Origin of the sequence: uncultured Dokdonia sp. (genome assembly GCF_947492815.1) — a bacterium.
Taxonomy (GTDB): domain Bacteria; phylum Bacteroidota; class Bacteroidia; order Flavobacteriales; family Flavobacteriaceae; genus Dokdonia.
Genome location: NZ_CANLOB010000027.1, coordinates 1 through 57671, shown reverse-complemented (window position 1 = coordinate 57671; position 57671 = coordinate 1). Strand labels below are relative to the sequence as shown.

Here is a 57671-nt window from a genome sequence, read left to right as displayed (position 1 = left end):
TTGTACCTCTACCTGAAGGTTATTATTAGAAGAAACCGTGCGGGCTAGTTTCTGAATGGCAGGTAAGAGTCCGTTTTTTGCCAAAACACCACTATTACGCTCATGGGATATGGTACGTACTTTTTGATAGGCCTCATTCACCAGCGCATTGGTTTTTTGTAGTAATGCTTTTGGATCATCAACTTTATCTAGGTTACGTTCTAGATTCTCAACTTGCATACGAACCGTGGCTAATGTACTGCCTAGATTATCATGTAACTCGCCTGCAAGTCGCAGGCGTTCTTTTTCTTGTCCAGAGACCATGGCATTGATGGTTTCGAGTTCTTTCTCTTTTAAAATGGTTTCTGTTTTCTGTATTTGGAGTTCGCGATCTTGCTCAGCAATACGTTGTTTTCGTTTGGTGTTTCGGTATACGAGGAAGGCGATGATAGAGCCGAGGAGGAGGGTGGAGCCGAGGCTAATGGCTATGGTTTGTGAGCGTTTATTTTTTACTTCTAACTTTAGATTTTCTTTTTCTTTTTCGAGGGTTTTATATTTTTTATCAGCTTCAATAATTGTATTATTCTGTGCTAATTCATTAATACTATCTTTTAATTTCAGGAGTAGTTTAGCATAAAATATTGCTTCTTTATAATCTTCTTTTTCTGAATATATTGACAGGAAATTTTTGAGATATATTAATTTAGTTTTAGAGATATTTACTTTAACGTCTGTTTTTTCTGCTAATTTCAAATATTTTAAGGCTGCATCATATTGTTTTTTCTTTTGGTAAAGTTTTGAAAGATTATTATAAAGGTATGAAGTATAAGTATCTTGATTGTTTTTTTTGAATATCGGTAAAGCCTTTTCATAATAGTATATTACCGAATCTTCTGCATCCTTGTAATTAGTATATTCAAATGAAAGTCCGATATTTGTATGTAAAGAAGCAACTCTAACAGAATCTTGTATTATTAATGCTTTGGATATTGATTTTTTATACCATTTTATTGCTTCAACTCCATTCCTTTTATTCAAGAAATAAGTTCCTTTTATTAAATATGCATCGCTAAGATATGATGGAGAGTTAATTTTTTCTGCGTCATTAATAAAATTGTTAATATATATATATCTATCTATTTTTTTTAGACTGTTTTGATGACTAAGTAATTTTATAATTGCACGGTTAGTGTTAGCTCTCCATTTTATACTATCGAGTTGATTAAATATATTTAAAGCTTTTAAGCAATAATTATAACCTTCACCTTGTCTGTCATCTTGGGTTAAAGATTTACAATAATTAAGATACCAATGAGCTTTTTTAAATTCATTTAGAGTAACTGTATCTATTGTACTTAAATATTCTTGCGCTTTTTTATATTCTAAATTAATAAGTAAAGAATCAATCTTTTTAAATTGATAGTTTTGACCGATAAAACTCTTACTATTAAATAATAGTAAGAGTGTGATGATTAATATTTGAAATTTTGGTTTCTTCAATAAAAAATTATCTGGTGCCAATAATAATTTTCCCATCTATTGTTTCTGGTTGGAATTCATTACCAAATATATTAAGGCAAGGAACAATTTCATCTATCCTGCCATAAATATTTATTCTTGTGAATAGAATAGAACCTATATCAATTTTTAATCTACAATCTGGATTTTTTGGGTTATTATAAGTCGGATTTGTAGGAATGTACAAAGAATCTGAAACGGGTTTTTTTACTAAGATAAAATTTAAATCTAAAAAATGAAATTTATTTCCTTCTATTACATCACAACAGATATGTCCATTAATAGGTTCATATTTAAATCTTTCATCTGTGTTTTTTATATCAATTTTCAATGATTCCACGATATATCCATTAGTTTTAAAATTTGCAATAATATCAAAGTCTCCTTCATTAAAGATTTCTAAACTTTGTTCAGTTTCATTTATTTTAAATGGTAAAAATGTCATAATTTATTTTGTTTAATTTATAAAAGAATTGAATTTTAAAGTATCAGGTAGTCCATCTTTTTTGCATGGTACTATTTGTCTATTACTTTTTAGTAATAGATATAAATTATTAGCTACAGTTTTCTTATTACAATCACCTCCCATCACCAAACCAATGACATCTCTTTTTCTATTAATTTCGTCTCTTAGCGATAAAATTGACCCAGAATCCCCTTTGCAGGAAGTAATATCATTACATAATAATTGATTTTTATACCACTTGTTACTCACTTTAACTGTGGCATTAAAAGAAAAAATTTTTCCTTCTTCATACCTAGATTTTTGCCCAATAAAGCAAACATCAGGGGTATTATTAGATATATCGACTATATCCCCCAAAACATAACCATATGGATTAGTTCCAGTAGTAGTAGTATCATCTAACTTTGCAATTGCAACATCAAACTGGTCATTAGAAATACCCCAACAAACTTCTCCTATTTTTTTAATTTTATTCCTAGATACTTTATATACAGATCTTCCAATATTATTGCAATTTTTTAATATTACATGATAATTAGAAATTAAAAAAGCATCACTTATTCCTTCAAAGTTTATTATAGCCCCTAGTGTTCCTTTACTCCCTCCATCTCCTTCTAATCTTATAGCAGTTTGCCCAATAGGTATTTTAGATTTTTGTTCATAAAACTCAAAATGAGATTTTTCTTTAGATGATTTAACTTTACTAATAGTTTTCTTCATCCTTTTACTTTTTTTATAATCTTCTACACTTAAATTAATACCATAAATTTCCATAATGATATTTTGTAAATAACCTTTGATCTCTTTTATTTTATTTTTCTCTATTTCATTTCTTACAAACCCAATCTTAAAATCATATTTTGAAGGGTTATTATTTGGAACAATTGCTAAGTATTTAATAGCTTCTATATCTCCATATTTGGAAATCAACTTATCACTTAATGTTGCTTGTATATCATTGATATTGCTCATTTTTATTTTTTTATAATTGGTGTTGTTTTAGAAAAATTTCAAGAATTATACTTCACTTAATTAGATACTTAAAGAATGATAATAAAATAAATCATCTTTAAATCAAATTACTTAGAATTAAGATTGTATTTATCCAATAGGATTAAATAAATACACCAATACAAATACAGCAAGTGCTCCCCCAGCTTTTATTTTGGGCCAAAGGGTATCACTTTTATTATTTTCTCGGATTGTTTCTAGATTGATAAACCCTGGTAATGCTATACTTACTGCAGAACTAGCTAGGGCAATAATTACTCTAATGAATCCTTCTAAAGGTTCAAAAATTTTATCACATTCTTTATCCTTTAAATAAAGGAAGCATAAAATCAAAGTAAGTAGCCCTAAAAATGCTACTATCATGTCGGGGATAATGTCTTTAGCTGGTTTCATTTTATTAGGAATTAAAGATTCTATGTTCCAAAGATGAGCACACACTTTCCTTCAAAACATACCCACTACTAGGTATATTCTGTTAATATATGCTTAAAATCAGTATATTATATTACGGGTTTCCGTAAAATACATGGAAGAAGAATATAATTGTAAGTAAATAAGAGTCCTTTTGTGAGAAATAAAAAGAAGGGAATTAGTAATGAAGGTGTATTCTTAAGTTTATGTTTTTGATAAAACAACACGCTCTTCAGCAAACTCAATGTGACATACTTCGTTCCAGTTAGAGGTGTTCAATGTGTCATGGTTTAAAATGTCAAATAGGTAATTTCGATACACTTCGACAAGCTCAGTACAACGCAATTTGCTTTTAGCAAATCACTCAATTACCTTACATTAACTTATAATCTAGCTTTTAGTTTAAGTAAGTTACAAAGGAATATCAATACTCACACTCGTGCCACGTCCTATGGCGCTATCTACTTCCATAGTACCTTCTAGGTGCTCGATGCGGCGTTCAATACTACCCAGTCCCATACCGTCTTTTTCTTGAAGTGTCCTTGCTTTAAAGCCTTTTCCATTGTCTTCTACCATGATATTGAGTTCGTTGTCATGTTGCGTTAAGGAGATATTAGCTTCGCTGGCATTGGCATGTTTTATGATATTCGTAACGAGTTCTTGGATAATTCTAAAGATGGTAATCTCTAACTCATTAGCAATTCTGTTTTCTAAACCAAAATCTTGTACGTCTACTTGAAGGTTATTATTAGAAGAAACTGTTCTCGCTAATTTTTTGATAGCGGGTAAGAGTCCGTCTTTGGCTAAGACGCCACTATTACGTTCATGAGAGATGGAGCGAACTTTTGTATAGGCTTCATTGACAAGGGCATTGGTTTTTTGAAGTAAAGCCTTTGGATCATCTACTTTATCTAAGTTACGTTCTAAGTTTTCTACTTGCATACGAACAGTAGCTAAGGTGCTTCCTAGATTATCGTGTAATTCACTCGCAAGGCGTAAACGTTCTTTCTCCTGACCAGAGACCATGGCATTAATGGTTTCTAATTCTTTTTCTTTAAGGACTTTTTCGGTTTTTTGAATTTGGAGTTCGCGGTCTTGTTCTGCAATGCGTTGTTTGCGTTTGGTGTTGCGGTAGACAAGGAAGGCAATTATGGAGACTGCAGCAAGACTTCCTCCTAAACTCAAAGCAATATTTTGATTACGTTTCTTTTCTGCTGTTAGGATAAGGTTTTCTTTTTCTTTTTCTGCGGTATCTAATGCTACTTTAATTTTAGAAACCTCTGTATTGTGTTTTTGAAAGTTAAATTGATATCCTAGATAACGAGCGTTTCTCGCATGGTAATATGCAGAATCATATTTGTTTAATAAGCTGTAATAATCGGCGGCATATGAGTGATAAGCGACTTCATTTTTGAGAGAATCATTTCTATTTTTAAAAGGTTGTGATTTTTCTAAATTTAATAAGGCTTCTCTATAATTACCCATTCTCTCTTGAGATCTTCCTGAATTTATATAGGCTAGGTATTTCCATGGACGATAGAATTTTGTAGTATCAGATGTAATTAATAATTGTTCAAATAGTTTTAATGATTCTTTGGGTTCTTTTCTAATTAAAAAATTCCCTTTATCTAAATAATAATATACTTTAATTGGAGCTTTTATAGGAATCTGATTAACCAGAATATCTTGTTCTTTAAAAATACCATCAAAAAGGTTTTGATGTTCATATCGTTCAGGATTATATATTTCTGTTTGAGCAACTAAATTAAACCAATAGGAGTTTCTTAAAATATGATCAATGTTATCTGTAGATACTTCTTTGAATTTTTCAAGATAAATAGTAAACTCGTTATCATTTTGTAACGTACCTTTTAGATAAAAATTCAATATAGAAATAAGACAATATTTCTGAAACTCAATGCTATTTTGATTTAGTGATTCTTCATATGCTTTACGAAAGTATTCAAAAGCAGCTACTCTGTTTTTTTGATAGTGTAAGATATAAAGCCCTTCAGTGAGATTACGAAGGGCTTTTTCTAATGATGATATGTTTTGTTGTTCTATAAATTCTAATTGAAATTCATTTTTATGTGTTTGTCCATTATCTTTAATAATTTCTAAAATGAGTTGTAATTCATCTTGTATAAGAACTGGTGTTTTCTTTAAACTTTTTGATGCTTCTTTAAATTCAATACGTTTTACATTGTAGAAAAAAGAATCAATAGGAGTGTCTATATGCTGAGAATAGCCAGTTGCTGTACATAGAAATAAGAATAAATAGACTATTTTTTTTAACACTGTTTATCTTGATATTGCAATTAAATACGATGTGTTACAATTACCTCCAAACGTTTTTGGTCCTTCATGTTTATTTTTATCAGGATAATCATATCTGCCAGGTATTGGTTTTCTAGGAATAGGTGATTCATCTATACCATTTCTATAAAAGAATTCACTGTCAAAAATATTATTTTCCATGTGCCTACTATGAGAGAATAATGGATGTAACAATCTAAAAACATTAATATTATTGATATTACTTATGTTTATATTTTTTGAAGATACATCAATTTGTGTATGTGTATGTCCAGTCATACCTTTAATTGGCATATCTAACACTAATACATCTTCACTTAGATTAACAGCAATATCTCCTCCATTTGGGTTTAAAAACCCCATATTAATAATTCCTTTGTAATTAATAAGTTCTAAATCTATGGTTTGTAAGATATCATTTTCAAAAGTAAAATTTGCATAAATAGTATAATACGTTTGATAGTTTTGACTTCCATAAATAGCCTGATATCTACCATTATCATTAAGAATGAATGTTCCTGATAATTGACTAAAATCTACACTTGGGATTTGAATTTTTGACATAATTAATTTTTTATGATTTGTAATGCTTCAAAGATGAAGAGTTCATCTCTATCTTATCATACCCACCACAGGGTATATTCTCCCAACAAGCTATGAGAAATTTACAAGTACAAAAAATAAAATCGATAAAAAGCTATAAAAAACGGTAAAGGGTTATCCTTTTAGGGCAAACTTTATCACAAAGAGCAAGGCTACAAAACCAATAAAGCCAACTAACACCCAGCGAGATCCTTTGTATTCTTTTTTATGAAGCTTGGCATCTTTACGATACGAATAGGTTATAAAAGCTATAAATGCAACTACAAAGAAAATAACAAAAATCCACTGACCAGTACTAAACATGAGAATTGTATTTTAGAGATTTCAAAAATACAACATACCTCGTATATTTACGAACGAATTATTAATTAAGATACCCGCCTTCTCGGGTATTAAAAGAACCCTTTCACGGGCATACATATGAAAAATAAAATAGCTGCTGTGACTTTGTTTCACGATACATACGGTTTAGATCGAGAAGAAACACCTACAGCAAATCTTCCAAAAGAAAAAAATGCACTTCGTTTTAACTTAATGAAAGAAGAAAATGAGGAATACCTAGAAGCAGCAAACAATGGAGATCTTGTAGAAGTAGCCGATGCGCTTGGGGATATGCTCTATATCTTATGTGGTACCATTATAGAACACGGAATGCAGGATAAGATAGAAGAAGTCTTTAACGAGATACAGCGTAGTAATATGAGTAAACTTGGTGCAGACGGCAAACCTATCTATCGTGAGGATGGAAAAGTATTAAAAGGCCCTAATTACTTTAAACCGAATATTAAGGAGATCTTGGAAAAATAAGAGTTTAGACCGCTCGCTGATAGAACATAGATGATAGACTTTTTTGTTATTGTATAATGTTGTTGATTTAGTCAGTAGTCAGTAGTCAGTTGAGGTGACTGAGTGATTTGCTGTAAGCAGATTGTCTCGAAGTCATTGGATATGTATTCAAAATCTAAAATAGAGTAACACTCTAATTTAGAGTAGTACTCTATTTGTAGTATGTATGTGTTGATGCAGTCTTTTACTTTTATAGTAATAAAAAGGAAGCGTTCATAGTTAACATACCTCCATAAAAAATGCCATTCAATACGAATGGCATTTTTTATAAGATGTATGCTAAGTGATTACTCTTGTTTTACAGTAATACCCATTTTAGCAAGTACTTGTATCGTAATATCAAATGCAGGATCTGCAAAGGCTAAGTTATTATTGTTTCCAATGTTTAAGACTTGTGTATATCCTAATTCTTTAGCAACGACAGTAACATTTTCACCAATCTTTTTATAAAGCGGTTGTAATAACTCGTCTTGCTTTAATTGTACCAATTGTGTTCCATTATTACGGAATTTAGTGATATCACTTTCTAATCCAGCAAGTTCTTCTTGTTTTGCTTGTTTTTCAGCATCTGTCATCGCAGCAAAACCAGTTTCGGCAGCTTTATATACCTTATCATAATTAGCTAATTTTTCAGCTAGTTGTTTTTCAAGGTCTTGATTGTACACTTTAAGTGCGTCTTGTGCTGTTACAAGCTCAGGCATTTGAGACAATGTATAGTCCACATTTACAGTACCTACTTTTGTGTTTTGTGCAAATGTTGTCGCAGAAAATAGGGCAACAAATGCGATAAGTATCATTTTCTTCATTGTATATAATTTATTAGTTTTTTTAGCTTCGCGCGTGCAAATATATGAGATAGAAACCAATATCTGTGCCGAACTTTTATTTTTCAGTGTATACTTGGCCTCTATGGGGTTTTAGCGCGTCTCTTACGGGACGCATTTCATCTTCCTTCACTACGAGATAAGCGATGCTATGAAGTTCGCTAAGATTCTCTACACCTGTGATTTGAGTTGATAACGCTTTCGCGAAAGCGTACTCCTTCAAATGTATTTCATGATGGACCGCAGTTTGTGCACCTGCAGGGCCTCTAAAATCCCAAATGAGTTTTAAAAGTCTCATTAAATTCCGGTATAATTATCTGGTGTAATCGCTTTTAGTTCTCCTTTGATGGTTTCACTTACATCTAATGTATCTATAAATGTAGCGATCGATTCTTGAGTGATACGTTCATTAACGCGTGTTAATTCTTTTAAAGCTTCATATGGATTTGGATAGGCCTCACGACGTAATATTGTCTGAATAGCTTCTGCCACAACGGCCCAATTGTTTTCTAGGTCTTGTGCGATTTTTTGTTCGTTAAGGAGTAATTTATTTAATCCTTTAAGAGTAGATTGTAATCCTATAATTGTATGACCAATAGGCACGCCTACATTACGTAACACGGTGCTATCTGTAAGATCGCGTTGTAATCTTGAAACAGGAAGCTTTGCCGCTAAGTGTTCAAAGATTGCATTTGCAATACCTAAGTTTCCTTCACTATTTTCAAAATCGATTGGATTTACTTTATGTGGCATGGCACTAGATCCTACTTCTCCTGCTTTTATTTTTTGTTTAAAATAATCCATAGAGATATAGGTCCAGAAATCACGATCAAGATCTATTATGATGGTATTGATACGTTTTAATCCGTCAAATAATGCAGCCATATGGTCATAGTGCTCTATTTGTGTTGTGGGGAAGGAGTGGTGTAATTTTAATACATCATGTACAAAGTCATGTCCAAATTGTTTCCAATCTACCATCGGGTAGGCTACTTTATGGGCATTATAATTTCCAGTAGCTCCGCCAAATTTTGCAGCGCTAGGAATATCATTTAATAAATTAAGTTGCTCTTCAATACGTACCACAAATACTTCGATTTCTTTTCCTAAACGGGTAGGAGAGGCCGGTTGCCCGTGTGTACGTGCTAGTAATGTAATTGAGCTCCACTCATCTACTAACTGTTTTAAATGGTCTACAACTTCAAGTAGTTGCGGAACATATACTTGATTTACAGCATCCTTTAAACTCATTGGGATGGCTGTATTGTTTATATCTTGTGAGGTAAGTCCGAAATGAATAAATTCTTTGTATTCGGCGAGTTCTAATGCATCAAATTTTTCTTTGATAAAATACTCAACGGCTTTTACATCGTGATTGGTAATCTTTTCGATGTCTTTGATAGCTTGCGCATCTTGGGTTGTGAAGTCTGAGTATATTTCGCGTAAAGCGATATAAGAATGTTTATCAATACCTTCTAATTGCGGTACTGGTAATTCACAAAGTGCAATAAAGTATTCTATTTCTACTTTAACACGATATTTTATGAGAGCTTCTTCAGAGAAGAAGGGTACAAGCGATTCTGTTTTTGATGCATAGCGACCATCAACAGGGGAGATGGCTTGTAAAGGTGACAACGACATATGATGTAGTTTTTAATAAGGGGCAAAGATAAAAAAACACTATCGTAGCACAACTATTATGAGAGAATAAAAAAGGATGTAACATCACTTACATCCTTTTTTATCAAATTATGGCTAATCTAATGAGAACATCCTACTAGGGAATGGATATTTTTTGTTTTATTAAAAATTGGTATAGCTTGTCTTGTAACAACATCATTTACTAAGAATGTTTCAAAGTCATATGGAATCTCTCGTATTTCATAGATTCTTTTTACAATAGCTTCTCTGCTTGGTGCATTAAATTGTAAATTAGTACTGGATTGTCTCATAATACTATTAATTTCTGGACGCCATACACCAAAAGATACAAGACCACCTCCTTCATAAGCACCTACATTTTCATAGCCAGGAAGGCCTATAAAACGTTTCCATTTTATGTTGTCAAGATTATCTGTGATATCTAGATTTTCCCTAATACTCGTATTTGTAGGATTTGTATTATTATTGATTTCATATTCATCTCCTAATCCTGCAAATGAATGTCCAACTTCATGTACCATAGTACCTTCTGAATTACTTCCAGAATATCCTACATCACATCTAAAACATGCGTTACCTCCGCTTCTGTCATTAATAACAATTAACGTATTCGTGTTATTGCGATAATTGACAGGGATTTTATTCTTATAAAAATTAATTCTCAACGGGTCTGAACTAAATCTACTAAAATTATTAGAAGTTGTGATAGTATATGTTTTTAAAGCAGTACTATCTGCATTTTCTTCACCTTCTGGAATAGTACGGGATTGTGATTCTGCATATATAATCATGGCATTAAAATGTTCTTGATAACCAGCAAAAGGCTCTGTGTTAAAAAGTGTTTCAAAATAACGTTCTGCATCTTTTCTATAACTACCAAATGATTTTCCTAGATCTTCTTTTACATATCCGTCCCCTATAAAAACCATGGTAATACCATCTGGCCCTGCATTGTCAAAAAGCATTTCTACTTCGCCATCTTCAAAAAAAGCTACATCTTCGGCAATAATAGGTTTAAACTCATCATTATCATCACCAGAGCAGGCATAGATACTTATTGCTATAAGAATTCCAAAAAGGATTTTTATTGTTTTCATAATGATATTAATTTAAAGTAGCTTCATAGACATTATTGATATATCCATTAGGTGCTTCTAAGGCTTCAGAAGTTACAAAATATGCCTTATTACCAGTAACTTGTAGTTGTTCTATATTTTTATTGGATAAAATAGGGTTCAAGCTATCTATATTAATTTCTTGAAAACTGCCATCTAACGTATTATACACTCCAAAAACTTTATGTTGATTTTGACTGTTATTAAAAGGTTGTACTCCTAAGACATATATAAGATTTTCTACTGTAGATGTATATGCTTGTTGTATGACCACAGGAAGTTGTATTTGGTTTTGCGCTCCTGTATCTATATGATATGTATATAAAATATCCGAACCAATAAAATCTGTATCCCAACCTCCAAATATGTATAATACTTGATCTATAATTTCACCATCCATAAATGCGATATCAGATGGTGCAGGTATTGTTGCAAGTACTTGAGTACCTGCATCTCCTATACGCCATGTTGAAATTAGATCACTACTATTTGAATTTCCAAACGTATAAACGGTATCGTCTAATGCGGCTGTACCATTAAATATAAGTGTCGTAAATGGATCTATTTCAATAAACGATTGTACTCCTGTTAATTCATAGTCTAATGTTTGAAATCTAGCACCTCCTAGACTTAACACTTCTCCTTCTATAAATTCAATATTTTTAGTAGCAAAATCTTGTAGTGAAAAGTCAATAGAAGTTAAAATGTTGTTACTTAAATCATATTTAAAAGCTTGTTGAGCTCCAAATCCCTCTAAATCATTTCTATTGGTAAGGTAGAGACTATTTTGTGATTGAGATACTTTAAAACCTACTCTAGGAACTCCTGTACTAAAACTAAATAGTTCTTGAGGGTTTGATAAGGTCGTAGGTATTTGAATATAATCTGCGGCACTTTTAGGAACTAAGTTTACACTTAGATCTGTTTGACCACCGGGTTGTATGAGATTGATAATGCCTACATCTACATTTTCTGCCAGTTGTAATGTGATACCGCTTTGGCCAAGACTTAAGACTCCCGTATCTGGATTTATGGTTACTTGATAGGTTATAGAGGCTTCATTTGTATCGGAAAAGAATTCTTCAAATGTATTAACACCGATATTCATTCTAAATCCTTTTTTCCAGACTAAAGAGACATTCCCGTTTTCTAATGTAAATCTGAACTCGTCATCTTGTACATTGTATTCATCCATAAAATCTACAGAAGTTTCATTGTTTACAATGACAAATCCTTCTCGTATTTTCCAGGTTTTAGAGTTTCCATTTGTAAGTCGTTCTATAATTGCTTCTACATCTACAGTTTCACTTACTGTAGGAGGTGGCGTAATAATGTTGTCATCATCATTTCCGCAGCTGTATAAACTACTTATAATGATCAATAGACTTGCGATATAAATACATGATTTTTTCATAATGTATGGTGTTTTATTTTATAGTTGTTGGGTACATTTTAACATTTCACTCTTCTTACAGTCGTGTACTTGCCTGCCTGTCCGCAGATCTCACGAGTTCGCTTTCGCGAAAGCGTATAAAACGTTATTTAAATCAAATTGGGAAAGCTGTTTTAGATAAGAGCTGTATTATAAGGAAGCTCTGTATACGTCCATTCTCCAGAATCCGGTATCTGTATTTACTTCATCAAAAGCGAAGTACATCGCATCTTCGGCAATTGCAAATCCTCGTATTCTACGATCAGTTGGTAGTTGACTGTCTATATCTAGTTCTTGCAAAGTTTCAGTAGTGGTATTATATACTCCAAAATAGCGTCTTGTTTCCCCAATGCTTCCATTACTTGAAGTGGTTACTAATACTCGACCAGCAATGTAGATGAGTTCTCCTTTTCTGGAAACATAACTATCTATTAAGTCTACCCCTAATGGAATCGTTTCAAGAAGGTTTCCAGTGGTTAAGTCATGTTATAAAATAGAATCATAGAATGAGAAATTACCCGTTGGATCTATATAAAACCCGCCAAATATGTATACGTCGCTATCTACAATAGTAACATCTGCGAGTGCTCTTTCTGAAGACATATTTCCTAATTCTAGAAAACTAGTTCCTGAAGGAGAAAGTGTCGTAATCTGATCAGAAAGATAACCACCATATCCTCCCACAGCAATCATCGTGTTATTTTCAGCAGTAGTACTATGTTGACTGTCTGGCGTAAAATCGATACCGTCACCTAATGTTATTTGTGTAAGGTTATAATCTATTTCTGCGCTGCTAAAGTTAGACACCCATTTTAGGCTACCGTTTATAAACTCAAACTGATCACTTCCAATGGCATTATCAGTAGTACTAATGCTTGAAGTAGCCTGACTACTTTCTTCATATTTATAAATAGATAATTCTTGTGAATTATGTGCCATAGCAAATAAACTATTGGTCGCATATGAGTAGTTTAATCCAATTACGGGTTGTGATGTATTTGCACTAAAAATCAAATCAAAATTTGAAGGTGTTTCAATGTCTTGAAAGTCAGAGGCAGTCACAGAAGTTAATGTAATTGCCATTGTTTCTGATCCACTTTGATACTGTATTTCACCACTAAGTGTAGACGTGTCTGAATTATATGTAATAGTGATATCTCCTGCACTATTTGTAAAAACGTATGGATTTTCAGTACTAGAAGAAGTCATCATAAACTGAGAGGATTTTCTATACGTATCTGATTTTACAGTTGAGATATCAATAGCATTGGTGTTAATTTGATATGCTTCCAGCCACTTGATTGTAATACTACTAGCACTTGCCTGTGAAAGCTCAAATCGATCGTCTTGTACATTATATAGGTTTGCAATATCAAGATCAGATACGGTGGTGTTAGATAAACGTGCAGTCACTATTTTCCATCCATCGGTATTAGTGGTTACGATTTCTTGGATGATAGTTTCTAGATTACTGTTTTCTTCTATTCCTTCAGTTTCTGGAGTAGGAGGAGGGGTTGTATCATCATCAGATTGGCAGCTATAAAAACTACTAATAATTAGTAAAAGACTTGTGAAGTATATTAAGGATTTTTTCATAATTCAATGTATAAGTTGTTATACCTACTTATCTGAATTATGGTAAAAAGGTTGCGTATTTTTTTTGAAAAGATTTTTAAAAACGAATGGTAAAAATAGCTTAAATAAGCCCCCTTGCTTTGATTTCTAGATACTTATTGATAGTGTTAATGGTAAGATCTTCAGGTTTGGTTAAGATGGTTTGGATACCATATTTAGCAAGTGTTTTTACCATTATTTTCTTATCATAATCTGTTTTTTGAGCAATGGTTTTATGATAAACGGTTTCAAGACTATCGGCCTTATTGGTTAGTAACTCGTCCAGTTCTGTGTTCTGAAAAAAGATAACCACCAGGACATGCTTTCGCGAAAGCGCTTTTAAATAAATAAGCTGTCGTTCTAAGGAAGAAATATGCTCAAAATTAGTGTACAGTAGCAATAAACTGCGCTGTGTAACTTTTCGTTTAATTTGAGTGTATAAGGTGCCAAAATCACTATCTAAAAATTTTGTATCAATATTATATAATACTTCTAAGATGGTGTTGAGATGTGTTTTCTTACTACTGGCAGGAACATGGTTTTTTATATTTTCGGCAAAAGCAAGAAGGCCTACTTTATCTTTTTTCTTTAGCGCAATATTTGAAAAAGCCAATGTACTATTAATCGCATAATCCAATAGTGTAAGTCCATTAAAAGGCATTTTCATGGTTCTGCTTGCATCAATAATGGTATAGATAGGTTGCGATTTTTCATCCTGAAACTGATTGACCATTAGGTTTGCTCGCTTTGCAGTGGCCTTCCAGTTAATAGTACGTACATCATCACCGATCACATAATCTTTAATTTGCTCAAACTCCATGGTATGACCGATACGGCGTATTTTTTTCATGCCATATAATGTCAATCTATTGTCTAATGCAAGGAAAGAATATTTCTTCATCTGTATAAAAGAAGGATATACTTTTACCATTTGGTCTTTTTCAAAACGATAGCGACGTTTTATAATTCCAATAGGAGTACTTACATAGATATGGAGATGTCCAAATATATACTCACCACGTTCTACGGGTCGTAAATTATATATATATTCTTTTATTGATTTTCTAGGAATCTGAAATGTTTTTTCGAAATCTCTTTTCTGAAATTGTATAGGAATCTCATCAATAACAGATACAGTAACATCAAACGGATAGTTATTTTGGATGGATACTGTAAGTTCATTCAAGTCACTATTTGAGAACTTTTCTGGTAGTAAACGTTTTGCTATTATTTGTTTGCTTGCGCGAAAAAGTACCAAGCAGTCTATAAAAAATAAAACAGCGAGTGCTAGGCAAAGGAGATTTGCAATAGGAAACAGGAAATGAAACCAGTTTGAAATGAAATAAATAACGGCAATACCTGCTATCGCATAGAAAATTCTATGTCGTACAAATAAAGATTTTATAAAACGTATCAGTGCCAATCTACCTAGGGATTTCTACAGATTGTACAATCATGTCAATTACTTGTTCTGGTGTCATGCCTTCCATCTCTCTTTCTGGAGATAGGATAATACGATGACGCATTACAGGAACAACGGCACGTTTGATATCTTCTGGAATAACAAAATCACGTCCTGAGATAGCAGCAAATGCTTTTGCGGCATTCATAATAGCTAGTGAAGCACGTGGCGAACCTCCTAAATATAAATGTTGATGTTTACGGGAGTTCGTTACAATTTCTGCGATATAATTGAGAATTTTTTCTTCAATCATTACTGCTTGCGTTTGCTCTCTGAATATTGCTAATTTCTTAGGATTAAGAACCGCGGCTATGGTATCTTTAGTAATCACTCCTTTACGCTCATGATGACTTTTTAAGATGGCTACTTCTTGTTCTAATGAAGGGTAGTCTACTTTAATTTTAAATAAGAAACGATCTAATTGTGCTTCAGGAAGTGCGTATGTTCCTTCTTGCTCTACAGGGTTTTGTGTAGCAAGCACCATAAATGGAGGCTCCATAGGATATCGTACGCCATCAATGGTAATTTGACGTTCTTCCATCACTTCAAATAATGCCGCTTGTGTTTTGGCTGGAGCGCGGTTAATCTCATCTATAAGAACAATATTAGAGAAAATAGGACCTTTTTTAAACTCAAAATCACTGGTTTTCATATTAAGTACAGAGGTTCCTAATACGTCGCTAGGCATTAAATCTGGCGTAAATTGCAGACGACTAAACTGTGTGTCTAACGTTTTAGCAAATAACTTTGCAGTGACTGTTTTTGCAATTCCAGGTACACCTTCTATAAGTACATGCCCATCAGAAAGTAATGCAACTATAAGAAGTTCTATAAATTCAGATTGTCCTACAATGATTTTAGCAAGCTCTTCTCGTATTTGATCTGTGGCATTGCGTAACTCTTCTAACGGAATCCTATTCGTAAACTGCAGATTTTCTTTAGTCTCTGTGGTATCTTCTATAATTTCTTCTGGAGTTGCCGAAGGAGTATCTTGTGGTAATGGTGTATTTTCTTTTCCATCTTCTGGTGTTCCAGTTCCTGTTACGTCGTCCATGTTATTTTGTTTTAAAAGCTTCTATAAGCGTATTTAATTTTAATAATTCTTCTTTTGTAATCGGATATTTTTGACCAATGGAGGTGATATAATCCATTAGTTTTTTTGTATCTGCTTGTGTATTATTAGATTTTGAAGCAAGCCTTTCTATAAAATCAAGCCCTCTATCTGAAGTTTGTAAGAGATATTGCTCTCTTATATATTCCATAAAGTGATTGATTTGATGTATAGCAATACTCTTATGATCTTGTTGTTCATAATACATACCAGCTATTGTTTTTGTAAAGGCAAGTGTCTGGTTAGGGAGTGGCCTTATAATAGGAATTGCTCTTTGCTTACGCTTTCCTTCAAAAAACACCCAAAGGATTATTCCAATAATAAGCATATAACATGCCCATTTTAGATATCTGTTACTAAGCATATAGCGTAAAGAAGAAGTCTGAATAGGTTTTCCAACTTTGTAATGATTGTCCCAAAAAATAGCACCTTCTTCTGGAATGTATTTTAAAGCCCCTTCGGTATATGTATAATTTGAATCATGGAGCATAAAATAATTAGAAAATGCTTCAGGCATAAGATGTATGACAATAGTTCCTTCTTGAAATGCTTGTTTTATAAAATGTACTTTAGGTTCTTCTAAAGAGAGCGTGTCATTACCTTTCTTATAATCATACATTCCCAAAACAATAGTATTCAGGGTGTCTATCTTTTCAAAATATGACGACTGAATGTCTCGATCTAAACGATACGGATTTGTTGTTTTAAGATCGGGATGTGTAAACTCTAGTAATGGTTGTCTTTGTAGATTATTTAATAGGTAGTAAGAATCGATCTTTAACGATAAGGTATCTAGGATAGTATTTCCTATGCCGCGTCCTGCTATATATAGCGTATTACCACGCGCTACCCAATCTAATAATTGTAAGGCCTCCGTGTCATCAAAGGTAACATATTCATTTACAAAAAAGTAGGTGCCTCGCTGATGATTACTGTCTGCTAAAAACTCATAGGGAGGGCGTGATATTTCTTTAAAATCTTGACGACCTCTAGTTTCTTTGAGGGTATTATATAAAACAAAAGTACCATATGGAATTTTGTCTTTAGGAGCATAACTTTTATACCAATTTACAGGATCCTTTTTGCTAGATTCAAAAAAGATAAGTGATGCTATTAATAGTAATAATACACCCGCTAGTATTTTTGCTCTACTACTCATAGTGTATTTGTTAGTGTTATAAATGAAGATTGCGCTTTTTTAAATGAGTTTGCATCTACTTCAAAATTCCCATACCATATGTAATCATATAGATCTGTGATATGCCTAAACTGTTTGCGTATATTTTGATCTTTTACTTCATAAATATATTCGTGATTTGTTTTTTGAACTTGCCAATCGATTAATTCTTTACCACTCATCTTTTGAAGCGATAACAAATAATAATAACGTATGGCGAGTCTATAGTTTCCTGCAGTAATTGCTTTGTCTATAAGTGATTGTAAATCTTCATGCTTTATCAGTTCTTCATCATCAGACATAAAAAGTTGAGGTCCAGAAGCTTTTTTATTAAAGAGTATTTGACCACTATCCATTTTTGAAAAAGCCCAGATTAATAAGATCAATAATATGCCACCAATGATGTAAGGAAGTGCTTTAATAAAGGAAGTTACCGCATTTACAACGTCTTCCTCATCATCAAAAAACCATTCAAAAATAGTACTAAGGACATTACGAAACCATTGCCCAATATTGTTCCAAAGTGTACTTTCTTCAGATACTTCTTCTACATAATTAAAATCGTTATCATCTTGATATTCTTGTATTTTGTTTTTATCAATGGTGACAGGTGATAATGGAGCTGTATCTTTTCGTAATTCTTGAGAGATCTCTGTTTGAATACTATCTTGTATACGTCTCATTACATCAGGAGAAGCTGCATAGATATCTTTCGCGCAAAGCGAAAAGAAAAAAATAAAAAGGCACAAAATGCTATGCTTCATTATAATCTGTTGAAATTAGAATTTGTATTTAATTCATTCCTATCTTCATCTGAAATGCCTATGGAATTTATCCTTTCTAAGGTACCTGTCTGATGCTTGCGCTCATTAATATTATAATACACAAAAGAAGCTCCTATAGGAATAATAACATATAATAAATGCCTGGCTGCGCTCGCAACAGTGGTAAGAATAACAGTAACCATATCTACAGAACCTTCAGTATCTGTATATGATATTTCTTGTAAAGATGTAAATGTTTGAATCCATACATAAATCATTGAAGGTACACTAAAAACAAGAGTAGCAATGCAATAGATAATTCCAATCACAATCATTGTAAAAAGTGTCATCCAATACTCTTCTTTAATTATATCAAATGATTTACCAAGGGCATCAGATACTTTTCTATTTTCAAAAATGTACACAGCAAAGAATATGTATAAAGGAACTGCAAAGTAGATAACAGGTAAAAAACAAACCATAGTGGCAAGTCCTAAAATGAAAGTTTTAGCAATTCCTGCTAATAAGGAACCTCCAATTTTACTGCGTATAGCATGTATAACCTCGGTTTCATTAATCACTCCTTTGTTATCTATATATGATTTTATAGTACATGAAATGCCTGTGAATAGTAATGAATAATAGAAAAGTAAGCTTGCAAAGATAAATATGACACTTATAATCATTGTTATTGATTCAAATTGCCCAAAAGAACCATCAGTTACAATGTACAATGAAGAAAAAGAAATATAAGTATAATACCCTTGAGCGATTACAAATATGACAAATGGAATACCAGCTGTTTTAGCAAGAATTGTAAAAACTGCTTTAGAATTTCTACGTAAAAACTTAAAAGTATCGGCAATAATATCGCCCATTTCCCTTTTACGTTTGAACTCTATATAATTATTAGATGGAATCATTCTTCTTCTAGTGTTGGTGTTTTTGGGGTGTGTATGTAGTTAAGTTGTTGTTTTTTATGTAATTGTCTAGGGTAGATTACATAATAGAAAACAATTAACGCGAGTGATCCTCCTATGATAAGTACTGCTAGCCAATCTGGCATTTCGGTATGTCTTGTTACATATCCTTCTAAGAAACCAGCGATAATAAAAAATGGAATTGTACTGGCTATAATTTTTAAACTGTTTTTTACGCCTTTTATAAAAGATTCTAATCGGGAATATGTTCTTGGAAATAGGATGCCATTTCCTAATACCATACCAGCGCAACCAGCAATGATGATAACAGAGATCTCAATAGTTCCATGTATCCATATCGTTCGAACTGATTCCCACCCTAAATCTTTTGTGAAAAAGAAATACTGAAAACTTCCAAGCATGATCCCAGTTTGCATAATCTTTACAAGACTTCCTATAGAAAATAAAGCTCCTAAAATATAGGTGATCAAAGCAAATCGAATATTATTGATCGTAATCCCTAAAAACATATTGAATTCTCCTTGTTCCTTATAAACTCCCATCGGATCGCCTTTTTCTATGTTTTCTAAGGTCATGTTTACATAACCATCTCCAAGAATAGATCTAACAAAAGCACCGTCATTTGCGGCACTATATGCTCCTATAAGTGTAAATAGCATAAATACTAAAAAAGCAATAAGTAGTTGCTTTTGGTACTGATACATTAATAATGGAAACTCTTTTGTAAAAAAAGTAATAAAACGTTTGCTCGATTCTTTTTTACTTTTATAAATAATTTGATGTGACTGTGAGGCTATGTAATTTAAGTAGCCTAATGTCTTACTACCAGGGTAAAACGTTTGCGCATAACTAAGGTGATCTGTTATTTCTATATAGAGACTGGAGAGTTCATCGGGATGTATTTGACTTTTGTTATTAATAACATTTTCAAACTTCAACCATTTATCCTTATTTTGCTTGATAAAAGCAGCTTCACGCATTTAGTAAAAAAATTAGAAAGTAAAGAAAGAGAATAAATGGATAATTTTCAAATAGAAACAGCTCAAAATGTAAGTATTTTTCAAAATGTTGCAGGAATAGGAGATCGATTACTCGCTTTCTTAATAGATTTTTTGATTTTGGCTGCATATTATATTTTTATATTCATCATTTTTTCAAATGTAGATATAGATAGTCTAGACCCTAGAGACCTATGGACGTATTCATTAATCATAGGATTACCTCCTTTTTTATATCATTTATTCTTTGAGACATTTTGGGATGGGAGAACTCCCGGCAAGGCTGTTGTCAAATTACGTGTTGTAAAATTAGATGGCTCCAAACCTGGCTTTGGTAGCTTTCTTATACGCTGGATGATGCGTACAATAGATATTCTTATTGCTACTGGAGGTATTGCCGTTATTAGTATATTATTAAGTGAGAAAGGACAACGATTAGGAGATCGAGCAGCGAGAACTACTGTCATAAGTGAGAAAAAAAGAGTAAACCTATCTCAAAGTTTGTTAGAGATCATACCAGACGACTATGTGCCTACATATCCACAAGTTACTGTTTTTACAGATCAAGATGTACAGACAATCAAAACAGTGTTTACAGACGCAAAACGTAATAGCAATCATAATGTGATCATCATGCTATCTCAGCGATTAAAAGACAAAATGAATGTAGATCCTGACGAAACAAATATTGAATTTGTAGATCGCGTGATTAAAGATTACAACTATTACACACAGCAATAATGGATGTCATTACGCTTATTGATATTTTAGGAACGATAGCATTTGCTATATCCGGTGTTTTAACAGCAATGAATAAGCGTATGGATGCTTTTGGAATCCTTATTATTGCGTTAATTACTTCTATAGGAGGAGGGACTTTACGAGATGTACTCATAGGTAAAACACCCGTTACTTGGATGCAAGATCAAATATTTCCTACGGTAATCTTTATTACAGCTGTATTTGCTGTAGTATTTAGAAGTAAACTAAAATACTTTAGGCGCTCCTTATTTTTATTTGACACCATTGGGATAGGATTGTATACCATTACAGGAGTACAAGTAAGTTTAGCGTTTGGATTAGATCCTCTTATTTGTGTCATATTAGGAACGGTATCTGCTTGCTTTGGAGGTGTTTTACGTGATATTTTATGTAATGAAATTCCTATTATTTTCCACAAAGAAATATATGCAACAGCTTGTATTGTTGGAGCAGTTATTTATTTACTACTGATTCAATTTGAATTTTCTCAAACAATAGCAATGATTATTTCAGGATCTGTGATTATCAGTATCCGTATTCTTGCAGTCGTTTTTAAATGGAAATTACCAAGACTCTATAAAAAAGAAATACCCTCTTCATAATTAATACGTACGCTTTCGCGAAAGCGAACTTGTGAGGTTCACGATCATCAGGAGAGCGAAACTTTACAACGTATACAGTATCTTTAGAATTAAGTAATTAATATCTATTTTACTATTTAGATGCCTTTTATTTTATAACTTATGATTTATGGACAGTAGGTGCATAAAAAAAGCTCTCTTGGTATAGAGAGCTTTTTTTTCGCTTAATTCAATCAAGTATATTTTGAGTGATTTTTTATAATTCAAGAAGGCTAATTCAAATAATTTATAAAAATCTTTTTCAGCAATTTTTGATTGTTACTATTATAGACGCAATTACTTCGCCAAAATTTCAGTTTGTTAAGAAGATTAACAATTATTTAACCTACCTTAAGCTTATCCGCTTGTTAGTCAATATTTAAAATATAAAATCCCAGAGTTTTCAGACTCTGGGATTTTGTGGTGGACCATTCTTTTAATTAACACTAACCATCAAAACGAATTAAAAGGTGTCTCACCATTTCTAACTAACTTATAATATTTGTTCCTATAATATTGTCTGTTATTTATATAGACGCAATTAATTGCTCAAAGTTTTATTTTAATGTGAGGATTAACAATTATTTAACCCACAACGTCTATATATCATAAAGCTATGTTAGAGAAATAGCTTAAAAAATAAAATCCCAGAGTCCGGAACCCTGGGATTTTGTGGTAGACAGTACTTCTAATTAACACTAACCATCAAAACGAATTAAAAGATGTCTAACCAATAAAGTTAACTTTATACTCTATAGACGACTAATTTTCTATACTGTTACAGTGTTTTAATTTTTTAACTTTGTTTTATGATAATGAAACCTACGCTCGTTCTTGGAGCTTCCCTAAAATCTATTAGATATTCGCATCTTGCGGTACAACGTTTACTAAAATATAATCATCCTGTGATTGCGGTAGGACTGCGATCGGGCACTATAGATGGTCAAGAGGTGATGACGTTTGAGTCCGCTTTCGCGAAAGCGGAAACCCATAAAAATAAAATTGATACGGTTACCTTATACATAGGTCCCAAACACCAACATCAGTACATGGATTATGTGGTATCATTACAACCAAAACGTGTGATCTTTAATCCGGGAACAGAGAATCCTGAGTTTTATCAACTTCTTAAAGAGAATAATATCAGTTTTGAAGTGGCGTGTACGTTAGTTCTTTTGGGTACGAATCAATACTAAACCTAAAAAGGTAAGTGCTCCGTTGAGAATAAGGATAAAGAATCCGAAATCAAATCCTGCATATTCTTTACAGAGATAACTAATCACATAGGCAAGGATAGGAGACGCAATGGCAATTGCAGGAACAATCGCATCTTTTACTTTCCATGAGGTAAAGAGTCCAAAAGCATATAAGCCAAGTAATGGGCCATATGTGTATCCTGCAAAGGTGAAAAGTTTTGCAATGACACTATCATCTGCGATTACGTATTTAAAAATAATGATAACAACTACTAAAATAATAGACATTAGTATGTGAATGCGTTTACGAATGCGTACTTGTGCTTTTGCATCGTGTTTCTTTTCAATGTCTAGTATATCTATACTGAAAGATGTCGTAAGGGAGGTTAATGCACTATCGGCACTAGAATAGGCAGCAGCAATGAGTCCTAATAAGAATACAATTGCTAGACCCACTCCTAAACCACTTTCGACCGCAATAGTTGGAAACAACTGATCTTTATGGGCATCAATACCATTTTGTGTAGCATACACGGTCAATAATACACCTAATACTAAGAACACCATATTTACAATGGTCAATACAATCGTAAACCAAAACACATTCTTTTGAGCATCTTTGAGATTGCGACAGGTTAAATTTTTCTGCATCATATCTTGATCCAATCCTGTCATTACAATGGCAATAAAGGCTCCAGAAAAAAACTGTTTAAAGAAGTAATCGCCACTTTTCCAATCGTCAAAAAAGAAGACTTGCGATAGATCACTATCAGAAACAAAGCTCATAAGCTCTCCTCCCGAAAGTCCCATTTTTTCTGAAACATAGTAAATAGCTACGCCTACAGCGACGAGCATAAATAGGGTTTGGAGTGTATCTGTCCATACAATCGTTTTAATTCCTGCCTTGAATGTATATAACCAGATTAATAAAATAGTAATAGTTACAGTTACCCAAAATGGAACACCTTCATCTCCAAAAAAGGACATTTTATCAAAGACTAAGAGTTGTAATACATTAGCGACGAGATAGAGTCTGAAACTAGCACCTATAATACGACTCAATAAAAAGAAGGAAGCACCTGTTTTATAGGAGGCATTTCCAAATCTGCTTTCTAAGTAGGTGTAAATAGACGTTAAGTTGAGTTTGTAGTAGAGTGGTAGTAGCACCAATCCTATGACGGCATATCCAACGGTATATCCTAATACAACTTGAAAGTAACTAAAGCTCGATGCTTCTATCCAGCCGGGTACTGATATAAAGGTTACACCAGAAAGGGATGCTCCAATCATTCCAAAAGCAACAAGATACCAAGGAGATTGTTTTCCAGCTTTGAAAAAATCTGCATTAGATCCGCTTTTTCCAGTGAGGTAACTAATACCCATCAGTACACCAAAGTAACCAGCAATGAGAAGTAAGATTTGATACGGTTGCATACACTCTAATTTGTTCTATGCTAATATAGGTTTTTTGGGTGTTAACTTTCTAATTAAATAATGGATTAACGTATGTCTTTTCTACTTATAAATACTGTTGCTATAGCTCGTCTGGTTGAATCCAATCGGCATTTCTCACAAAGAAGATATATTGTGCATAGTCTGTTGTTGATGTTCCTTCAATAATATCATAGGCATCCCAAATGGTTATTAATTTCTTCACTTTTGTGCCTCTGGTAGAATTTAAATAGGGTGATCCTTTTGCATTGAGTTTCATTAAACTGATTGTGTTTGATTCAGTGACTTTTTTGTAATCGGCGATTCCTTGAATGTACATAAATAGCCTGTTGTCTTGAGAATATTTGAATCGGGTAAATTTTTTGCCTTTATCCTGCATAAACATAGGTAGGTGATTACTTTCAACAGTTAATCTAGAATCTACATACAAAGCATTCATGCTAATCATTTTTTTATGATATGGCATTGTCGTATCAGTTTTCATTCTTCCTGCAAATGTATACTTATAGGCTTGTAAGGTGTGTGCAAATCCAAAGTTTCCATACACCGTAGGATTGTTTTCTTGATGCTTAGCATAGTATCTCTTAAAGTTTTCATGCATGAATTTATCTCTAGATCTGATTTCTGAAAGATTTGATAGATTAAACTGTACGTCTTTAAGTAACTTCAAGTCTTCTGATTTAAATTCCGATTGTTCTGAAGTTAACATGATATTCAATGTATTTTTTGACCAAGCAATAAGCGCATCGGTATCTACAGGGATTTCTTCATGATATTTTTGAGGTAATTTTTCTTTTAGTAGTTTTCTCACTAAACCAAAGTCATTGACTCTATCTATTCCGATAAGTTCAAATTTTTTGTCATCAGATAATGTAGTGTAGTAAGCTCTCATTTGTTTCCATTTGTTTCTGTACTGTTGAGAGATACTTCCAATGCCTACAGACCATTTGTTAAGTATTTCCTTTAACGTAAGTTCATCAGAGCCTTCTATATATTTTTGCAAATAATACCCTTGTGCGAGATCCATTTCAGCCAAGTAGGTATCTATGTTTATTTTGTCATGTAGTTGTGTAAACATGGCAAAGTCAATTCTTGGCGAAGTAGCAACTTCGTGAACTTCTCCAACCAAAAAGAGTTTGTTGCTATAGAAATCATTGTCTAGAGAATTAAATTGTAAAGAATCGGTCATTTGAACCACTTCGGTATGATCCTTTAGATAGTTTACATATTTTCCAGATGCACAACTCGTAAGAAAAATAATAGTGCTTGCAATAGTCAATAATATACGTGTTTTCATTTGTCTTGTTTTTAAATTCTCAACAAAGAGAAGGGATAAAAACAGCACATAAAAATGAGAGTGACTAAGGTGAAGTTTTTGTGTTGGAATTGTAGTTTTTGGGCTATTTACGTAGTGTTAGGGATGAATTTGATGATGTTTTATTCTAACTATTGATAAGAATAGATGTAGAAAGATTTGTTTTCCTAAAAACAATAGTACGCAAAAGTAACTAGCAATAAATTATAATGTATTAATCGCAGACATTTCTTTCAATGCCACGATTCTAATTCTTTTATAGTCAGCGTACCATTTTCCTTTGATGAGGCATTTTTCTTTTACTTTTTCCTGCACCTCATTCTTAATATCTTCTATGTGTTGTTTGGTAACTCCTATAAAAAAGCGCTCGGCGAACATAGATATCCAATCTTTTATCCCAGAATGCTCATCGGCAAGTTCGGAAGGTCTGTCATAATGTGCTGCCTGAACGACTCTAAAACCGACTGTTTCTAGCTCGGTTGTATATTTTCCAATCGAAGGGAAGTACCATAGATCTAGATGTGATTGTTTTGTGTAACCTCTATCTGCTAAAGAGTTTCGCAATTGGTTCACTATGGTTTGTACATTTCCTTTGCCTCCAAACTCTACAACAATTTTACCATTTGGATTCAAATTTTCATACATACATTGTATAGCATTTTTGTGCTCTTTTACCCAATGAAGCGTAGCGTTTGAAAAAATAGAATCAAATTTTTTATCGAATTTGAAATGACTTGCATCTCCTACTTGAAATTCAATAGAAGGAAATTTTGATTTGGCATCAGCAATCATTTCGGCAGATTGATCTATCCCAATGGTTTCTTTTGCAAATTCATTTATTTGAAATGTCAATTGCCCAGAACCACACCCTAAATCTAAAATTCTTTCGTCCTTTTTGGGATCAAGTAGTTTTATAAGATGTTCTCCATAATGATACACAAATGCATGTTTTTCATTGTAGAGATCTGGCTTCCATTTTGTTGTTGTGTGGGTCATTTTACTGTTTATCTTTTTTAATGGAAATTGTCAAATTTAAAAATTTGGCGGACTTACAATTATGCCTTAACTTCGGTTGAGCAAGTAATTAACTGTGAGTTATATACGTTGTTGTAAAACGTTTTTTCATAACCCAATTATGTCTTTTCTGGCTTTATCTCGCCACGTTTTTCCGTACTTTTTATCCATCAATTCTGCTATCTTTTCATTATACATAATTATGCACTCAAAAGTTGGCGGTTGGCATCCAAAATCAAAATATTCAATTCCATATTTTTTCTCAAAACTATCATCAGCTTTAGTATTCATAATTGGTGCTATTGAACCGAAAAGTAAAAATTGAGCCTTTGAGGTATCCCAATCATTTTGAGCTTTTGTTTTCCAATTGCAATTTGGCTCAATTAGAAAATCTTTATAGGTTATTCCGTTATTAGTTTTAACGATGTATTTTAGAGGCTTTTCGTAACCATAAACTAACAATACTATTTCGTATTCTTTGTTCGGTTCTAAATATTCTATCAGATATGAGCCATCTTCACTTGAATAACTAGTAGGATGTTTTTCTATGTTTGGTTTAATTTCGTAACCAATCCGAATTGGCTCTTTAGTATATTCGGATATCACTTTTCCTCTTATTTCAATTTGTCCGTAACTCATTCCGCAAATCAAAATAAGGGTCAGATTTGTTAGTAATTTCGATATGTTCAATTTTTTCTTCAAATGTTTTATACACCGTGTTGTGGGTAGTTATTTTATGATAGAATATAATAAATCATTATTATCTTCGGTTAACGTTGCTCCTAACTTTTCTATTTCAGAATCATTGTCCAATTGCATAAAAAGTATTAACATATTTATGTAGCAAACATTAAATATTGAATTAAGTTCAGGTTCTGTAAAACCTTTATTCCAGTCTATTTTACTTGATTTCACAGAATAGTTAACTACTTTTTCAGCTAGCAAAATTCCAAATATTTCAACAAATACATCTCTGAATTCGTTGAATAACATATCTTCTTTGTTATTTTCATCTCCAAAAGTCGAGAATATCAGCTCATAACAAACTTTAAAGCCTATTTCATTAGCATCAGTTTGGTTATGATAAAAGGCAACAATCTCTCCAAAAGTCAAATATTTTTTTTGGCTTATTATTGTCTCATTAAAATTAAAATTTTTGGAAAGTATTGCTTTAATATCAGATAATGTACTTTCTATATTATCGAATCTTTTTTCAGAATATGAATATCTTTTTTCACAGATTTCATACCAGATGTCTCTGGCTTCTTTAATGAATTTTCTTTTTGTCTTATTAGCTCCGTATGTTTCGTGACAACTAGGACAAAGTGGCGCTCCATTTTCTAACGTATCAGGACCATTTTCAGCTTGAGGAATTATATGATGAATTTCCACTCCAATATTATGGCAGATACAGCATCTTTGAAGTGCTTTTTTTCTGATTACATATTTTACTTTTTCTGTAAATGCCATTTTTTCTAATTACTCACAACTACTTTATATCATCACCTAAAATACTATAAAAAATATAACATTCACATTTATAGCTATTTTTAGGTATCACGTCATAGTTGTGTAACCGTTATAAACGTTTATGTATGATTACCTGAAGTGCATCAATTGTCAAGAAGTGTAATTGCCTCAAGAGTCGTAAAGACTCCAAAGAAGATAACAGATAATCGTATGCTTTCGCGAAAGCGTAAAAAGAAAATTGTGAAGTGTTTTTTACCTCGCTATAGGTCATGGATCTTTTTGTGTAAACAATTGATTTTCCAAAGTTTAATTTTTATAAACGCAAATGCAGATGGTGTTTATCATTTTATAGGTGTATACATCTAATGTTTATGATGATATAAAGTTCTTAAGAGACTCCAATTGAAATAATGAGCTAGAGATACTAGTAAAGCACCAATAACGGTATTACTAATTTCCCATAACGCTGTAAATTCAAGCCTTCCTACTGCTATTAGAGTAAAACCTAATGAAGCAAAAAGGAGTGGTTTTATTTTATGATGATTTCTTGTGTAGCTAGGCCAAAGAGAAATAAAGACAAATACAATTCCAACAGTGATAAATGACCATTCTATGTATGGATTTTCTAAAAAATATAAATTACTTAATGAAGAAAAAGAAAGTAGTATAGGAATAGTTACGCAATGTATAGCGCATATTAAAGAACTCGTTAATGCGATAATATCTAGAGTATTGTTTTTTATTCTCATGCTATTTATTTCTTTCATTGATATTTTAAAAAGTGTATGTATTAAAACAACATGATGTTATTAATACAACTGAGTTGCAAATATAATTATATGATTTGTTATTGCAACTAAGTTGTAATAAATTTGTAATATGGGAATTGTTAGAAAAACAAAATCTGTTGAAGCGTTATTAAATGAATTTCAAAATAATTCTGGAGCAATATCTGCTATAGAATTAATAAAACGTTTTAACTCACAGTTCAATAAAACAACTGTTTATCGTGTGTTAGATAAGTTAGAAGATGATGGTATTCTTCATTCTTTTCTGGATATAAAAGGTATTAAATGGTATGCAAAATGTAATGGTTGCTCTGCTAATGGTCATTTAGATACCCATCCTCATTTTCAATGTATGGATTGCGGTAATGTTGATTGTTTACCAGTAGAAGTTCATATACCTAAAATATCTAATCGTGAAGTTTTTAGTTCTCAGATCTTACTTCAAGGCATATGCAATAGATGTATTGGTAGCTCCTAATTTTTGATCTTGATCTAAAGTCTATTTTCCCTATTTTTATCACAATGAAAAAAAATCGAACGCTCCTTATTATTGGTCTCTTCTTATTTATTCAAATGATTGTGGTGCGTATCCTCGCATTATTTCCAGATTTTATAGAAACGTATTATAGTAACGGATTGTATCCTATCATTTCAAAAGGGTTTCGATATGTCTTTGGGTGGTTGCCATTTTCGTTTGGCGATGTGATGTATACTGCTTTAATTATGATCATATTGAGAGAGATTATACTTCTATTTAAAAGACGTTTCCGTGCGTGGAAGTCTTTTGCTGTACGCTCACTTGCTATAGCCTCTATTGTATACGGAGCATTTCATTTGTTGTGGGGAATGAATTATTACCGACTTCCGTTACACGAATCCTTAGGAATAGAGAATGAATATACTACGGAAGAATTAGTAGTGCTCACCCAGAAACTCATCGCAAAAAGCAATGCACTTCATCGTCAGCTCGCAGCCAATGATACTCTAAAAGTAACCGTGCCTTTATCACAATCGGAGATTTTTGATCAAACAGTACAGGGATATGCTGCGTTACAATCTCAATTTCCTAAACTAGACTATCCACCTAAAAGTATCAAAGTCTCATTATTGAGTTACCCACTTTCGGTAATGGGCTATAGCGGGTATTTAAATCCGATTACCAACGAAGCACAAATCAATGGTCTTGTACCTAATTATAGGCATGCGGTCATTAGTTGTCATGAGCAAGCACACCAATTGGGATATGCCAAAGAAAATGAAGCTAATTTTATAGGAGTTTTGGCAAGTATTAATAATGAGGATATCTACTTTCAATATGCTGGAAGTATCTTTGCCTTAAGGTATTGCTTCAATGATGTTTTTCGCCGCGATAGCGAGCTAGCAGAAGAATTACGGGATCAAATACATCCGGGTATTTTTAAAAATTATAAAGAAGCTAGGGAATTTTGGGACGAAATGGACAATCCACTAGAGCCTGTGTTTAAATTATTTTATAGTAATTACCTTAAAGCCAATAATCAACCAGCAGGAATTAAAAGCTATAGCTATATGGTGGCTTTATTAGTAAATTATAATAAGTCTTTTCCAGAGGCTATATGAGAATGTATCCTTTTTATTATGAATAATCATACTAAAATATTTGGTGAGGCTTCTACAATCCTAGAAATTAAAAAAAAGGAAATAATTCTTGAAATGGGAGAAGTTGAAAATTATCTTTCTTTCATAATTAAGGGTAGTGTAGTCATTATCACCTATCATAATGGGAATGAAATATGTATTGGGTTTAGTATTGAAAACTCTTTTTTTAGTTCGTATGTTTCATTTTTAACAAGAAAATCGTCGCAGTATCAGGTTGTTGCTTTAGAAGACACTACCATTGAGCGTATTGATTTTGAATCTCTTCAAGTAGGATATTCCCTATCTGCATATCATCAAGAAAAAGGACGAAAAATAGCAGAACAGCTTTATATAAAAGGAAGTCAAAGAGCATTTTCTTTAATTACAAAAACCGCCGAAGAACGGTATCTCGAATTTATTGAGACATATCCAAATCTCTTACAACGAATTCCATTAAAATACGTAGCATCTTATTTAGGAGTAACACCTGTAAGTCTTAGTCGAATAAGAAATAAGATAGCAAAACATTGATTTCTTATCATTTGTAAATAGAATTGAAGTTTAAAAGATTCAATTTTGTATAAAATTATATGAAAGGTTTACGTATGTATAGTAGAATTAGTTGGAAAAGAATACTTGTATTTATGGTGATTGCTACGGTAATCTCTAATGTTTTTAGGTTTAATATTTTTGAATTAGATTTAGAAATAGAAGGAATACCTAGCTGGATGACCATCTTAACTAGGATATTACTTGGAGGGAGCGGTGTGATTATAGGCGCTTTGATAGCTATATCATTTCTTAAAAAAGAAAGGAAAACAGACATGACTCTTTTGGGAACGTCAATATCAAAGAGTCTACTAATGGCAGTAATACCAATAATCTTCTTAACTGTAATTGGAGTAAAAAATAAATTTGAATTAAATATACACTTTTACGGATTTATAGCAATTATTGGTACATTACTGTATTGTATTATGGAAGAGTATGGCTGGCGAGGATATCTGCACGAAGAATTAAAGACACTAAAAGCGTGGCAAAAATATGTTATTATAGGGTGTTTATGGTACCTATGGCATTTAACTTTTCTGGAGAAAGGGGCAACTGTTCAAAATAATATTTTTGCTTTATCTATGATGATTTTTGGAAGTTGGGGAATTGGTCAAGTAGCCACATCTACAAAATCGATATTGGCAAGTGCTTGTTTTCATCTAATTATTCAAATAATGATGTTTAATGGTTTTATCAGAGATGGGATTACTATATCGGAGAAGTTGTTAATTTTAAGTATTTCAATAGCTATATGGTTTGTAATTGTCAAGAAATGGGAAAAAGAAAATACGGGAACACTTAATAAAGAATAACAAAACCATAATTATACGCTAGCATTTAGTCAGCAGTCAAAATTCATGTTCAGGATCATATCAACTATTTTTCGTATCTTAATACAATGAATTTACCAAGCGAAGCATACGAGATATTTATTGCCGTTATTTTAGTTGCTGTAGGGATGACATTAGTTAGTTACATCACTAAACGTAGCCGTAATTTTAGAAGTAGGAGAAATACAAAAGCAAGGCGGTAGTTTTCTTCTTATAAACGACCATGTTTTAAATTTCGAATACGCTACAATGATTACCCTCTTAGTAGATTAGAAAGATAGCTATAATAGCACAAGGCTAAGAAGACTTCATTTACTATAAAAACAGCATGCCTTTTAACGGTGTGTAGTACCCTTAACTCATTAGGATCATTTGATGTTAAAAAACTCTTAATTAACAAGGTTGTGCCATCGTGATGCACGTATCTTTAAAGACTAAATAATCATTAAATATTATGTTCCTAAAAAAAATCCTCTTAGCAGGATTGGTTTTTTGTTCGTTTGTTATGTACGGACAAGACTATTTCCCTGCAAATGACGGTGTAAAATCTAAAAATGAAAATTACACGGTCTTCACTAATGCAACCATTCACACATCCCCAACAGAAATCATCAAAAACGGAATACTTGTCGTTCAAGATGGGAAAGTAGTACGTGTCGGAAAATCTTTTCCCGTCCCTGCAAATGCTATTACTGTAGATGTATCTGGAAAACATATCTATCCTTCTTTTATAGATATGTACACCAATTTTGGTATTGAAAAACCAAAACGTGCTAGTGGCGGTGGTCGTGGTTCTCAATATGATAATACCCGTGAAGGCTATTACTGGAATGACCATATCCGTTCGGAGGTACAAGGAATAAACGATTTTGAATATAGTAGTAGAGATGCAAAGGCATTTATTGAAGCTGGATTTGGTGTTGTTGCAACACACCAACAAGATGGAATCGCAAGAGGTACTGGAGCATTAATCGCACTGAACTCTGAAGGAAATACGGCACATAGAGTCCTTGACCAGAATGTAGCACAATACTTTTCTTTTGATAAAAGTAATACCTCAAGACAATCGTATCCTACTTCTAAAATGGGAGCAATGTCTTTAATGCGTCAATTACACCATGATTTAGATTGGTATGAAAAAGGAAATATAAATACAAAAGACCTTTCTTTAGAAGCGCTTACGCGAAATAAAACGCTGCCACAATTCTTTGAGGGAGATGATGTATATGATGCCATACGTATAGATGGTATTGGAGATCAATTCGGGTTGAATTATGTAATAGTAGCTGGAGGTGACGAGTATAAGCGTATGAATGATATTAAAAATCTAAATAGAACGTTTATCCTTCCGTTAGATTTTCCAGATGCATATGACGTAGAAGATCCATATACTGCAGCTTATATCGACTTAAATGATATGCGTCACTGGAATCAAGCGCCTACTAACCCTAAACTGTTTGAAGCAAACGGCATCCCATTTGCCCTGACGACTTTTAAATTGAAATCTCCAAAAGAGTTTAAAGGACAGTTAATGAAAGCTATCAAACACGGACTTTCAAAAGAAAAAGCATTGGCTGCTTTAACAACAGTGCCAGCACAATTATTAGGAAAAAGTGATGAGATAGGAAGTTTGAAAACCGGTGCTTGGGCAAACTTCATGATTACCTCAGGAGAACTTTTTGAAGCTAAAACAAAACTTTACGAACACTGGATTCAAGGACAGAAAACAGTAGTAAAGAATATGAATACAGTAGATATTGATGGCACCTATGCAATGCGTATGGCGGGTACATCTTATACACTGACTGTGAAAAATTCAACATCTGGAAAGGCAGGATTCATACTTAAAAATGGTGATGATGAGATAAAGAGTGAAGGGAAGTATGCAAATGCTTGGGTAAACGTAACCTTCCCAGGAAGAGGTAATAAGTTTGTACGTCTTGCTGGACAAGTGATCAACGATCGTTTTACAGGAAAGGCAGTATTACCTAATGGTGATGAAGAATCTGTAAGTGCTTCAAGAGTACCTGCTAAAGATGATAAAAAAGAAAAGGATAAGAAAAAGGATGATAATAAGGCTCCAGTAATTATGCCGATGACTTATCCAAATATTGCTTTTGGTTTTAAACAACAACCAAGTCAAGAAGATATCTTAATTAGAAATGCTACCGTTTGGACCAATGAAGCCGATGGTATCTTAGAAAATACAGATGTATTAATTAAGGATGGTAAGATTAGTAAAGTAGGGAAAAACCTTTCTGCAGGTAGAGCCAAAGTGATTGATGGAACTGGAAAACATGTAACTTCTGGTATTATTGATGAGCATTCTCATATTGCTGCTTTTGCTATTAATGAAGCAGGACATAACTCGACCGCTGAGGTTCGTATGTCTGATGTGATTAATCCTGATGATAGTGACATCTACAGAAACTTAGCAGGAGGTGTTACTTCTATTCAATTATTACATGGATCTGCAAATCCAATAGGAGGACAATCGGCAGTAATGAAATTAAAGTGGGGAGCTTCTATAGATGAGATGCTTCTTAAGGATAAGAAGTTTATCAAATTTGCACTTGGAGAAAATGTAAAGCAGTCTAACTGGCAAAGTTTTAGCCGTTTTCCACAAACCCGTATGGGAGTAGAGCAAGTATTTGTAGACTACTTTTCGAGAGCTAAAGAATACGAAGCGTTAAAGAAAAGCGGAAAACCATATCGTTTTGATGAAGAAATGGAAACCGTGGTAGATATTTTAAATGAAGAGCGTTATATCTCTTGTCATTCTTATGTACAGAGTGAGATTAATATGCTCATGAAAGTTGCAGAGCGTTTTGATTTTAAGATCAACACCTTTACACACATTTTAGAGGGGTATAAAGTAGCCGATAAAATGGCTGCACATGGGGTAGGAGGATCTACCTTTTCAGATTGGTGGGCTTATAAGTATGAAGTAAATGACGCAATCCCTTATAACGCAGCTATAATGCACAATGCAGGAGTGGTTGTTGCTATTAATAGTGATGATGGAGAAATGTCTAGACGTTTAAATCAAGAAGCTGGTAAAATTGTAAAATATGGAGGTGTCTCTGAAGAAGATGCTTGGAAAATGGTGACATTGAATCCAGCAAAACTTCTTCATTTAGATACTCAAACAGGAAGCATTAAAGTAGGTAAGGATGGTGATGTAGTTGTTTGGTCAGATCATCCATTATCCATTAAAGCAAGGGCAGAACAAACGATCATTGAAGGAACGGTTTATTTTGATATCAATAGAGACGCACAATTACGTAAAGACGTAAAAGCTGAGAAAAGTAAATTGATAGAAATGATGCTTGCTGAAAAGAAGAAAGGTTTAAAAACGCAACCTGCAAAGAGTAAAGAAAAACAGCGTTTACATTGTGACACTACAGAAACGATACATTAATATTATGAGAGCATTAACAAAATATATGACGATAGCGTTCGTGTTGATCGCTTCCGTAGTAATAGGACAACAAACACCAGCACCAGCTCAAACAGAAGTATATACGATTGTAGGAGCTACCGCACATATTGGAAATGGAACTGTGATTGAGAATTCACTATTGATTATTGAAAATGGTAAGATTACAGTATGTGCAGATGCAACGACAACTAAAATAGGACAACGAGGTACCGTTATCAATGCACAAGGAAAACATGTGTATCCAGGATTTATTGCAACCAATACTACTTTAGGATTGGTAGAAGTAGGAGCTGTACGCCCTTCTAATGATGATGATGAAATAGGTAGTATGATTCCGCATGTACGTGCTTTAATAGCGTATAATGCAGAATCTAAAGTGGTAGAAAGTATGCGTCCTAATGGCGTTCTTATGGCACAAGTACGTCCATTAGGTGGTCGAATTTCTGGGACATCTTCTGTTGTACAATTAGATGCTTGGAACTGGGAAGATGCCGTAGTAAAAGCAGATGATGGTATTTATGTAAACTGGCCATCTAGTATGACAAGAGGTAGATGGTGGTTAGGTGAAGATCCAGGTTTTAAGCCTAATAAGAATTATGTTAAGGACATTGACGAACTGAAAACCTTTGTACACAATGCAAAAGCATATGGGAATGGAACTAGTGACGTAAACCTTCCTTTTGAAGCAATGAAAGGTGTTTTTGATGGCAGTCAGCGTTTATTTGTAAGCGCCAATGATGAGCGTCAAATACGTGATATTATCGCTTTTAAAAACGAGATGGATATTGAACACCTTATTCTTGTAGGTGGATATCAATCGTATAAAGTAGCTGAAGCGTTAAAAGCAAATAATATTCCTGTCGTTTTACAGCGAGTTCAAAACTTACCGGCCATGGATGATCATGATTATGATTTACCTTATAAACTTCCTAAGTTGCTTACAGATGCCGGAGTGCTTGTATCATTAGGATATGATGGGGAATACTGGCAAGTACGTAACCTTCCTTTTTATGCAGGGCAAGTAACGCAATTTGGAATGAGTGATGCAGATGCTTTAAAATTGATTACAGAAAATCCTGCAAAGATTTTAGGAGTAGATGCCACTGCAGGAACGTTGGAAGTTGGAAAAGATGCCACACTTTTTATTAGTGAAGGAAATGCACTTGATATGAGAGGAAATCAAGTAATGAAAGCCTTTATTCAAGGAAGAGATATTAGTTTAGAGACACATCAAACAAAGCTTTGGAAGCGTTATGCAGAGAAAGTAGAAATCAAGAAATAATAGTTTATATAGCTAAATTTCGGTTAATTTTTAAAAGCGATTACTACAACGTAATCGCTTTTTGTATATATCTGTATATGAGTGTGTTATATAACTTTGTTTAACGGTTAGTAAATGCTATTTATTTTTACGTAATTGCAATGCTTTTTAAAACCAATATATACATATGCGAGATACCCATTACATAAGTAGTGCAATCCTAGATCTGGCTACAATTTCTACGATTCTACAAGAAAATAAACGAATCGCTCTTAGTGAAGAAAGTCGTCTTAATATTAATGCCTCTAGAGCATATTTAGATGATAAGATAGAGGGAAATTCTAAGCCTTTTTACGGTATTAATACGGGATTTGGTAGTTTATGTAATGTTGCTATTAAAAATGAACATCTTACACAGTTGCAAGAAAACCTAATGCGTTCTCATGCTTGTGGAACAGGAGATTATGTGCCTAAATCTATCGTGAAATTGATGATTTTACTGAAAGTACAATCATTAAGTTATGGGCATAGTGGTGTACATATTAATACCGTAGAGCGTCTTATAGATTTTTATAATCTTGATATTCTTCCTGTAGTATATACACAAGGTTCACTAGGTGCTAGTGGAGATTTAGCTCCTTTGGCGCATTTATCTTTACCATTAATTGGTGAAGGAATGGTTTGGGAAGGTGATGAGCCCGCTTTCGCGAAAGCGATATTAGACAAACATAATCTAAGTCCTATAACTTTAAAGTCTAAAGAAGGCTTAGCATTACTAAATGGAACGCAGTTTATGGTTGCTTATGGCTTAGATGCATTGCTGAAATGCCATAAATTATCCTATCTAGCAGATATGATAGGAGCCATCTCTATAGATGCTTTTAATTGTAATTTATCTCCATTTGATCCTTTAGTGCATTATGTAAGACCGCACAGAGGACAAATCAAAACAGCTGAGCGTATTCAAGAGTTTCTGGCAGATAGTGAAATCGCTAAGACAGAAAAAGAAAACGTGCAAGATCCCTATTCATTTAGATGTATACCACAAGTACATGGAGCCACAAAAGATGCTATTCTTTATGCTTCTAATACGTTTAAAACAGAAATGAACAGTGTTACAGATAACCCTAACATTTTTGCAGCAGAAGATAAAATTATAAGTGGTGGTAATTTTCATGGACAACCATTAGCATTAGCACTAGATTTCTTAGCAATTGCTATGGCAGAAATTGGAAGTATAAGTGAGCGTCGTACCTATCAACTTATAAGCGGTCTGCGAGATCTCCCACCATTTTTGGTAGATAATCCAGGATTGCATAGTGGTATGATGATTCCTCAATATACAGCAGCTAGTATTGTAAGTCAAAATAAACAATTGGCAACGCCCGCGAGTATAGATTCAATTGTTTCATCAAATGGACAAGAAGATCACGTAAGTATGGGAGCTAATGCAGCTACAAAACTTCATAAAGTAGTAGAAAATATAGAAACTATCCTTGCCATTGAACTTTTGAATGCTTCACAAGCATTGTATTTTAGGGCACCTTCTAAAACGTCTCCTTTTTTAGAAGCTATTATTAGTGCTTATAGAACAGAAGTTCCTTTTGCAACAATCGATAGAGTGTTCTCTACAGATATTCATAAAACAAAAGCTTTTATGAATTCTATTCAAGTAGATAAAGACATGATTTTTAGTTAGAAAGTGTCTTGTTCATCCATGTAATGGCTTGATCAAGCGTGCTAAAGACTTCAAAAGGATGTTCAAAGAATTGACGTTCTATGTCGGCATTTCCTTTGTTGATAGGATCTGAAGATACCACAGCAATAGCTCGTATGTTAGAGTTTTTTGCGGTATCGAGATATACTGTAGGATTTACTGAATAAGAATGAATTCTATTTGAAATATAACCGTAGGTTTTTCCTTTAAAATGATCTTTACAAAATTTTAGAAATTGATTATTGTAACTGGTGTCAAAAGTGATGCCTTCTTTCATTTCGGCAATTACAATATCATTTTGTATTTTGACTTTTCCAAAGTCAAAATCAGTTTCGATAGTATTCAAATTTGTTATTCGTTAGGGGGGTTAGCAACTTAATTTATTGCTAATCTCGTGTAAAATAAGTTAAAAATCAAATCAATTTTACAGAGTATTAATCCTCAAAGATATAGGTGAATTATTTTACTAATGATTGTTAGTTCTATACTTTTTAATCATCAGGTGAACTTAATATATTAAGCAATTTGAGTACTGTTAAAGAATTTCTCAACCCAAGCAATTGCATCTTCAAGACTTTCAGTTACAATTAATTTTTTTTTAGAAAAACGTTTTTCAAACGCTACAATATCTAGTTTAGTTTTATCATCAGTGATAATGATAAACGTTTTCAGGTTCTTGATTTTATTGATATGAACATGTACTAACGGATCAAATGAATAGGAATTTGTACGATATGATATATATACAAAAGGTTGATAGTTAAGATGTTTATTTATGAGCTTTTCAAGGCTTTCTACATGATCTGTTTCTAAGTGAATTCCTTCCTTAATTTGATTGATCACATAGTTTTCATAAATAGACATAGAACAAATATCTAAGTCATAATGTTTTAACATAAGAAGGGGGCTTATGGGGGTAAAGATACAAAAATGTAAAAATAAATAGTCTATTCTTCTGGAGAAGGAACTAAAGATTCTTTTGGTTCTGGTAAAATCTCTATAAAATAGTACACGATACCACCTATACCATTAGCCAAAATAATAATTAGAATCCATATTAACTGGCCATTGTTTTGTTTCTTAAGTTTGGGGTTTTTAGTAACATGTATAATATGTATGATAAGCGCTGCAAGTCCAAAAATAAACATCAAAATCATGAATAGCATCGCTACGCCTAAGCCTGCAAAAAAGGTATCAGGTGGCCCTTGTGATTCAAAACCAGATGGATCACTCATGGTTCCAAAAACCATAGCAAAAAATGAGACGATGTATCCTATAAAACAAAGAATAGGCATAAATGTAAGTATGCCTATTCCTATTTTTTGTGATTTTGATAAGTTCATATTATGATTCTGTAGTAGTTGCTTTATCTATTTTAATAGTAAGCTCATTATTTTCACTATCTAAATCCATAGTGATACTATCTCCTTCTTCAAGTTTTGAAGTAATAATCTCTTCTGCTAAGGCATCTTCAATATATTTTTGAATAGCACGCTTAAGAGGTCTTGCTCCATAATCTTTATCAAAACCTTTATCACTTATATAATCTTTTGCAGCTTCTGTTAAGCTAAGGTCATATCCAAGATCTTTAATACGAATAAATAGCTTTGCAAGCTCAATATCTATAATCTTATGGATATCTTCTCTTTCTAAAGCGTTAAAGACAACAACATCATCAACACGATTTAAGAATTCTGGTGCAAATGCCTTTTTTAATGCATTTTGAATAATACTTTTTGCATTATCATCTGCTTGAGTTTTGCGAGCAGAGGTTCCAAAACCAACACCTTGTCCAAAATCTTTTAGTTTACGAGCACCAATATTTGATGTCATAATGATAATGGTATTTCTAAAATCAATTTTTCGTCCTAAGGAGTCTGTTAAATAACCATCATCAAGTACTTGAAGGAGCATATTAAATACATCTGGATGTGCTTTCTCAATTTCATCTAGTAATACAACAGCATATGGTTTTCTACGTACTTTTTCGGTAAGCTGTCCACCTTCTTCATAGCCTACATATCCTGGAGGAGCTCCTACCAATCTAGAGATTGCAAATTTCTCCATATACTCACTCATATCAATACGTATAAGAGAGTCTTCATTATCAAATAATTCCTTAGCAAGAACTTTTGCAAGTTGTGTTTTTCCAACACCTGTTTGTCCTAAGAATATGAAAGAACCGATAGGCTTATTAGGATCTTTTAATCCTGCACGATTACGTTGTATTGCTTTAGCGACTTTAGCAACCGCTTCATCTTGTCCTATAACATTACTTTTAATAGTATCTGGAAGGTCTGCTAGTTTATTGCTTTCTGTTTGTGCAATTCGATTTACAGGAATTCCTGTCATCATGCTTACCACATCTGCTACATTGTCTTCAGAAACGACTTCTTTATGAAGTTTTGACTCTTCTTCCCAACGTTCTTGAGCAATGGCAAGTTCTTTTTCAAGATTTTTCTCGTCATCTCTTAATTTAGCAGCCTCTTCATACTTCTGTTTTTTGACAACAGTTGTTTTAAGTTCGCGCACTTCTTCTAACTTACTTTCTAATTGTAGAATTTTTTTAGGCACATCAATATTTGTGATGTGTACGCGGGAACCTGCCTCATCTAATGCATCGATAGCTTTGTCTGGTAAGAATCGATCTGTCATATATCGATTTGTTAACTTAACACAAGCATCAATAGCATCATCAGTATAAGTTACATTATGATGTTCTTCATATTTTTCTTTTATATTTTGAAGAATTTCTATGGTTTCTTCTACAGATGTAGGCTCAACAATTACTTTTTGAAAACGACGTTCTAAAGCTCCGTCTTTCTCGATATGCTGTCTAAATTCATCTAGTGTTGTAGCTCCTACACATTGTATTTCGCCTCTAGCGAGTGCAGGTTTAAACATATTAGAAGCATCTAGTGATCCTGTTGCACCACCAGCACCTACTATGGTATGAATTTCATCTATAAAAAGAATGATATCATCATTCTTTTCAAGTTCATTCATCACAGCCTTCATACGCTCTTCAAATTGCCCTCTGTATTTAGTACCAGCTACTAAGCTAGCTAGATCTAATGTTACGACTCTTTTGTCAAAGAGAATACGAGAAACCTTGCGTTGTACAATGCGTAATGCAAGTCCTTCTGCTATCGCAGACTTACCAACACCAGGTTCTCCAATAAGTAGGGGGTTATTTTTCTTACGTCTACTCAAAATTTGAGATACACGCTCTATTTCTTTTGTTCTACCTACAACTGGATCTAGTTTACCTTCTTCTGCCATTGCAGTAAGGTCACGTCCAAAATTATCTAGAACAGGAGTTTTACTTTTCTTAGCACCTTTTGAAGTAGATGCATTTCCAAATGGATTTTCTTTCTCTCCTTCATTACTAGAATCTTGTTCATCACTAAATTCAGATTTTATAGGCTCTATATAATCTTCCTCTTCGTTTGCCATCATAAGTTTAAATTGGTCTTTTACGTTATCATAATCTACTTTAAGTCTATTTAATAACTTTGTTGTAGGATCGTTTTCGTTTCTTAGTATACACAATAATAAATGTGCTGTATTGATAGATGAGCTTTGAAATAATTTTGCTTCTAAAAAAGTTGTTTTTAAAGCACGTTCAGCTTGTCTAGTCAAGTGTAGATTCTTTTTGTCATTACCTTGTAATCCACTATTAGGATTTGCGGGACTTAAGATTTCTACTTTACGACGTAGATGTTCTAAATCTATATTTAAAGCACTTAATATATTAATAGCCTTGCCACTACCATCTCTTAGTAGTCCAAGTAATAAATGTTCTGTTCCTATAAAGTCGTGGCCTAACCGTAAAGCTTCTTCTTTACTGTAAGCAATCACATCTTTTACTCTAGGTGAAAAATTATCATCCATAATTTATATCTCCTTTACGTTCATTGTAAATTTAAGCAATATAGTTCAAAAACCATTCCGCTTACTATACTTAGTAGCTAATAGACAAAATAACTGACAGTTTGCCAAGCGTATTGTGTGGTAGTTATTAAAAATCCGTTGTTAAATATTGTTAATAAAAAATACGCTTTCGCGAAAGCGTATACCCATAAAAACCTTTTAAAATAGGTATATTGCTAGCTAGTAAAATTGACATAAAAATTTAATCAATCTATATATGGCAGGAGGAGAAAAATTGATCCCAATTAATATTGAAGATGAAATGAAGTCAGCGTACATCGATTATTCGATGTCGGTCATTGTGTCACGTGCCTTACCTGATGTACGAGACGGTCTTAAACCTGTACACCGTAGAGTACTCTATGGAATGCATGAATTAGGTATTCGAGCAAGTGGTGCTCATAAAAAATCTGCAAGAATTGTAGGAGAGGTATTAGGAAAGTATCACCCACATGGGGATACTTCGGTATATGATGCTATGGTACGTATGGCTCAAGAATGGAGTTTACGATACATGCTTATTGATGGTCAAGGTAACTTTGGATCTGTAGATGGCGATAGTCCAGCAGCAATGCGTTATACAGAAGCGCGTATGCGTAAGATATCTGAAGATATGCTTGCAGATATTGAAAAAGATACGGTAGATCACCAGCTTAACTTTGATGATACCTTACAAGAACCAAAAGTACTTCCTACTAGAGTTCCAGGACTTCTTATCAATGGTGCTTCTGGTATTGCAGTAGGTATGGCTACCAATATGCCACCTCATAACTTAACAGAAGTGGTGAATGGTACAGTGGCGTATATAGAAAATAACGATATAGAAATCGATGAGCTCATGCAACATGTAAAGGCTCCTGATTTCCCTACAGGGGGTACTATATATGGTTATGATGGTGTACGAGAAGCCTTCAAGACAGGACGTGGGCGTATTGTAATGCGTGGTAAAGCTACGATCGAAGAAGTAAAAGGTCGTGAGTGTATTATCGTTACAGAGATACCATATCAGGTTAATAAAGCTGATATGATTAAGAAAACAGCAGATATGATCAACGATAAGAAAATCGATGGGATTTCTGCTATACGTGATGAATCTGATAGAAACGGAATGCGTATTGTATACGTTTTAAAAAGAGACGGTATTCCAAATATTGTTTTAAATAAACTATATAAGTATACTGCATTGCAATCTTCTTTTAGTGTAAATAATATTGCACTTGTAAATGGAAGACCAGAAATGCTGAATCTTAAAGACATGATTCACCATTTTGTGGAGCACCGTCACGAGGTTGTAGTACGTAGAACAAAATACGAACTTAAAAAAGCAGAGGATAGAGCACATATCCTTGAAGGGTTAATTATTGCATCAGATAATATTGATGAAGTAATTGCTATTATAAGAGCAAGTTCTAATGCAGATGAGGCGAGAGCAAATCTTATAGAACGTTTCAAACTTTCAGAAATACAAGCAAAAGCGATTGTAGAAATGCGACTTCGCCAGTTAACGGGTCTAGAACAAGACAAGTTAAGAGCAGAGTTTGAAGAGATTATGAAGACCATAGAAGATCTTAAAGACATCCTTGCAAATAAGGAACGTCGTATGAATATAATTAAAGAAGAGCTTCTAGAGGTACAAAGTAAATATGGTGATGAGCGTCGTTCTGTTATAGAATATGCTGGAGGAGATGTAAGTATTACAGATCTTATTCCTGATGAGAAAGTAGTGATTACCATTTCTCACGCTGGATATATTAAGCGTACTTCTCTTACTGAGTATAAAACTCAGAACAGGGGAGGTGTTGGACAAAAAGCATCTACGACTCGTAATGAGGATTTCCTAGAGCATTTATTTGTAGGAACAAATCATCAATATATGTTGTTCTTTACCCAGAAAGGAAAATGTTTCTGGATGCGTGTTTTTGAAATACCAGAAGGCAGTAAAACGTCTAAAGGAAGGGCGATTCAAAATTTAATTAATATAGAGCAAGATGATAAAGTAAAAGCGTTTGTAACAACAAATGATTTGAAAGATGAAGACTATGTAAATAGTAACTATATTATCATGGCTACTAAAAAGGGACAAGTAAAGAAAACGTCTCTTGAGCAATACTCTCGCCCTAGAACAAATGGTATTAATGCCATTACTATTAAAGAAGGTGATGAATTACTATCTGCAAAACTAACAAATGGTGAAAGCCAAGTGATGTTAGCCGTAAAATCTGGTAAGGCAATTCGCTTTGAAGAAAGTAAGACAAGACCTATGGGAAGAGGGGCTTCAGGTGTTCGTGGCATAACTCTTGCTAATGAGAATGATGAAGTAGTAGGAATGGTTTCTGTAAATGATACTGAAAGTAATATTCTTGTTGTTTCTGAAAAAGGTTATGGTAAACGTAGTAGTTTAGAAGATTACCGTATTACGAATCGTGGAGGAAAAGGTGTAAAAACTATTTCTGTTACAGAAAAGACAGGAGAATTAGTTGCTATTAAAAATGTAACAGATGATGATGATCTAATGATTATTAATAAATCAGGGATCGCCATTCGTATGGAAATTGCATCTTTAAGAGTAATGGGTAGAGCAACACAAGGAGTAAAACTCATTAATTTAAAAGGAAATGATTCTATTGCAGCTGTAGCCAAAGTAAAGCATGATGAAGATGAAATAGATGAAGATGCTTTAGAAGGTACACCAGATGCTCCACAAGGAACTGAAGGACAAGCCGATTCAACTCCAAACACAAATACTTCTGAAGAAGAAGAATAAATAATAGGGTTGAATAAATTTTAATTAATTTTGTAACCCCTTAATATTAAACAATAGATAATGAAAACTAAATTTTTATTTGTAATAGCCCTAGCTTTTGGTGTATCTGCATTTGCTCAAAAGAAAGAAGTAAAAGCCATCCAAAAAGCACTTAAAGGAGGTAGTTATGGAGAGGCAAAGAATCTTGTAGGAGCAGCAGAAGCTTTGATAGGTTCTATGGATGATAAAACAAAACAGAATTTTTTATTAGCAAAAGCGCAAGCGTATTTAGGAGTAGATAATACAGACGCTGGAGATTTAAAAGTTGCTATAGAATCTTTTAATGAACTTAAAGGTACTAAGTATAATCAAGAAGCAGAAGCTGGTATCTCTAACGTGATAGTCGCTATGATAAACTCTGCGATAGGAGATCAAAATTCGCAAAATTATACAACTGCTTCCTCTAAATTAGCAGAAGCATATAATTACAGTAAAAAAGATACTATTTACTTGTATTATGCAGCTTCAAACTCTGTAAATGGTAAAGATTATGATACCGCTATTAAGTATTATAACGAACTTACAAAACTTAAGTTTTCTGGGATAGAGAGCTTATATTACGCGACAAACGCTACTACTAATATAGAAGAGAAGTTCCCATCTAAACAAGATAGAGATGTTGCTATTCTAACAAAATCACATATAAAACCTGTAGAGAAGAAGAGCGAATCTAAACGTGGTGAGATTGCAAAGAATATTGCTTTAATTTATATATCTCAAGGTAAAAATGAGAAAGCATTAGAAGCAATGGCTGCTGCACGTGCTGAGAACCCAGATGATCTTTTATTAATTCGTTCTGAGGCAAATATTTACTTAGAAATGGGTCAGTTAGATAAATATAAATCTACTATGCAAGATGTAATTGCTAAAGATCCTAACAATCCTGAATTATATTATAATTTAGGAGTAGGTGAAGATAAACAAGGGAATCGTGATGCAGCAATTGAATACTATGAAAAAGCTATTTCATTAAATCCAAAATATGCCGCTGCATACAATAATATTGGAGCACTTATTTTAGGTGGAGAAAAGGCAATTGTAGACGAGATGAATAATCTTGGAACTTCAAATGCAGATTATAAAAAGTATGATGAGCTTAAAGAAAAGCGTCAAGGTTTATACAGTAAAGCTGCTCCATATCTAGAAAAAGCATTAGAGAATCGTACTGACAGTGAAAAAGGTCGTGCGCGTTCATTAGAGTTATCTCGTACCTTATATGGTATTTATCAGCAATTAGGTGATACATCTAAAGCTGATGCGATGAAAGCTAAGGTTGAAGCATTAGAAGGAGGGAACTAAATCCCCTATTTATTACCATAAAAAAACCAGCTTTGCGCTGGTTTTTTTATGTCTTATTTTTTGTAACTATTTTTTTCTTTAAGAAAGAGTATCTCGGAACCGCTATTAATTTTGAATTTTGTTTTTAGTGTTTCTCTTTTTTTCATTTTTTGTAAAAAGACTTCTAAGTGCAAATGAGGACCTGTACTCCAACCTGTATTTCCACTGTATCCTATTAACTGTCCTTGCTTAATGTGATCACCTATGGCAACTGTAACTCCATTTTGTTTGAGATGTGTATATTCAGCAAATGTTCCGTCTGAATGATAGATGATGATATGATTATTATACTTTTTACATTCTTTGGTTCCACAACTTTGATAGTGCTGTTTTACAATTTTAATAACTACTCCATCTCGTATAGCATGTACTCCTGAACCTATAGGCATATCAAAATCTAATGCATTTTTATTGTGATGAGAAAAAGAGCCATTATATCCTTGATGTACTTGAAACGATTGTCCTTTTTCATAAGGGAGATCATATGCGTAATCAAGATCATATGTGTCTTTAGTAGCATCACCATAATTTGTCCACGATGTATAAGAAAACTTATATCCTCTATTTTTTTGAATAACCGTTAGTTGCGTGACTAGCTGCTTCTTTTGACGAGGAAGTACAGTATATACACTATTATTTTGATCTTTTAACTTAAGATTTGTCACCGTAAACTCTAATTGAATAGTGATAGGACAATATTCATTATTATCGGCATATAGTATATATCCATCATCACTTTTTTCATAATATACTTTTACGTCATGTTTAGCGTATCCTGTTAAAGTGATAAATAATAGAAGTATTGTGTAGCTAAGTTTCATATATACATTATAACTTCTTTATGATATGTTCTATTGTTTTCCAATTACGTGTTGTCATATTTTTTCCAAACGTATTTTCTAAAACTTTCATGGCTGTTGTTGTTTTAGAAATCGATACATCTAATACACTAAGAACAGTAGCATCTCTTTTTTCAATAATTTGATAGGACGTATCATCGCTTATCCAGGGCAGTGTTAGATGAGAAGACTTATCTTCTTTTAAAAATGACACATATAGCCTGATATCTTTTGTTATTGTTGTATTCTCAAATGGATTGCTTTCATACAGTTGTTGTAGCTGAGTCGCTTTTCGCACAAAAGTTGGGACAGGAAACCCAAATGTCTTTTCAAGAAGTACTTCGATATCTTTTTCTATATTTTTTAGATCCTGTTCAAGCGCATTAAAAATAACATTTCCAGAGTTTAATAATGTTACTATATCTCGATATGCGAGTTGTTTAAATGCTACTTTGAGATCAGCCATTGGGAGTTTATGATGTCCGCCAACATTAATACCTCTTAAAAATGCGATGTATGTTTTAGTTTTTAGTGTCATTGCTTTTATCAAATAAACTACTTCGAGGCAAGCCTCCGATCATGAAATCCTTTGGCGGTGCCAATAAATGTAAAAATACCTTTTTTAATGTTACGACGATTACTCACCTAAAATTTCAGATATCTAAAATAGGATTCTCAGTATATAATTTCGCGAAAGCGTATTTCTTATTGTAATCATTGATTTGTAAAACAGGTACTTATACGCTTTTTCAGAATAAGTTTAAAAAATACCTTGTGAGTGTTTTAAATATCTTAATAACAGTTATTTAGTAGTGTATATAGCGTAATCCGAAAAGCTATTTTTAATAGAGTAGGAATATATAAAACCCAAAAAAAATGACAAATACCTCACTATCAGAACATGCGCATTCTCAAATTGTAGAAAAACTAAAAACACTTCTTAGCGGAAATGAAGGTATGCGTATTGCGTTATTGGCTTCTTTAAATGCAGCTAATGATTCGGCAAAAGAGAACTTAAATAAAGACCTTTATCAAGCTATTAATAATGAGTTTAAAGGAAATGGTTGGCCAGTTACTATCGAAGCTTACTATGATTATTTAGATCTTTATGTACGATTAGTACCTAATGAAAGTAATGATCCTGAGTATCCTAATGCTTGGAAAAGTAATGGAGAAGAAAACGGATATAATCAAAAGGTGTATGATTTACTCTGTCAATTTTACTGGTTAGTAGATCAGAAAGTGCCAGATACAAGTATTACGTTACAAAGTTTTGATGATTTTGCAGCTTGGTTAGTCGAGTTTGCAAAAGCTTGGGGTAGTTTCTTAGATACAAAACTGTCTTTAACCAAAGAGAGCTTGCATTCTTTTAAATATGACACTATGTATAATTATCCATTATATGCAGCAAATGAATCAAGTTGGAATACATTTAATACGTTCTTTTATAGAGAGTTTAATGATGCAGACCCTAACACAGGAATAACACCATTACGTCCTATTGCGGCTCCAGATACTAATGAAACTATTGTCGCTCCTGCCGATTGTACTTTTAAAGAAGATTATCCTATTGATGAAGAAGGGAATGTATTAGATACAGATGGGAAAAAGACTAAAATTACCTTTAAGAAGACACATACTATTGGTACTGTGAATGAGCTTTTGGATAATAGTGAGTATGCTAAAGACTTTTATGGAGGAACTTTTATCCATTATTTTTTAAGTCCTTTTGATTATCATCGTTTTCATACCCCTGTGAGCGGGAAAATTTTAGAAATCAAAGCTCTTCAAGGTGACGTATTTCTCAATGTAAACTTAACTGAAGATGGACAATGGGATGCGCCTGATGGGGCAGAAGATGGATATGAGTTTCATCAAGCCCGTGGTCTTGTGATTGTAGATGCAGGCCCTGTGGTAGGGAAAGTGGCTATACTTCCTATTGGGATGGCTCAAGTATCAGGGGTAGAGATGTATACAGATCTCAAAGATAAAACAGTCGTAAAAGGTCAGGAATTTGGAAAATTTAGATTTGGAGGATCAGATATTATCATGCTATTTGAGAAAAAGCCAAGCGATCTCTATATGTTTAAAAAAGATCCTTCGCATAATCCTATTCATTTTCAGTATGGACAAACAGCAGTATACTGGAATAAATAAGGATTAGTACGCTTTCGCGAAAGCATATACAGCACTCATTTATTTAACCCGCATTATGCATTAGAAAATCTATTCCGTCTTGAAACTGCTGTAAAATATATCGTGTACTACGTTTTTAAATTTAATCATAGCCGAAGCTATGCTAAAACTCAGAAAACGTCATATTTCATTGCTGTTTTCAACTCTCATTACGAAGTTCTATAATTATAATGCGGGTTTAACGAGATGTCGATCGTTAAGACCATTTGTGAGGTATATGAATCCTAATAAAATGATATTAAATCCAACCCAAAATTGATTTAAATACGTTACATTAAATGTTATAAAGGAATCTTAGATGTATGCTAATATCTATTTAGATTCTTTATTTTATTTCTGAGAGGTTTTTCAAAATATAAATAACTTAAAGAAGAAAGAGTAATTAATATAAGTAATCGTACAAAAAACGATATTGTAAAATCTGCTTCTTTGTTTAATCCTAAATATTTATCCATTCTATAATCTGAGAAAATACGCCATACAGGTGCCTGTAATATGTAAATACCAAAACTTATTTCACCCAAGAAGACAAATGTTTTTTTCGAGATTAATTTTGTGAAACTATCTGTACTTAATGATATAAAGATGATTAAAGGAACAAATATGATTATAAGAAGCCCATTGTGATAGTTTAAACCAAAAGGATATTTTAATAAAATTATTAAAATAGCAATAGATATTAGAATATGAAATTTAAAATTTTTTTGTTTGTTTTTGAGCTTTTTTATAAAGTAAAGACCTGTTAGATTACCTATTAAGAATTCGTTAAGATGTAACAGTGGGAGGTATTTAATATCCTTAATGTTAAAATATGGTAATTCTATTATATTATAAATAAATAAATGAAATACTATTTGACTTAACATCCAAAATATAATAATCCAGATTGTTACTGTTTTTAGATTTTGTTTTGAATAAATCCTGTTAAATAAATATGGGAAGGTTATATAGAAAAATAATTCAACCGATAGAGACCATCCGGGATAGTTTATTGTAAGTGCTTTTCCTGAAAACCATGATTGTAACATCAGCAAGTTCAAAATTAAATCTGCTCCATTTATATTTTGAAATAAAAAGACTCCAAGAATGAGGATAATAGCTAATATATATACTGGATATATTCGAGCAAGTCTATTTTTAATATATTGAAAGAAGTTTATATTACTGTTCTTTCCGTATGCAATTATCATAACAAAACCTGATAAAACAAAAAAGTAACTAACCCCAATATTAGCTTGTTTGAATATAAATGAAGTATACTCTTTATGGAATAAATTAGCCTCTTTTCCGTAATGAAAAATCACAATAGCTATTGCTGCTATAAACCTTGTGAATGTTAATTGTTCAATTCTCAAAATACGTTTATGTTTTGTTTATCTGTAAGAATATGATTCTTTTGAAAAAAATATATTTGTAGCTTTTTACACCTTATTAGCCAATTAATTTAGAAATGAACTTTATTTTTTTTCCTAAGTGAATACTAAGTGTAGAAATTAAAACAGTTAGTATTGTTATTGATGGAATGCTTATAAGTGGATTTGCTAATCTCCAATCTAATCCAATCTTTGATAATAAGCTTAATATAAGTACATGAATTAAGTAAATACCATAGCTATGCATGCTAATTTTCGATAGAATATATGTAATTGGTTTAGACTTTATATTTACTTGCTTTATTAAAAGGAATAGCGCAATCGAATTTATCAAAACATTAGGCATTAAATATCCATAAAGCACTTCATTAAAAGCTAAGTTTTTAATAGATAAATAGTAAGTTCCAAGTATAGTAAAAATAAGACTTAAACTAAATACGGTTAACAGTTTATAGGTTTTAAATGAATTTAGTTTTGACAGATAGAAACCCAATATCATATACCCTAAAAAACCAGAAAAATTAACTAAATAAAGTTTTGGTAAATACCCTTTTAAACGAGGTATAGCATATATTATGGTGATACTCCAAATCAATAAGAAATATTGTATTTCTTTTTTTGAAGCATGTTTTATCCACTTTCTTAAAATAGGCATTAATAAGTAGAGACCTAAAAGAGTATAAATGAACCAGAGATGATATTGACTTCCATTAAATAAATTTCTGATAAAGTAGAAAATTAGGTCAATTACTGAATTAAAATCTTTATTGATATCGATAATTTTGTATATGATATATACTATACTCCAAAAAATAAAAGGAGGGATTATTCTAAAAAATCGCTTTTTAATAAAAATTTCTAGTTTATAATCTTTATTTAATAGTAAAGCCCCTGAAAGCATAAAAAAAACAGGTACGCAATACCTACTTAGGCTATCATAAATATTTCCTATCTGCCATGTATATATAGATACATCGCTAAATTTACTTAAGATAGGAGCCGATACATGAAGTAATATTACAGATATCGTTGCAATCGCCCTTAAATTGTTAGGCCATATTTGTGATTGTTTTGAGTTTTTAATCATTCTGTTTTTGGAGGTAATATGTTCTAATTAGGTATATGCTTGATGTAATCGTTTATTCATTAATAAAATATTCCACATTGCAAAAAAGTCAGTTTCTTTAAATGCATTAATAACAAATTTTTCAGAATCTATATTGGTAATGGTTTATTTAATCTTTATTCTTAGCTTCTTCAATAGCAAGGTCCTCTTTTGTGAATCCAATATAATTTCCTTTAAAATCTACCAGGCCTTTACGATTCCCATACCTTACATGAGCTAATTCTTTTTCAGGATATACTATTATTTTATCAAAAAGTAGCTCAATAATAATGTTTCCATCTCTATCTATATAACCTTTTTTGGTACCTCTAATTCCTGTTTTTTCTTTAGAGATAGTTCTTACTTCAGCATAACCATATTCATCAAAATCCTTAATAAAACCAAACTGAGGTGTTATAATATATTGACCTTCAGTATTGATGATGCCCCATTTTTTGCCAATTTTCACTTTAGCCATGCCCTGTTCATCAAAAGGGAAAGCATGATCATATTGTTGTGAAATAATGAATTCACCTTGCTTATTTATAAATCCCCATTTACCATTAATTTCTGCCGGAGCATAAGGTCCAGTTTTAAAACCATAGGCTTTATCAAATTTTAATTTGATGGCTTCATTACCGTCCTTGTCCATATACCCATATTTTCCATTTCTTTTAATAGGAACGAGACCACTACTATCAAATGGATAAGGGTCACCATATTCTAGCACAATAGGATATATGATATTACCCTTGTAATCTACATAACCGTATTTATTATTTTGGCTGACGCGTGCTATATTAGAGTTCTTAAAATCTGAAATCGTGGAGTATTTTTTTGGTTGGAAAATAGTCTCTCCCTTTTTGTTAACAAAACCAGTTCCTTGTTCTGTTTTAATTTTTGCATAGTCTTTATCCTGAAAACTTGCTATAGACTCAAATTTTGGTTCTATAATAAGTGTTCCTTTATCATTTATAAAACCATACTTTCCATTTATTTTAACTTTAGTGAGATCATATTTTCCATAATCACTAATTTCCTCATATATAGGATCGATTATGAGTTCATCTTGAGGATTGATAATACCGTATTTATTTTTTCCAGATGCATCTTTAATTCCAATCATGGCAAAACCTAATTTAGAAAATGTACCATCAAATTGACCCGCAGAGTCGTACTTTGCTTCAATAATAATATCACCATGTTTATTGATATATCCTTTTTTGTCTTGTAACCAAAATGGCGTTAATTCAGATTTAGAAAATGATACTATGTAATCAAATTTAGGTTGAATGATAATGTTACCTGTTTTACTAATTAATCCCCATTTCTCATTTTTTTTAAACCTGAAGACACCTGCAACATCGTCACTTTCTATACGTTCATATATAGGTTCTATAATCGTATTCCCTTGCTTGTCAATATAGCCAGAAGACCCATTTAACGTCACTCGTATATAATGCAAACTCTGCTTGAAACTTATGTACTCATATGTAGGCTTGACAATAATTTTTCCAGTATAATCCATTAAGCCATATATACTATTTTTCCTTATTACTGTATAATTGGATTCTAAAAAATTATCTTTAAGAAAGTCAAATTGAGGCTCAACTATAATAGTACCACTACTATTTATATACCCATATTTGTAGTTTTTGTCGTTGAAAGAATACAGATCATTAGTCTCTTGAGAATGAACAATTAGACTTTGTATGATGAATAAGAATTGAATGAATTTTATCACGGTGTTTTCAGAATTATGGCTAGTATGTTTGTATTTGCTAAGCTGAGTGTTTTAGCACCTAATTTAGTAATAAATACAAACTGAATAGAAAACTTGCTAGGATTTTGGAAGTAGGCTTTAACTAGCAATGAATTATACAAATTGTTAGCTCTAGTTTTTTATTCGGTTAGCCATTCATTAATTCCGTTTTCAAAATTCACTTTTAATATTCCTCCACGCATTCCAAAATAAGCTGTGTTTTCTTCGGTAATCACAGAATTTGGATATAAACCTGACCAAAATCCGTTATCTACTTTTTCAGTCAATTCCAATTTTGAATTTGCAAGAATAATATTTTTAGTTGTTAAAATCAAAAGCTTGTCATTAAAAATAATTGATTGAAAAGGACATCCACTTAATTTTTCCGTTTTAGCCACAAACCATTTTTTATTAAAAGCTATTTCACTTACTGTTCCGAAATCTCCACCTAAATGCGAAAGACCTTGAGTTATATAAATCCGGTCACCAAGTTGAAGTATGTTATGAACATTTTTTTCTTTTACGAGATAGCTTTCTTTTCCGTTTTCACTGAACCAAAAGAGCGCTCCACTCCATTCGCCTTTATTAAAGCCAATTAACCAACCGTTTTTCACTTTTAGAGAACTTGTTGGGCGAGAAAAGTAAGTTCTATTTTCTGTTGTTGGTTTTATCTCAAATTTGAAATCAGTTTTTTTGTCCCATCTTTCATTAGTCCATTCAAAACGGTTTTCTCCGTTTTCTTTGAACACTTTTAATGGTTTCCAGCCTTTAAAATTCCAAACATCTTCTTTCGTTGGAATCAGATTAGATTTCAATTCCGATATTTTTCCACTATCAGAGATGAAAATCACAAAACTTAATAGTATTAAAAGGAACTTCATAGGTTGTCTTTAAATTATTGTTAACGTCCAATGTATAAAGTGTGCAGGCCATTCAGTTGGCTTTCATTGGCTTTGGTATTTATTATTGCATGTGTAAGTTAGTATTTTCTTTTGGATTAGGTCGCCCTACGTTGAGCTTTTGGAATGCCTTGTGTGCTTTATACTGGGTTGTTGTCTGTTGCTTTCGGATCTCCTTTTTTTAGTTAGTATGGAATGTTCTTATTTTAGACATTTCACATATTGAACGTTGATGGTCAATTAGCGGTGTGGGAATAAAATTGATGCTCTTACCTTGTATAAAATGTCTACGTATTTTGTTTTTCGAATTATCTAATAGTTCGCAGATTTGATTTAATTAGAAAGTTGTAATTTGCTTATAGATCTAATTTTCTGATATTACTTTTATTTCCTTATTTTATGTAATACTGCGGCCGAAGGTAATTGACCATCAACGGTCTGGTATAAGAAATGTAGGGTAGGTAATAAACACTATCGCTTCGGTTTGATATTAAACCAAATATAATATTTTGCTTTTATCTTTTTTGTTGAAAACGCCAAATTTTATATTTGGCGACCTCATAGAGAAGCACAGACTTTCAAATTAAGATTAAACCGCCCTATGTTTTTTATAGATTGTTATATACCGTTTTCTTTTTTCCAATCAGTTTTCAAATATTTTAGAGTATCTTCTAAAGCTTTTCTTGAAGGTTTAGGATTAAAATCTAATTCTTTTCTTGACTTACTAATATCATAATCTTGTTTTAATCCATAAAACATATCCAAGTAATGTCTTTGTAATAAAGGCTCTTTACCTGTAAGTTTACTACTAAACTCCATTAAACCTGCTACGGAGTACAATAAACATTTTGGTACTTTTTTAGGCATTTTTAATTTTAGTTCAGGATATAATTCTGATGCTATTTTTACTGTTTCTTGTAATGTGGTGTGTTGCTCATTCGATAGAATATAGCGTTCTCCATTTCTACCTTTTTGCATAGCATTATATAGACCACAAGCTACATCTTTTACGTCAACCCAATTTAAAGTTATATTTGTGTCTACTGGTATTTCTCCATTTAAAACTTGTAATACTAGATTGTTAGAATAACTTAATTTATGAGCTTTAGAACCAATCATTGCAGAAGGTAAAACAAGAACAGTTCTAATATTATATTTTTCCCCTAATTCTAAAGCTAGTTTATCAGAATCGTTTTTAGAATTATAATACCAATTTCTTCGGTCTTTATTATATCCATTATCAACATTAGCAGGTAATTTCGTAAAATCTAAACTGGCTACAGAACTTACATAAACGATATTCTTGACACTACAATCTTTAGCAATATCGAATACATTTTGAGTTCCTTGCATATTATTATCATAAATTTCCTTTTTTGGATTTTTTGCCCACATACTAAAATTTGCGGCAACTGCATATAAGTTGGTAACTCCATGAAATGCTTTTTTTAATGATTCAATATCTGTAATGTCGGCCTGTACAACCTCGCAGTCTAAACCTTTAAAAGGCTCACTGTTATTAATATTTCTTACAGTTGTTCTAACTTTTTGGTTGTTGGAAAGTAAAAGTCTAATTAAGTTATTTCCTAAATGTCCATTTCCGCCAGTAACTAATGAAATTTCATTGCTCATAATTCTTGAATTTTATTTTGAGCAAATTTCAAAACCTTTTAATATGCTAGAAATAACATTTGTTAGAAAGCGACTTGTTTTCTAATACGACTTAAGGATTGAGGTTCCATTCCTAAAAAAGAAGCGATATTGTCAATAGATACATTTAAAGCTAATTTTGGGTATTGATTTACAAATTTCAGATAACGTTCTTTAGCAGTTAAAATTTGAAAATCTTTGACACGCTCTAATTTACAACTTAGATGTTCGTTGGTTACTTCTTTGACGAATATTGCCCAAAATTTTGTTTCTTTTTGTAAAATATTAAAATCAGGTTTCGATATTTTTATAATTCTGGATTCTGTGATAGTTTCATAATAATCTAAAGAAGGTGTTTCTGTCATAAAACTGTCTAAAGATGTGAAAAAATCTTGTTCATTTACAAGATGTTGTACTACAATCTTTCCGTCAACATTTTGATATCCTTTTACAATTCCAGTATCTAAGAAATAAATATATCGTTCCACTTTTCCTGCTTTAAGAAGATTAGTTTGAGCTGGAACTTCTTCTATAACTAAATGATTTTTGATTAAATCAATATCATTTTGAGTTAAAGTAATTTTTGATTTTATGTAGTTAATTAGATTTTCCATTTTGTGTTGTAATGGTCTAGTATAAGAAAAATAGGGCAGTTGTAAGCGATACTTTTCGGATTAAACTAAAGCCGGATTTTTAAATTTTGTTAATTATTTTTCCTCTTTTTAATTATACCAAATTTAAAAATTTAGCAGACATTCTAAATATACAAAACCTTTCGATTAAACACTTATTAGCTATGTTTTATACACCGTGTTAGGCTTAGTTTTTTTTAAGTTTTATTTCCTTTTCGCAATCTAAACATACTAAAGAGTCATTTGATACTCGATATTTTGTTCCAATATTTTTATATAAAATTTGGCACCTTTTTTTTGTATGTTCAGATATTTCATTTTTTAAATGTAATTCAAGAACGTTATTTTTTAAATTGTATTCTCCTAATGTTTCTTCTGTCATTTCTCCGCCGTGAGAAGTAGAACATAAAAAGTCATTGTTTTTATAAAGTTCAAGTCGAACCCAAATAAAATCAGCATTTTCAATACTAGTAAATTCCATTTCCTTTTTGCCAAAATAAGTCCATTTTATTATATCTCGAGGTAGGAAAACAGCTAATCCAAATCCAATTACAAAAACCAGAAGTCCAATTCGGTATTTTTCCCAATGTTTCTTTTGTTTAAAAATCAAAGAGTTTATTATTAGTCCAATTCCAATAATTAGGAATACTCCATACAATAAAGCTAATGGACCTGAATCATTATCGGTAAAGGTCCGATTTCCTGGTATTCTAAAATGGAATAACAATCCACCTGCAAGTCCAAAAAGAGAACTGGAAATCTGTAGGCTTCCCTAAAAATGTAGGCTTCCCCTTTTTAGGACACCTTAAAATTCGACAAATAATTATTATTTAGTTCAGGTTTGATGAAGAATTT

The 57671-nt window shown here is 32.5% G+C and carries 53 protein-coding genes (1 of these 53 running past the window's edge); 14 read left to right on the top strand and 39 right to left on the bottom strand.

Going from position 1 to position 57671, the window contains the following annotated elements:
* The 7 genes from Q1A01_RS19510 to Q1A01_RS19480 form a co-directional block, all read right to left on the bottom strand.
* Window positions 1-1515, bottom strand: the 5' portion of a protein-coding gene (locus tag Q1A01_RS19510) for a sensor histidine kinase (protein ID WP_299684219.1). It extends 312 nt beyond the left edge of the window; 1515 of the gene's 1827 nt are visible here — the first part of the coding sequence; it begins with the start codon at window positions 1513-1515; its stop codon lies beyond the left edge, outside the window.
* Complete coding sequence (locus Q1A01_RS19505; RefSeq protein WP_299684217.1) at window positions 1487-1942, bottom strand: hypothetical protein; 456 nt, start codon at window positions 1940-1942, stop codon at window positions 1487-1489. The genes Q1A01_RS19510 and Q1A01_RS19505 overlap by 29 nt, the downstream gene beginning before the upstream one ends.
* 12 nt (window positions 1943-1954) lie before the next feature.
* Window positions 1955-2935 carry a hypothetical protein gene (locus tag Q1A01_RS19500; protein ID WP_299684215.1) on the bottom strand — a complete coding sequence of 327 codons (981 nt, stop codon included), beginning with the start codon at window positions 2933-2935 and terminating at the stop codon, window positions 1955-1957.
* Between the two features lie 129 nt (window positions 2936-3064).
* Window positions 3065-3367, bottom strand: a complete 303-nt coding sequence (locus tag Q1A01_RS19495; RefSeq protein ID WP_299684213.1) for a hypothetical protein — start codon at window positions 3365-3367, stop codon at window positions 3065-3067.
* 429 nt (window positions 3368-3796) lie between these two features.
* Window positions 3797-5683 carry a sensor histidine kinase gene (locus tag Q1A01_RS19490; RefSeq protein ID WP_299684211.1) on the bottom strand — a complete coding sequence of 629 codons (1887 nt, stop codon included), beginning with the start codon at window positions 5681-5683 and terminating at the stop codon, window positions 3797-3799.
* A gap of 3 nt (window positions 5684-5686) precedes the next feature.
* Window positions 5687-6265 carry a hypothetical protein gene (locus tag Q1A01_RS19485; protein WP_299684209.1) on the bottom strand — a complete coding sequence of 193 codons (579 nt, stop codon included), beginning with the start codon at window positions 6263-6265 and terminating at the stop codon, window positions 5687-5689.
* 153 nt (window positions 6266-6418) lie between these two features.
* Window positions 6419-6607 (bottom strand): hypothetical protein, encoded by a 189-nt coding sequence (locus Q1A01_RS19480; RefSeq protein ID WP_299684207.1) that lies wholly within the window; start codon window positions 6605-6607, stop codon window positions 6419-6421.
* Window positions 6608-6724: 117 nt separating this feature from the next.
* Here Q1A01_RS19480 and Q1A01_RS19475 point away from each other — a divergent pair, with 117 nt between their 5' ends.
* On the top strand, window positions 6725-7111 hold the full coding sequence (locus tag Q1A01_RS19475; protein ID WP_299684205.1) for a nucleoside triphosphate pyrophosphohydrolase family protein: 387 nt from the start codon (window positions 6725-6727) through the stop codon (window positions 7109-7111).
* A 326-nt stretch (window positions 7112-7437) separates the two neighbouring features.
* On the opposite strand, the gene Q1A01_RS19470 is transcribed toward Q1A01_RS19475, so the two are convergent.
* The 13 genes from Q1A01_RS19470 to Q1A01_RS19410 form a co-directional block, all read right to left on the bottom strand.
* Complete coding sequence (locus Q1A01_RS19470; protein WP_299684203.1) at window positions 7438-7956, bottom strand: OmpH family outer membrane protein; 519 nt, start codon at window positions 7954-7956, stop codon at window positions 7438-7440.
* A gap of 76 nt (window positions 7957-8032) precedes the next feature.
* Window positions 8033-8272 carry a hypothetical protein gene (locus tag Q1A01_RS19465; protein WP_299684201.1) on the bottom strand — a complete coding sequence of 80 codons (240 nt, stop codon included), beginning with the start codon at window positions 8270-8272 and terminating at the stop codon, window positions 8033-8035.
* Entirely contained in the window at window positions 8272-9615 is a 1344-nt protein-coding gene (purB, locus tag Q1A01_RS19460; protein ID WP_299684199.1) for an adenylosuccinate lyase, read from the bottom strand. Before purB ends, Q1A01_RS19465 begins: the two co-directional genes overlap by 1 nt.
* A gap of 119 nt (window positions 9616-9734) precedes the next feature.
* Window positions 9735-10733, bottom strand: coding sequence for a M64 family metallopeptidase (locus Q1A01_RS19455; protein WP_299684197.1), 999 nt, complete (start codon window positions 10731-10733; stop codon window positions 9735-9737).
* Window positions 10734-10740: 7 nt separating this feature from the next.
* Window positions 10741-12165, bottom strand: coding sequence for a hypothetical protein (locus Q1A01_RS19450; protein ID WP_299684195.1), 1425 nt, complete (start codon window positions 12163-12165; stop codon window positions 10741-10743).
* A 168-nt stretch (window positions 12166-12333) separates the two neighbouring features.
* Complete coding sequence (locus Q1A01_RS19445; protein ID WP_299684193.1) at window positions 12334-12483, bottom strand: hypothetical protein; 150 nt, start codon at window positions 12481-12483, stop codon at window positions 12334-12336.
* Window positions 12484-12669: 186 nt separating this feature from the next.
* Window positions 12670-13779 carry a hypothetical protein gene (locus Q1A01_RS19440; RefSeq protein ID WP_299684191.1) on the bottom strand — a complete coding sequence of 370 codons (1110 nt, stop codon included), beginning with the start codon at window positions 13777-13779 and terminating at the stop codon, window positions 12670-12672.
* A gap of 100 nt (window positions 13780-13879) precedes the next feature.
* The gene (locus Q1A01_RS19435) at window positions 13880-15220 is read right to left on the bottom strand and encodes a DUF58 domain-containing protein (protein WP_299684189.1); all 1341 of its coding nucleotides are present in this window, start codon (window positions 15218-15220) and stop codon (window positions 13880-13882) included.
* 1 nt (window position 15221) lies between these two features.
* Window positions 15222-16313: a MoxR family ATPase gene (locus Q1A01_RS19430; protein ID WP_299684187.1), complete on the bottom strand. Its 1092-nt coding sequence runs from the start codon at window positions 16311-16313 to the stop codon at window positions 15222-15224.
* Between the two features lies 1 nt (window position 16314).
* Window positions 16315-17529: a DUF4350 domain-containing protein gene (locus tag Q1A01_RS19425; protein WP_299684185.1), complete on the bottom strand. Its 1215-nt coding sequence runs from the start codon at window positions 17527-17529 to the stop codon at window positions 16315-16317.
* Entirely contained in the window at window positions 17526-18311 is a 786-nt protein-coding gene (locus tag Q1A01_RS19420) for a DUF4129 domain-containing protein (RefSeq protein ID WP_299684183.1), read from the bottom strand. Before Q1A01_RS19420 ends, Q1A01_RS19425 begins: the two co-directional genes overlap by 4 nt.
* Window positions 18311-19234, bottom strand: a complete 924-nt coding sequence (locus tag Q1A01_RS19415) for a hypothetical protein (RefSeq protein ID WP_299684181.1) — start codon at window positions 19232-19234, stop codon at window positions 18311-18313. The genes Q1A01_RS19420 and Q1A01_RS19415 overlap by 1 nt, the downstream gene beginning before the upstream one ends.
* Entirely contained in the window at window positions 19231-20232 is a 1002-nt protein-coding gene (locus Q1A01_RS19410) for a stage II sporulation protein M (protein ID WP_299684179.1), read from the bottom strand. The genes Q1A01_RS19415 and Q1A01_RS19410 overlap by 4 nt, the downstream gene beginning before the upstream one ends.
* Window positions 20233-20268: 36 nt before the next feature.
* Between Q1A01_RS19410 and Q1A01_RS19405 the strand changes: the two genes are divergently transcribed.
* From Q1A01_RS19405 to Q1A01_RS19395, 3 genes are all read left to right on the top strand, one after another.
* The gene (locus Q1A01_RS19405) at window positions 20269-20991 is read left to right on the top strand and encodes an RDD family protein (RefSeq protein ID WP_299684177.1); all 723 of its coding nucleotides are present in this window, start codon (window positions 20269-20271) and stop codon (window positions 20989-20991) included.
* Window positions 20991-21614 (top strand): trimeric intracellular cation channel family protein, encoded by a 624-nt coding sequence (locus Q1A01_RS19400; protein ID WP_299684175.1) that lies wholly within the window; start codon window positions 20991-20993, stop codon window positions 21612-21614. Before Q1A01_RS19405 ends, Q1A01_RS19400 begins: the two co-directional genes overlap by 1 nt.
* An 830-nt stretch (window positions 21615-22444) precedes the next feature.
* Window positions 22445-22828 carry a CoA-binding protein gene (locus tag Q1A01_RS19395; RefSeq protein ID WP_299684245.1) on the top strand — a complete coding sequence of 128 codons (384 nt, stop codon included), beginning with the start codon at window positions 22445-22447 and terminating at the stop codon, window positions 22826-22828.
* Here Q1A01_RS19395 and Q1A01_RS19390 read toward each other — a convergent pair.
* From Q1A01_RS19390 to Q1A01_RS19365, 6 genes are all read right to left on the bottom strand, one after another.
* Window positions 22799-24262, bottom strand: a complete 1464-nt coding sequence (locus tag Q1A01_RS19390; protein WP_299684173.1) for a sodium:solute symporter — start codon at window positions 24260-24262, stop codon at window positions 22799-22801. The genes Q1A01_RS19395 and Q1A01_RS19390 overlap by 30 nt on opposite strands.
* 100 nt (window positions 24263-24362) lie before the next feature.
* Window positions 24363-25577, bottom strand: a complete 1215-nt coding sequence (locus tag Q1A01_RS19385) for a hypothetical protein (RefSeq protein WP_299684171.1) — start codon at window positions 25575-25577, stop codon at window positions 24363-24365.
* A 222-nt stretch (window positions 25578-25799) separates the two neighbouring features.
* Entirely contained in the window at window positions 25800-26591 is a 792-nt protein-coding gene (locus Q1A01_RS19380; protein WP_299684169.1) for a methyltransferase domain-containing protein, read from the bottom strand.
* A gap of 126 nt (window positions 26592-26717) precedes the next feature.
* Window positions 26718-27311, bottom strand: coding sequence for a hypothetical protein (locus Q1A01_RS19375; RefSeq protein WP_299684167.1), 594 nt, complete (start codon window positions 27309-27311; stop codon window positions 26718-26720).
* A gap of 27 nt (window positions 27312-27338) precedes the next feature.
* Window positions 27339-28079, bottom strand: a complete 741-nt coding sequence (locus Q1A01_RS19370) for an HNH endonuclease signature motif containing protein (RefSeq protein ID WP_299684165.1) — start codon at window positions 28077-28079, stop codon at window positions 27339-27341.
* A gap of 362 nt (window positions 28080-28441) precedes the next feature.
* Window positions 28442-28828, bottom strand: coding sequence for a MerC domain-containing protein (locus Q1A01_RS19365; protein ID WP_299684163.1), 387 nt, complete (start codon window positions 28826-28828; stop codon window positions 28442-28444).
* Window positions 28829-28958: 130 nt separating this feature from the next.
* On the opposite strand from Q1A01_RS19365, the gene Q1A01_RS19360 reads away from it, so the two are divergent.
* From Q1A01_RS19360 to hutH, 7 genes are all read left to right on the top strand, one after another.
* Window positions 28959-29345: a transcriptional repressor gene (locus Q1A01_RS19360; RefSeq protein WP_299684161.1), complete on the top strand. Its 387-nt coding sequence runs from the start codon at window positions 28959-28961 to the stop codon at window positions 29343-29345.
* A gap of 44 nt (window positions 29346-29389) precedes the next feature.
* Entirely contained in the window at window positions 29390-30466 is a 1077-nt protein-coding gene (locus Q1A01_RS19355; protein ID WP_299684159.1) for a DUF3810 domain-containing protein, read from the top strand.
* 18 nt (window positions 30467-30484) lie between these two features.
* Window positions 30485-31015, top strand: coding sequence for a Crp/Fnr family transcriptional regulator (locus Q1A01_RS19350; RefSeq protein WP_299684157.1), 531 nt, complete (start codon window positions 30485-30487; stop codon window positions 31013-31015).
* 59 nt (window positions 31016-31074) lie between these two features.
* The gene (locus Q1A01_RS19345) at window positions 31075-31848 is read left to right on the top strand and encodes a CPBP family glutamic-type intramembrane protease (protein WP_299684155.1); all 774 of its coding nucleotides are present in this window, start codon (window positions 31075-31077) and stop codon (window positions 31846-31848) included.
* A 472-nt stretch (window positions 31849-32320) separates the two neighbouring features.
* Window positions 32321-35287: an amidohydrolase family protein gene (locus tag Q1A01_RS19340; RefSeq protein ID WP_299684153.1), complete on the top strand. Its 2967-nt coding sequence runs from the start codon at window positions 32321-32323 to the stop codon at window positions 35285-35287.
* A gap of 4 nt (window positions 35288-35291) precedes the next feature.
* Window positions 35292-36590, top strand: a complete 1299-nt coding sequence (locus Q1A01_RS19335; RefSeq protein WP_299684151.1) for an amidohydrolase family protein — start codon at window positions 35292-35294, stop codon at window positions 36588-36590.
* A 166-nt stretch (window positions 36591-36756) separates the two neighbouring features.
* Complete coding sequence (gene hutH / locus Q1A01_RS19330) at window positions 36757-38268, top strand: histidine ammonia-lyase (protein ID WP_299684149.1); 1512 nt, start codon at window positions 36757-36759, stop codon at window positions 38266-38268.
* Here hutH and Q1A01_RS19325 read toward each other — a convergent pair.
* The 4 genes from Q1A01_RS19325 to Q1A01_RS19310 form a co-directional block, all read right to left on the bottom strand.
* Window positions 38261-38632 carry a hypothetical protein gene (locus Q1A01_RS19325; RefSeq protein WP_299684147.1) on the bottom strand — a complete coding sequence of 124 codons (372 nt, stop codon included), beginning with the start codon at window positions 38630-38632 and terminating at the stop codon, window positions 38261-38263. The two genes, hutH and Q1A01_RS19325, sit on opposite strands and share 8 nt — an antisense overlap.
* Before the next feature lie 170 nt (window positions 38633-38802).
* On the bottom strand, window positions 38803-39183 hold the full coding sequence (locus Q1A01_RS19320) for a hypothetical protein (RefSeq protein ID WP_299684145.1): 381 nt from the start codon (window positions 39181-39183) through the stop codon (window positions 38803-38805).
* 50 nt (window positions 39184-39233) lie between these two features.
* Window positions 39234-39629 (bottom strand): PLDc N-terminal domain-containing protein, encoded by a 396-nt coding sequence (locus Q1A01_RS19315; RefSeq protein WP_299684143.1) that lies wholly within the window; start codon window positions 39627-39629, stop codon window positions 39234-39236.
* A 1-nt stretch (window position 39630) separates the two neighbouring features.
* A complete protein-coding gene (locus Q1A01_RS19310) occupies window positions 39631-42180 on the bottom strand; it encodes an ATP-dependent Clp protease ATP-binding subunit (RefSeq protein WP_299684141.1) in 2550 nt (849 codons plus the stop codon).
* Window positions 42181-42436: 256 nt separating this feature from the next.
* On the opposite strand from Q1A01_RS19310, the gene gyrA reads away from it, so the two are divergent.
* On the top strand, window positions 42437-44983 hold the full coding sequence (gyrA, locus tag Q1A01_RS19305) for a DNA gyrase subunit A (protein WP_299684139.1): 2547 nt from the start codon (window positions 42437-42439) through the stop codon (window positions 44981-44983).
* A gap of 60 nt (window positions 44984-45043) precedes the next feature.
* Window positions 45044-46321: a tetratricopeptide repeat protein gene (locus Q1A01_RS19300; protein WP_299684136.1), complete on the top strand. Its 1278-nt coding sequence runs from the start codon at window positions 45044-45046 to the stop codon at window positions 46319-46321.
* 53 nt (window positions 46322-46374) lie between these two features.
* Here Q1A01_RS19300 and Q1A01_RS19295 read toward each other — a convergent pair whose 3' ends face one another.
* Together Q1A01_RS19295 and Q1A01_RS19290 are read right to left on the bottom strand one after the other, a co-directional pair.
* Window positions 46375-47181, bottom strand: coding sequence for a M23 family metallopeptidase (locus Q1A01_RS19295; protein ID WP_299684134.1), 807 nt, complete (start codon window positions 47179-47181; stop codon window positions 46375-46377).
* 7 nt (window positions 47182-47188) lie between these two features.
* The gene (locus Q1A01_RS19290) at window positions 47189-47737 is read right to left on the bottom strand and encodes a DUF1697 domain-containing protein (RefSeq protein WP_299684132.1); all 549 of its coding nucleotides are present in this window, start codon (window positions 47735-47737) and stop codon (window positions 47189-47191) included.
* Between the two features lie 338 nt (window positions 47738-48075).
* Between Q1A01_RS19290 and Q1A01_RS19285 the strand changes: the two genes are divergently transcribed.
* Window positions 48076-49356, top strand: a complete 1281-nt coding sequence (locus tag Q1A01_RS19285; protein ID WP_299684130.1) for a phosphatidylserine decarboxylase — start codon at window positions 48076-48078, stop codon at window positions 49354-49356.
* Window positions 49357-49700: 344 nt separating this feature from the next.
* Here the strand turns inward: Q1A01_RS19285 and Q1A01_RS19280 are convergent, their stop codons facing one another.
* The 7 genes from Q1A01_RS19280 to Q1A01_RS19250 form a co-directional block, all read right to left on the bottom strand.
* Window positions 49701-50750, bottom strand: coding sequence for an acyltransferase (locus tag Q1A01_RS19280; RefSeq protein WP_299684128.1), 1050 nt, complete (start codon window positions 50748-50750; stop codon window positions 49701-49703).
* A 76-nt stretch (window positions 50751-50826) separates the two neighbouring features.
* Window positions 50827-51855, bottom strand: coding sequence for an acyltransferase family protein (locus tag Q1A01_RS19275; protein WP_299684126.1), 1029 nt, complete (start codon window positions 51853-51855; stop codon window positions 50827-50829).
* Between the two features lie 148 nt (window positions 51856-52003).
* Window positions 52004-53617 (bottom strand): WG repeat-containing protein, encoded by a 1614-nt coding sequence (locus Q1A01_RS19270; RefSeq protein WP_299684124.1) that lies wholly within the window; start codon window positions 53615-53617, stop codon window positions 52004-52006.
* Between the two features lie 158 nt (window positions 53618-53775).
* Entirely contained in the window at window positions 53776-54516 is a 741-nt protein-coding gene (locus tag Q1A01_RS19265; RefSeq protein ID WP_299684122.1) for a hypothetical protein, read from the bottom strand.
* Between the two features lie 636 nt (window positions 54517-55152).
* On the bottom strand, window positions 55153-56166 hold the full coding sequence (locus tag Q1A01_RS19260; RefSeq protein WP_299684120.1) for an NAD-dependent epimerase/dehydratase family protein: 1014 nt from the start codon (window positions 56164-56166) through the stop codon (window positions 55153-55155).
* 62 nt (window positions 56167-56228) lie between these two features.
* Complete coding sequence (locus tag Q1A01_RS19255; RefSeq protein ID WP_299684118.1) at window positions 56229-56798, bottom strand: Crp/Fnr family transcriptional regulator; 570 nt, start codon at window positions 56796-56798, stop codon at window positions 56229-56231.
* Between the two features lie 205 nt (window positions 56799-57003).
* Complete coding sequence (locus tag Q1A01_RS19250) at window positions 57004-57426, bottom strand: hypothetical protein (RefSeq protein WP_299684116.1); 423 nt, start codon at window positions 57424-57426, stop codon at window positions 57004-57006.
* Window positions 57427-57671 lie beyond the last annotated feature (245 nt).

Coding starts and splice junctions, on each gene's coding strand:
- Q1A01_RS19505 (WP_299684217.1), bottom strand. CDS start 1,942: ATGACATTTTTACCATTTAAAATAAATGAAACTGAACAAAGTTTAGAA.
- Q1A01_RS19500 (WP_299684215.1), bottom strand. CDS start 2,935: ATGAGCAATATCAATGATATACAAGCAACATTAAGTGATAAGTTGATT.
- Q1A01_RS19495 (WP_299684213.1), bottom strand. CDS start 3,367: ATGAAACCAGCTAAAGACATTATCCCCGACATGATAGTAGCATTTTTA.
- Q1A01_RS19485 (WP_299684209.1), bottom strand. CDS start 6,265: ATGTCAAAAATTCAAATCCCAAGTGTAGATTTTAGTCAATTATCAGGA.
- Q1A01_RS19480 (WP_299684207.1), bottom strand. CDS start 6,607: ATGTTTAGTACTGGTCAGTGGATTTTTGTTATTTTCTTTGTAGTTGCA.
- Q1A01_RS19475 (WP_299684205.1), top strand. CDS start 6,725: ATGAAAAATAAAATAGCTGCTGTGACTTTGTTTCACGATACATACGGT.
- Q1A01_RS19470 (WP_299684203.1), bottom strand. CDS start 7,956: ATGAAGAAAATGATACTTATCGCATTTGTTGCCCTATTTTCTGCGACA.
- Q1A01_RS19465 (WP_299684201.1), bottom strand. CDS start 8,272: ATGAGACTTTTAAAACTCATTTGGGATTTTAGAGGCCCTGCAGGTGCA.
- purB (WP_299684199.1), bottom strand. CDS start 9,615: ATGTCGTTGTCACCTTTACAAGCCATCTCCCCTGTTGATGGTCGCTAT.
- Q1A01_RS19455 (WP_299684197.1), bottom strand. CDS start 10,733: ATGAAAACAATAAAAATCCTTTTTGGAATTCTTATAGCAATAAGTATC.
- Q1A01_RS19450 (WP_299684195.1), bottom strand. CDS start 12,165: ATGAAAAAATCATGTATTTATATCGCAAGTCTATTGATCATTATAAGT.
- Q1A01_RS19440 (WP_299684191.1), bottom strand. CDS start 13,779: ATGAAAAAATCCTTAATATACTTCACAAGTCTTTTACTAATTATTAGT.
- Q1A01_RS19430 (WP_299684187.1), bottom strand. CDS start 16,313: ATGGACGACGTAACAGGAACTGGAACACCAGAAGATGGAAAAGAAAAT.
- Q1A01_RS19425 (WP_299684185.1), bottom strand. CDS start 17,529: ATGAGTAGTAGAGCAAAAATACTAGCGGGTGTATTATTACTATTAATA.
- Q1A01_RS19420 (WP_299684183.1), bottom strand. CDS start 18,311: ATGAAGCATAGCATTTTGTGCCTTTTTATTTTTTTCTTTTCGCTTTGC.
- Q1A01_RS19415 (WP_299684181.1), bottom strand. CDS start 19,234: ATGATTCCATCTAATAATTATATAGAGTTCAAACGTAAAAGGGAAATG.
- Q1A01_RS19410 (WP_299684179.1), bottom strand. CDS start 20,232: ATGCGTGAAGCTGCTTTTATCAAGCAAAATAAGGATAAATGGTTGAAG.
- Q1A01_RS19405 (WP_299684177.1), top strand. CDS start 20,269: ATGGATAATTTTCAAATAGAAACAGCTCAAAATGTAAGTATTTTTCAA.
- Q1A01_RS19400 (WP_299684175.1), top strand. CDS start 20,991: ATGGATGTCATTACGCTTATTGATATTTTAGGAACGATAGCATTTGCT.
- Q1A01_RS19390 (WP_299684173.1), bottom strand. CDS start 24,262: ATGCAACCGTATCAAATCTTACTTCTCATTGCTGGTTACTTTGGTGTA.
- Q1A01_RS19385 (WP_299684171.1), bottom strand. CDS start 25,577: ATGAAAACACGTATATTATTGACTATTGCAAGCACTATTATTTTTCTT.
- Q1A01_RS19380 (WP_299684169.1), bottom strand. CDS start 26,591: ATGACCCACACAACAACAAAATGGAAGCCAGATCTCTACAATGAAAAA.
- Q1A01_RS19370 (WP_299684165.1), bottom strand. CDS start 28,079: ATGGCATTTACAGAAAAAGTAAAATATGTAATCAGAAAAAAAGCACTT.
- Q1A01_RS19365 (WP_299684163.1), bottom strand. CDS start 28,828: ATGAGAATAAAAAACAATACTCTAGATATTATCGCATTAACGAGTTCT.
- Q1A01_RS19360 (WP_299684161.1), top strand. CDS start 28,959: ATGGGAATTGTTAGAAAAACAAAATCTGTTGAAGCGTTATTAAATGAA.
- Q1A01_RS19355 (WP_299684159.1), top strand. CDS start 29,390: ATGAAAAAAAATCGAACGCTCCTTATTATTGGTCTCTTCTTATTTATT.
- Q1A01_RS19350 (WP_299684157.1), top strand. CDS start 30,485: ATGAATAATCATACTAAAATATTTGGTGAGGCTTCTACAATCCTAGAA.
- Q1A01_RS19345 (WP_299684155.1), top strand. CDS start 31,075: ATGAAAGGTTTACGTATGTATAGTAGAATTAGTTGGAAAAGAATACTT.
- Q1A01_RS19340 (WP_299684153.1), top strand. CDS start 32,321: ATGTTCCTAAAAAAAATCCTCTTAGCAGGATTGGTTTTTTGTTCGTTT.
- Q1A01_RS19335 (WP_299684151.1), top strand. CDS start 35,292: ATGAGAGCATTAACAAAATATATGACGATAGCGTTCGTGTTGATCGCT.
- hutH (WP_299684149.1), top strand. CDS start 36,757: ATGCGAGATACCCATTACATAAGTAGTGCAATCCTAGATCTGGCTACA.
- Q1A01_RS19320 (WP_299684145.1), bottom strand. CDS start 39,183: ATGTTAAAACATTATGACTTAGATATTTGTTCTATGTCTATTTATGAA.
- Q1A01_RS19315 (WP_299684143.1), bottom strand. CDS start 39,629: ATGAACTTATCAAAATCACAAAAAATAGGAATAGGCATACTTACATTT.
- Q1A01_RS19310 (WP_299684141.1), bottom strand. CDS start 42,180: ATGGATGATAATTTTTCACCTAGAGTAAAAGATGTGATTGCTTACAGT.
- gyrA (WP_299684139.1), top strand. CDS start 42,437: ATGGCAGGAGGAGAAAAATTGATCCCAATTAATATTGAAGATGAAATG.
- Q1A01_RS19300 (WP_299684136.1), top strand. CDS start 45,044: ATGAAAACTAAATTTTTATTTGTAATAGCCCTAGCTTTTGGTGTATCT.
- Q1A01_RS19295 (WP_299684134.1), bottom strand. CDS start 47,181: ATGAAACTTAGCTACACAATACTTCTATTATTTATCACTTTAACAGGA.
- Q1A01_RS19290 (WP_299684132.1), bottom strand. CDS start 47,737: ATGACACTAAAAACTAAAACATACATCGCATTTTTAAGAGGTATTAAT.
- Q1A01_RS19285 (WP_299684130.1), top strand. CDS start 48,076: ATGACAAATACCTCACTATCAGAACATGCGCATTCTCAAATTGTAGAA.
- Q1A01_RS19275 (WP_299684126.1), bottom strand. CDS start 51,855: ATGATTAAAAACTCAAAACAATCACAAATATGGCCTAACAATTTAAGG.
- Q1A01_RS19265 (WP_299684122.1), bottom strand. CDS start 54,516: ATGAAGTTCCTTTTAATACTATTAAGTTTTGTGATTTTCATCTCTGAT.
- Q1A01_RS19260 (WP_299684120.1), bottom strand. CDS start 56,166: ATGAGCAATGAAATTTCATTAGTTACTGGCGGAAATGGACATTTAGGA.
- Q1A01_RS19255 (WP_299684118.1), bottom strand. CDS start 56,798: ATGGAAAATCTAATTAACTACATAAAATCAAAAATTACTTTAACTCAA.